This is a genomic window from Streptomyces sp. VRA16 Mangrove soil (assembly GCF_017377775.1).
GTDB lineage: Bacteria > Actinomycetota > Actinomycetes > Streptomycetales > Streptomycetaceae > Streptomyces.
Genome location: NZ_JAFVLN010000002.1, coordinates 173,015 through 230,685, shown reverse-complemented (window position 1 = coordinate 230,685; position 57,671 = coordinate 173,015). Strand labels below are relative to the sequence as shown.

The 57,671-nt window shown below is 70.1% G+C and carries 34 protein-coding genes (2 of these 34 running past the window's edge); 24 read left to right on the top strand and 10 right to left on the bottom strand.

Annotation, left to right across the window (positions count from 1 at the left end):
* The 3 genes from J3486_RS06830 to J3486_RS06820 all read left to right on the top strand — a co-directional run.
* A protein-coding gene (locus J3486_RS06830) for a serine/threonine-protein kinase (protein ID WP_207819137.1) crosses the window boundary here: on the top strand, nucleotides 1–723 show its 3' portion. Its footprint begins 537 nt before the window's first position; the window shows 723 of its 1,260 coding nt (coding positions 538–1,260); the start codon falls outside the window, past its left edge; it ends in the stop codon at nucleotides 721–723.
* A 171-nt stretch (nucleotides 724–894) separates the two neighbouring features.
* The gene (drmD, locus tag J3486_RS06825; protein WP_207819136.1) at nucleotides 895–4,185 is read left to right on the top strand and encodes a DISARM system SNF2-like helicase DrmD; all 3,291 of its coding nucleotides are present in this window, start codon (nucleotides 895–897) and stop codon (nucleotides 4,183–4,185) included.
* A complete protein-coding gene (locus tag J3486_RS06820) occupies nucleotides 4,182–8,468 on the top strand; it encodes an Eco57I restriction-modification methylase domain-containing protein (RefSeq protein ID WP_207819135.1) in 4,287 nt (1,428 codons plus the stop codon). Before drmD ends, J3486_RS06820 begins: the two co-directional genes overlap by 4 nt.
* A gap of 73 nt (nucleotides 8,469–8,541) precedes the next feature.
* On the opposite strand, the gene J3486_RS06815 is transcribed toward J3486_RS06820, so the two are convergent.
* Together J3486_RS06815 and J3486_RS06810 are read right to left on the bottom strand one after the other, a co-directional pair.
* Nucleotides 8,542–8,748, bottom strand: a complete 207-nt coding sequence (locus J3486_RS06815) for a DUF397 domain-containing protein (RefSeq protein ID WP_207819134.1) — start codon at nucleotides 8,746–8,748, stop codon at nucleotides 8,542–8,544.
* Nucleotides 8,745–9,638: a DUF5753 domain-containing protein gene (locus tag J3486_RS06810; protein ID WP_207819133.1), complete on the bottom strand. Its 894-nt coding sequence runs from the start codon at nucleotides 9,636–9,638 to the stop codon at nucleotides 8,745–8,747. The genes J3486_RS06815 and J3486_RS06810 overlap by 4 nt, the downstream gene beginning before the upstream one ends.
* Nucleotides 9,639–9,845: 207 nt before the next feature.
* On the opposite strand from J3486_RS06810, the gene J3486_RS06805 reads away from it, so the two are divergent.
* Both J3486_RS06805 and J3486_RS06800 read left to right on the top strand, forming a co-directional pair.
* A complete protein-coding gene (locus J3486_RS06805; protein ID WP_207819132.1) occupies nucleotides 9,846–10,310 on the top strand; it encodes an ATP-binding protein in 465 nt (154 codons plus the stop codon).
* An 81-nt stretch (nucleotides 10,311–10,391) separates the two neighbouring features.
* Nucleotides 10,392–12,035 carry a hypothetical protein gene (locus J3486_RS06800; protein WP_207819131.1) on the top strand — a complete coding sequence of 548 codons (1,644 nt, stop codon included), beginning with the start codon at nucleotides 10,392–10,394 and terminating at the stop codon, nucleotides 12,033–12,035.
* A 113-nt stretch (nucleotides 12,036–12,148) separates the two neighbouring features.
* Here J3486_RS06800 and J3486_RS06795 read toward each other — a convergent pair whose 3' ends face one another.
* Both J3486_RS06795 and J3486_RS06790 read right to left on the bottom strand, forming a co-directional pair.
* Nucleotides 12,149–14,713, bottom strand: coding sequence for a DUF262 domain-containing protein (locus J3486_RS06795; protein ID WP_207819130.1), 2,565 nt, complete (start codon nucleotides 14,711–14,713; stop codon nucleotides 12,149–12,151).
* A 169-nt stretch (nucleotides 14,714–14,882) separates the two neighbouring features.
* A complete protein-coding gene (locus J3486_RS06790) occupies nucleotides 14,883–15,722 on the bottom strand; it encodes a hypothetical protein (RefSeq protein WP_207819129.1) in 840 nt (279 codons plus the stop codon).
* 201 nt (nucleotides 15,723–15,923) lie between these two features.
* On the opposite strand from J3486_RS06790, the gene J3486_RS06785 reads away from it, so the two are divergent.
* A complete protein-coding gene (locus tag J3486_RS06785) occupies nucleotides 15,924–21,686 on the top strand; it encodes an AAA domain-containing protein (RefSeq protein WP_207819128.1) in 5,763 nt (1,920 codons plus the stop codon).
* Between the two features lie 51 nt (nucleotides 21,687–21,737).
* Here J3486_RS06785 and J3486_RS06780 read toward each other — a convergent pair whose 3' ends face one another.
* Nucleotides 21,738–23,909: an ATP-dependent helicase gene (locus J3486_RS06780; protein WP_207819127.1), complete on the bottom strand. Its 2,172-nt coding sequence runs from the start codon at nucleotides 23,907–23,909 to the stop codon at nucleotides 21,738–21,740.
* A gap of 222 nt (nucleotides 23,910–24,131) precedes the next feature.
* On the opposite strand from J3486_RS06780, the gene drmA reads away from it, so the two are divergent.
* The 4 genes from drmA to J3486_RS06760 all read left to right on the top strand — a co-directional run bounded on the left by drmA (nucleotide 24,132) and on the right by J3486_RS06760 (nucleotide 33,697).
* A complete protein-coding gene (drmA, locus tag J3486_RS06775; RefSeq protein ID WP_307804714.1) occupies nucleotides 24,132–27,902 on the top strand; it encodes a DISARM system helicase DrmA in 3,771 nt (1,256 codons plus the stop codon).
* Nucleotides 27,899–29,791: a DUF1998 domain-containing protein gene (drmB, locus tag J3486_RS06770; protein WP_207819125.1), complete on the top strand. Its 1,893-nt coding sequence runs from the start codon at nucleotides 27,899–27,901 to the stop codon at nucleotides 29,789–29,791. Before drmA ends, drmB begins: the two co-directional genes overlap by 4 nt.
* Nucleotides 29,788–30,558, top strand: a complete 771-nt coding sequence (gene drmC, locus J3486_RS06765; protein ID WP_207819124.1) for a DISARM system phospholipase D-like protein DrmC — start codon at nucleotides 29,788–29,790, stop codon at nucleotides 30,556–30,558. The genes drmB and drmC overlap by 4 nt, the downstream gene beginning before the upstream one ends.
* 175 nt (nucleotides 30,559–30,733) lie before the next feature.
* Nucleotides 30,734–33,697, top strand: a complete 2,964-nt coding sequence (locus J3486_RS06760; protein ID WP_207819123.1) for a GH59 galactosidase — start codon at nucleotides 30,734–30,736, stop codon at nucleotides 33,695–33,697.
* Between the two features lie 68 nt (nucleotides 33,698–33,765).
* Here the strand turns inward: J3486_RS06760 and J3486_RS06755 are convergent, their stop codons facing one another.
* Nucleotides 33,766–34,941, bottom strand: a complete 1,176-nt coding sequence (locus J3486_RS06755; protein ID WP_229377667.1) for a substrate-binding domain-containing protein — start codon at nucleotides 34,939–34,941, stop codon at nucleotides 33,766–33,768.
* A 200-nt stretch (nucleotides 34,942–35,141) separates the two neighbouring features.
* Here J3486_RS06755 and J3486_RS06750 point away from each other — a divergent pair, with 200 nt between their 5' ends.
* From J3486_RS06750 to J3486_RS06725, 6 genes are all read left to right on the top strand, one after another.
* A complete protein-coding gene (locus J3486_RS06750; protein WP_207819122.1) occupies nucleotides 35,142–36,161 on the top strand; it encodes a hydroxyacid dehydrogenase in 1,020 nt (339 codons plus the stop codon).
* 76 nt (nucleotides 36,162–36,237) lie between these two features.
* Nucleotides 36,238–37,506: an extracellular solute-binding protein gene (locus J3486_RS06745; RefSeq protein ID WP_207819121.1), complete on the top strand. Its 1,269-nt coding sequence runs from the start codon at nucleotides 36,238–36,240 to the stop codon at nucleotides 37,504–37,506.
* Nucleotides 37,503–38,453 carry a carbohydrate ABC transporter permease gene (locus J3486_RS44895; protein ID WP_207819120.1) on the top strand — a complete coding sequence of 317 codons (951 nt, stop codon included), beginning with the start codon at nucleotides 37,503–37,505 and terminating at the stop codon, nucleotides 38,451–38,453. Before J3486_RS06745 ends, J3486_RS44895 begins: the two co-directional genes overlap by 4 nt.
* The gene (locus J3486_RS06735; protein ID WP_207819119.1) at nucleotides 38,450–39,355 is read left to right on the top strand and encodes a carbohydrate ABC transporter permease; all 906 of its coding nucleotides are present in this window, start codon (nucleotides 38,450–38,452) and stop codon (nucleotides 39,353–39,355) included. The genes J3486_RS44895 and J3486_RS06735 overlap by 4 nt, the downstream gene beginning before the upstream one ends.
* Nucleotides 39,352–40,137: a DUF624 domain-containing protein gene (locus tag J3486_RS06730; RefSeq protein ID WP_207819118.1), complete on the top strand. Its 786-nt coding sequence runs from the start codon at nucleotides 39,352–39,354 to the stop codon at nucleotides 40,135–40,137. The genes J3486_RS06735 and J3486_RS06730 overlap by 4 nt, the downstream gene beginning before the upstream one ends.
* Entirely contained in the window at nucleotides 40,134–41,834 is a 1,701-nt protein-coding gene (locus J3486_RS06725) for a heparinase II/III family protein (protein WP_207819117.1), read from the top strand. Before J3486_RS06730 ends, J3486_RS06725 begins: the two co-directional genes overlap by 4 nt.
* Nucleotides 41,835–42,123: 289 nt before the next feature.
* On the opposite strand, the gene J3486_RS06720 is transcribed toward J3486_RS06725, so the two are convergent.
* Together J3486_RS06720 and J3486_RS06715 are read right to left on the bottom strand one after the other, a co-directional pair.
* On the bottom strand, nucleotides 42,124–42,975 hold the full coding sequence (locus J3486_RS06720) for an SIS domain-containing protein (protein ID WP_207819116.1): 852 nt from the start codon (nucleotides 42,973–42,975) through the stop codon (nucleotides 42,124–42,126).
* A 94-nt stretch (nucleotides 42,976–43,069) separates the two neighbouring features.
* The gene (locus J3486_RS06715) at nucleotides 43,070–44,524 is read right to left on the bottom strand and encodes a glycoside hydrolase (protein ID WP_207819115.1); all 1,455 of its coding nucleotides are present in this window, start codon (nucleotides 44,522–44,524) and stop codon (nucleotides 43,070–43,072) included.
* A 217-nt stretch (nucleotides 44,525–44,741) separates the two neighbouring features.
* On the opposite strand from J3486_RS06715, the gene J3486_RS06710 reads away from it, so the two are divergent.
* The 3 genes from J3486_RS06710 (at nucleotide 44,742) to J3486_RS06700 (ending at nucleotide 47,513) form a co-directional block, all read left to right on the top strand.
* Entirely contained in the window at nucleotides 44,742–45,338 is a 597-nt protein-coding gene (locus J3486_RS06710; RefSeq protein ID WP_207819114.1) for an O-methyltransferase, read from the top strand.
* A 50-nt stretch (nucleotides 45,339–45,388) separates the two neighbouring features.
* Nucleotides 45,389–46,558 carry a damage-control phosphatase ARMT1 family protein gene (locus tag J3486_RS06705; protein WP_207819113.1) on the top strand — a complete coding sequence of 390 codons (1,170 nt, stop codon included), beginning with the start codon at nucleotides 45,389–45,391 and terminating at the stop codon, nucleotides 46,556–46,558.
* A gap of 79 nt (nucleotides 46,559–46,637) precedes the next feature.
* On the top strand, nucleotides 46,638–47,513 hold the full coding sequence (locus J3486_RS06700; RefSeq protein WP_207819112.1) for a hypothetical protein: 876 nt from the start codon (nucleotides 46,638–46,640) through the stop codon (nucleotides 47,511–47,513).
* Nucleotides 47,514–47,704: 191 nt separating this feature from the next.
* Here J3486_RS06700 and J3486_RS06695 read toward each other — a convergent pair whose 3' ends face one another.
* Nucleotides 47,705–48,760, bottom strand: a complete 1,056-nt coding sequence (locus tag J3486_RS06695; RefSeq protein WP_207819111.1) for a biotin/lipoate A/B protein ligase family protein — start codon at nucleotides 48,758–48,760, stop codon at nucleotides 47,705–47,707.
* A gap of 184 nt (nucleotides 48,761–48,944) precedes the next feature.
* Between J3486_RS06695 and J3486_RS06690 the strand changes: the two genes are divergently transcribed.
* The 5 genes from J3486_RS06690 (at nucleotide 48,945) to J3486_RS06670 (ending at nucleotide 57,075) form a co-directional block, all read left to right on the top strand.
* Nucleotides 48,945–50,078, top strand: a complete 1,134-nt coding sequence (locus J3486_RS06690; protein ID WP_207819110.1) for an LLM class flavin-dependent oxidoreductase — start codon at nucleotides 48,945–48,947, stop codon at nucleotides 50,076–50,078.
* Nucleotides 50,075–50,890, top strand: a complete 816-nt coding sequence (locus tag J3486_RS06685; RefSeq protein WP_207819109.1) for an SDR family NAD(P)-dependent oxidoreductase — start codon at nucleotides 50,075–50,077, stop codon at nucleotides 50,888–50,890. The genes J3486_RS06690 and J3486_RS06685 overlap by 4 nt, the downstream gene beginning before the upstream one ends.
* Entirely contained in the window at nucleotides 50,887–51,876 is a 990-nt protein-coding gene (locus tag J3486_RS06680) for a GDSL-type esterase/lipase family protein (protein ID WP_207819108.1), read from the top strand. The genes J3486_RS06685 and J3486_RS06680 overlap by 4 nt, the downstream gene beginning before the upstream one ends.
* Before the next feature lie 94 nt (nucleotides 51,877–51,970).
* Nucleotides 51,971–55,102: a sugar-binding domain-containing protein gene (locus tag J3486_RS06675; RefSeq protein WP_207819107.1), complete on the top strand. Its 3,132-nt coding sequence runs from the start codon at nucleotides 51,971–51,973 to the stop codon at nucleotides 55,100–55,102.
* Nucleotides 55,099–57,075 (top strand): alpha-glucuronidase, encoded by a 1,977-nt coding sequence (locus J3486_RS06670; protein WP_207819106.1) that lies wholly within the window; start codon nucleotides 55,099–55,101, stop codon nucleotides 57,073–57,075. Before J3486_RS06675 ends, J3486_RS06670 begins: the two co-directional genes overlap by 4 nt.
* Here the strand turns inward: J3486_RS06670 and J3486_RS06665 are convergent.
* A protein-coding gene (locus tag J3486_RS06665) for a beta-galactosidase (RefSeq protein ID WP_207819105.1) crosses the window boundary here: on the bottom strand, nucleotides 57,069–57,671 show its final stretch. 1,410 nt of this gene lie beyond the right edge of the window; only the last 603 of its 2,013 coding nucleotides appear in the window; its start codon lies off the right edge, out of view; its stop codon occupies nucleotides 57,069–57,071. The genes J3486_RS06670 and J3486_RS06665 overlap by 7 nt on opposite strands.

Here is a 57,671-nt window from a genome sequence, read left to right as displayed (position 1 = left end):
TACATGGCGCCCGAGCATGCGGTCGGTGAAGCGGTGCCTGCCAGTGATCTGTACTCGCTCGGCTGTGTCCTCTACGAGTTGCTCTCCGGCGATCCGCCGTTCACCGAGGGCGGCCACTTCTTCCTCTACCACCAACATGCCAATGCCCCGGTCCCTCCGCTTGCCGGCCGCCGCGAGGGGATCCCCGCAGGGCTGCGTGGGCTGGTGGAGGCGCTGCTGGAGAAGAAGCCCGAGAACCGGCCTGCCTCGGCGGCGGAGGTGGCTGTGTACCTGACGGAGTGGGCCTCGCGGCCGAGCCCGCCTTCGGGGCCGGCGCATCCCCGGCTGGCCGAGATCGACAGTCTGCGCCGCGGCGGTAGCCCCGCGCGCGCCCTGGACGAGTACGAGGCCCTCGCCGCTGATGGCCGTACACGGCATGTGGATGTGCTTGCCGCGCGTGCGGGCGCGGCCCTCTGCTGGGGCGATCTGGGCCGGACGCGCCAGGCCCTGGACGAACTGAGATCCGTTCTCGCGGAGCAGCGCAGTGCCCTCGGGCCGCGCGACACGGCGATCTTGGACACGCGGTACGAGATCGCCGTCCTGCTGGCTCGGACGGGCGAGCGACGGGCGGCCGCCGAGGCGCTGCGCCGCCTCGCGGGCGACGAGGAGGACGTGCTGCCCGTCGGTGACCGGCGGCGGGGCCGCTCGGACCTCCTGCTCGGCCGCCTCCAGCGGATGGGGTGACGGGCATACCGCCGCACCGGCCATGGTGAAATCTATGTTCACATAGTACTGGTCGTGTTAGCGTGCGGTCGGGCTGCTCCGCTGGGGAAACGGGACACTGTCTACGGTCGGCGTGACCGGCTGGGACAGCGCGGACGGCTCATCCAGCAGCAGACAGCGAGGGGAACAGCGATGACGACCTCAGCGGCCCGAACCGTCGGCGAGCGAGAGGCGGACGAGCAGCTGCCGCAGGAGGGCAACCTCGTCGAGGTGCGTGGCCAGTCCTGGGTCGTGGCGCGCGTGGAGCCGTCGTCCACGCCGGACGCCACGGACACAAAGGACTTCCGGGACGCTGATGACACCGGCGGCGACGAAGCCCGTGAGCGCACCGGGGTGACCTTGGTCCATCTGCAGTCCGTCGCCGACGGCCGCTTCGGAGACCTCCTCTCCGTCATCTGGGAGGTTGAGCCCGGCCGCCGCATCCTGCCCAAGGGCTCCCTCCCCGACGCCTCCACCGACGCGTACGACTCGCCGAACCGGCTCGCCGCGTTCCTCGACGCCGTCCGCTGGTCAGCCGTCGCCTCGGCCGACGCCAAAACCCTGCAGGCCCCGTTCCGCTCGGGCGTCGCCGTGGAGCCCTACCAGCTGGAGCCGGTCTCCCGTGCCGTCGGCGCCCCGCGCGTCAACCTGCTCCTCGCCGACGACGTCGGTCTCGGTAAGACCATCGAGGCGGGCCTGGTCATCCAGGAGCTCCAGCTGCGGGCGAGGGCCCGACGCACCATGATCGTCTGCCCGGCCGGGCTGACCCTCAAGTGGCGTGACGAGATGGCGGAGAAGTTCGGCCTGGAGTTCACCGTCGTCGACTCCGAGCAGTGCGCACGCCTGCGCCGCACCCACGGCACGGCGGCCAATCCCTTCCGCGTCCACCCGCTCACGATCGTCTCCCTGCCGTGGCTGCGCGGGCAGAAGGCGCAGCGCCTGCTCGACGAGGTCATCGGCTCCGAGGAGGCGACGGCCACCGACGGCGACCACAAGCGCTTCTTCGACCTGCTCGTCCTGGACGAGGCACACCACGTGGCGCCCGCCGCACCCAAGCAGGTCTACGCCGTCGACTCCCAGCAGACGAAGCTGATCCGGCGCCTTGTCCCGCACTTCGAGCACCGGCTGTTCCTGTCCGCCACCCCGCACAACGGCTACCCGGAGTCGTACACGGCCCTCCTGGAACTCATCGACGACCAGCGGTTCGCCCGCGGCGTCGACCCGGACAAGGAGGCCCTCAAGGACACGGTCGTACGGCGCCTGAAGTCGACGGTCACGGACGAGAAGGGCAACCCCCGTTTCCGTAGGCGCACCACCTGCGAGATCTCCGTCGACTACACGTCGCAGGAGCGCGAGATCCATGAACTGCTCGGTTCCTTCGCCGAGTTGCGCCGCAAGAAGTTGACGCCGAAGGCGCGCGGCGGACGGCGGGCCGCCGACCTGGTGACGTTGTTGCTGAAGAAGCGCCTCTTCTCGTCGCCCGCCGCCTTCCTGCACACCGTCCAGGTCTACCTCTCACACCTTGAGGACGCCGTCGGGCGGGGGCGTGCCGCTGCCGCCGAAGTCCCCGAGTGGCTCGAAGAGTTCGGTGACCTGGTCGCCGACCTGGACGACAGCGGACTCGCGGACGCCGAGGACGACGCGCTCACCCGCTCCACCTCCCTCACCCCTGCCGAGGACGGCCAGGAACTCGGTCTCCTGCAGCACATGGAGCGGTGGGCCCTCACGCACGAGGCCGCTCCCGATTCCAAGGCGGAGGCGCTGATCAGTGAACTCAAGGCGGTCTGCCGACCGGACGGCGAACTGTGGACGGATCAGCGGATCGTCGTCTTCACCGAGTACCGCGACACCCAAAAGTGGCTGTACGACCTGCTCCAGCAGGAGAAACTCACCGACGGTGGCCGCGTCGAGCGCCTGCACGGCGGCCTGAGCGCGGAGGAGCGCGAGCGGATCCGCCTCGGTTTCCAGAGCGCGCCGTCGCGCCCCGAGGGCCGGGTCCGCATCCTGCTCGCCACCGACGCCGCCGGTGAAGGCATCGACCTGCAGAACCACTGCCACCGCCTGATCAACTACGACATTCCCTTCAACCCCAACAAGCTGGAACAGCGCATCGGCCGTATCGACCGCTGGGGCCAGCGGCACGACCCCGAGATCACGCACTTCATCGGCTCCGGATGGCAGCAGGCACAGGCCGGTTCCTACGAGGCCGACCTGGAGTTCCTTTCCCGTGTCGCCAAGAAGGTCGCGCGCATGGAGCAGGACCTCGGCTCCGTCAACGCCGTCCTCGCCGACGCCGTACAGCGGCGTATGACCGGTGACACCGCACCCGTCGACATCGAGCGCGCCAGGCCCAGGCCGATCAAGGGCCGTCGTACCGGCGGCGAGGTCGCGCCCGAGCAGAACGTCACGGCGCAGTCGAAGAAGCTTGCCGAGGAGTACGACAAGACCGTATCGGCCCTCGGCCTCACTCCGGCCAACGTCAAGCGCGTCGTCGACACCGCGCTCGCCCTGGACCACCAGCCGCCCCTGATTCCGTCCCTGCTGCGCGCCGAGGACTTCGAACCGGGCGAGCTGTTCGACGTGCAGCCGCTGTCCGGTAGTTGGGAGCGGGCGACGCGCGGGCTCGCCCACAAGTTGCGCGAGGGCGAGCAGCGCCCCATCACCTTCTCCTCGAAGACCGCCGCGCGAGCCGGCGATGACGTCGTGCTCACCCACCTCAAGCATCCCCTCGTCGCCCTCTCCACCCGCCTGCTGACAGCAGCAGTGTGGAACGCTGACGAGGTCGGCCTCAGCCGCGTCACCGCCGTCGTCTCCGACGATCCGGCGCTCACCACCACCCTCGTCTCCGCCTACGCCCGCTACGTCCTCGTCGGCACCGACGGAACCCGCCTGCACGAGGAGATCCTGTACGCGGGCGGCTGGTTCGGCGACACGGGCCGTTTCCGCCGCTGGGAGTCGGTGAACGAACAGGGCCGAGTCCTGGCCCACGCCCTGAGCGAAGGCACCGAGGCGGCCCCCCATCTGCGCAAGGAACTCGCGCAGGCCTGGCCGACGCTGCGCGACCCGCTCCACCGGTCCCTCGAAGCCCGCGCCACGGAACTCGGCGGCCAGCTGAAGGGGCGTCTCGCCGACCGCAGGGCGGAGGAGGAACGTCGTATCACCGCGACCCTCGACCGCTTCGAGGCCACCCTGCGCGCCAAGCTCAAGGAGGAGGGCGACGGCGAGGGCGAACAACTCGCCCTCCTCTCCACCCACGAACTGACCGGGCACGAGCGCCGCCAGTTCGAGGACGACCGCCGCCGCTGGGACGAACGGGTCAAAGGCCTGCCCGCCGAGCGCGACCGCGAACTCGCCACGATCGCCGCCCGCTACCGCGCCCCCCGCCCGCACCTGTTCCCCGCCGCTGTCGTCTTCGTGATCCCCGCAAAGGAAGCCCGCCGATGAGCCCCCGCCGCCCCATGAACCGCGGACTCGCCGCCGCCAAGGCCAAGGCGGCCGACGGTCGCGGCCAGCACCAGGAGTGGCTCGACCTCACCGAGGTGTCGGGCCCGTTCCTGACCATGCCCGTACTCCTCGGCGCCTGGCCCCAGTTGGACTCCCTGGAGAAGGACGAGCGGGCCCGCCTGCGCGCCCGGCACGCCGACTGGCAGACGGACACGACCGCGGGCCGTGACGAGTGGGTGGCGTACGTGCTTGCTCGCCTGCTGGAGTGGGACGACGCCCTGACCCTCCGACAGGGCCAGGCCGAGCACGTCGGCCTGGACCGCCTCACCCTGCGCGTGGCCGAGCACGACACCGAGGTCCGCCCAGACTTCGCACTCGTCGAACCGGGTCACGACATCGCCGCGGAACCCGACACCGAGTCGGCCGCCAAGCGCGTACGCCTCCTCGGCATGACGATCCCGTCCGGCACCGTCCCCACCCTGCGAGGCACTGGCGGCGGCGACTGGTCGGCCGCCCCGGCAGACCGTCTCGCCCGCCTGCTGCGCCACCACAACATCCCGCTCGGCCTGGTCACCGACGGCCGTTGGTGGTGCCTGGTGTGGGCGCCGGTCGGCGGCGTGACGACCACGGCTGTCTTCGACGCAGTTGACTGGAACACGGCTGCGGACCGTAACGTCGTGCGCGCTTTCGTCTCCCTACTGCGCCGTCGCCGCTTCTTCGAGTACGAGGACGGGGAGACCCTCGTCGGACTGTTGAGGGCGAGTCTCGCGGCCGGTGAGGACGTCACCGAGGCACTCGGCGTCCAGGTCCGGCAGGCGGTCGAGCTGCTCGTCGACGCGATCGGCCGCGCCGACGTGCGGGCGGTGGAGAACGGCGCACAGGGTCTGCACGCCTCGGGCGTCCCCGCGACGGAGGTCTACCGCGGCGCGGTCGCGGTGATGATGCGCATCGTCTTCCTGCTCTTCGCCGAGGAGCGAGGGCTGCTCCCCGCCGACAACGAGGTGTACGCGACGTCGTACTCCGCGCGCTTCCTCCGCGACGACCTGAAGAAGCGGGCCGACGAGGAGGGCGAGACGGCCCTCGAACACACCACGTCGGCCTGGCACCGCCTGATCGCCCTGTTCCACGCCGTCCACGGCGGCGTCGACCACCCGGCGTCCGGCTTCCACCTGCCCGCGTACGACGGCTCGATCTTCGACCCGGACACGTACGCGTGGCTGGAGCGCACGACGCCGTTGCTGCCGATCGACGACCGCACGGTCCTGCACATGCTCCAGGCGGTGCAGGAGGTCCGCGTCGGCAAGGGCAAGAACCGCGAGATCCGCACGCTCAGCTTCCGCGCGCTCGACGTCGAGCAGATCGGTTACGTGTATGAGGGCCTGCTCTCGTACGACGGCCGGCGTGCGACGGAGCACATGGTGGGCCTGATCGGGCCCGAGGGGCTCGAACACGAGGTGCCGCTGCGGGAGTTGGAGGCGCTGGCGGCGAAGGCGGGCGGTTCCGTCAAGACGCTGGCCAAGTCGATTGTCGAGAAGTGGAAGGAGCCGAAGCCTCCGGCCACGGCGGGCCAGTTGGAGAAGCGCCTCGCGCCCGTGTCCGGCTCGGACGCGGAGGAGGCGCGGCGCCGCCTGAACGCGGTCACGAAGGACACGGCGCTGACGGAGCGGCTGCTGCCGTTCGTGGGCGTGCTGCGGGAGGACCTGCGCGGGCTGCCGATGGTCATCCCGAACGGCGCGCTGTACGTCACCGAATCCTCGCTGCGGAAGAACACGGGCACGCACTACACACCCCGCTTCCTGGCGGAGGAGGTCGTGCTGCACGCGCTGGAGCCGCTGGTGTACGAGCCGGGTCCGTTGCAGACGGCGGACACGGGGGAGTGGCGCCTCAAGTCCCGCGAGGAGATTCTGGGGTTGAAGGTCGCGGACGTGGCGATGGGCTCGGCCGCGTTCCTGGTGGCGGCGTGCCGCTATCTCGCGGACCGGTTGATCGAGGCGTGGGAGCAGGAGGGCCGAGCGGAGGCGATGGCGTACCGGGCCGGGCGCGCTGTTGATGCGGTTACGGCGGCCGACGCCGAGCAGGACCCGGTTGTTGTGGAGGCCCGGCGGCAGATTATCGAGCACTGCCTGTATGGCGTGGACATCAACCCCATGGCTGTGGAGATGGCCAAGCTGTCGCTGTGGCTTGTCTCGATGGACCCGGGGCGGCCGTTCACGTTCCTCGACGACCGGCTGGTGTCCGGGGACTCGTTGCTGGGCGTCACGTCGGTGGACCAGTTGGAGGCGGTCCATCTCGACGTCGCGAAGGGCGATTTGATCGGCTCGGACGCGCAGATCGACCGGTTGGTGGCGGCGTTGGCCGAGGAGCGGCGTGCGATTACGTCCATTGAGGGCAAGGACCTGGACAGCGTTGCTGAGAAGCGGTGGCGGCTGCGGAAAGTGCGGGAGCACACGGATCGCCTGCGGCTGATCGGTGACCTGGTCGCGGGCGCGGCGTTGGCTACGTGTGCTTCGGGGCGCGTTGAGTGGTACGAGCGTGATGGCGGCGACGGGGATCGGCTGCGGGACCTGTTCCCGGTGGCGGCGGAGCTGGCTCGGGCGATTGCGCCGGGGGAGGAACGGGAGGGCGACGCGGAGGCGGTTCGGGAGGCGGAGGCCACCGCGAAGGAGTGGCTTGCGAGCGAGCTGTCCGAGGGGAACCTTGAACGGGTGCCGGTGCACTGGCCGTTGGAGTTCCCTGAGGTGTTCAGTGCGGGGCGGGGTGGTTTCGACGCGGTGGTGGGGAATCCGCCGTTCCTCGGCGGACAGAAGCTCACCGGGGCCATGGGGGAGGCCTACCGGGAGTACATGGTCGACTATCTGGCGGCCGGGCGCCGGGGTAGCGCGGACCTTGTCGCCTACTTCGAGTTGCGGGTGCACGGGCTGCTGAATGAGGGTGGGCAGTCTGGGCTGATCGCCACGAATACGTTGGCGCAGGGGGACACCCGTGAGGTGGGGCTCGACCAGCTCGCGGCGTCCGGGGTCGAGATCCGTCGTGCGGTGAAGAGCGCGCCGTGGCCGTCGGCTTCGGCTGTGCTGGAGTACTGCGCGGTGTGGACGAGTAGGGCGGCCGTGGGGGCTGAGGCTGAGCGGGTGCTGGGCGGCGTTGTGGTGACGGCCGGCATTGATACGTCGCTGAATCCGGGGACTCGGGTTTCGTCTTGGGCCGAGGCGTTGGCGGGGAATGGCGGGACTGCTTTTCAGGGGTCCACTGTGCTTGGCCTCGGCTTTACGTTGCCGGAGGAGACTGCGCGAGAGTGGATTGCCGAGGATGAGCGGTACCGGGAGGTGCTGTTCCCGTACCTCAACGGGCTGGACGTTAACTCGCATCCCCAGCATGGGACCGATCGGTGGGTGATCAACTTCCACGACTGGACGCGAGCGAAGGCGGAGGAGTTTCCCCTGGCGTATGAGCAAGTGGTTCGCGACGTCAAGCCGGAGCGCGCTGGGAAGTCGTTCAGCAAGAACGCCCGTGAGCAGTGGTGGCTCTATGAGCGTGCTCGGCTACAGCTGTACTGCCAGTTGAAGGCTATGGATCACTGCATCGTACTCACTCGGCACAGCAAGGCTGTCATGCCTGTTCTCGTGCACACAGGTCCCGTCTTCAGTGAAGCCACCGTTGTTTTTGCCTCGGAGGAACCTGCCGACCTGGCACTGCTCAGCAGCGCCCCTCACTACTGGTGGGCCCTTGACCGGGCGGGCACGATCAAGGGCGACCTCCGCTATGCGCCCACCGACGTCTTCGAAACCCTGGTCCGCCCGCCCCTAACCGAAGCCCTCCGAACCACCGGCACCACCCTCCACACCCACCGAGCCAACCTCATGCAGGCCCGCAACATCGGCCTCACCGCCACCTACAACCTCGTCCACGACGAAGCCTGCCAGGACCCCGACATCGTTGAACTCCGCCGTATCCACACGGAGATCGACAGCGCCACCGTTGAGGCCTACGGCTGGCTCGACCTTCTGGACGACTCCGGTGAGACGCCTCCCGCTGACCCCACCCACCAGACCGTCCCCCTGGACCACGGTTTCCACGACACCGACCAGGGTCCCCGCTACACCATCGGCCTCCTGGCGCGTACGGAGATCATCGACCGGCTGCGCCAGCTGAACCACCAGGCGTACGCCGACGAGGTCTACCTCGGACTGCACAAGAAGCCGGTCAAGCACCCCGACATGCCCCGCCCTTCCGCTGCCGCGATCCAGAAGCTCCAGGCGCGGGCGGACGGCGGGACCCTCTTCTGAACGGACCAAAAACGCCGGAGCGGCCACACCAACTCCCGTTCGACGAGAGATGGTTGGACGCTCCGGCGTGTGCTCAGCCGCGCCGCGCATACGTCACGAACGCCGACCAACTCGCGTCCGCGACCCGGAGCCCCGGCAGCCCCGTGTCCTTCGAGTCCCGTACGCGTACGCTCCCTGACGTGACCGCAACCTCGATGCAGTTGCCGCCGTCCGAGCCGCTGTAGCTGCTCTTGACCCAGTTCAGACCCGCGCTACTGGTGGTTCCCCGCTCGCTGTTCATGCCGCTGTCTCTCCTGCCAGACGTTCGATGAGACGCGCAGACTGCTCGGTGTTGAGCGCCTGCGAGCGCAGCATCCCATAGCGCAGACCGAATTGGCTGGCCGTGCGTACGTCGTCCACCACCATCCCGGCGCCCTGCGACTCCACGTAGCCGTACCGCCGGTTTTCCGCCGTCTCGACGACCACGAAGGCGCCATTGAGACCCAGGTGGAAACCCTCCGCCGGGGGCATGACCTGGATCTGCACGTTGTCCAACTCGCCGACCTCTAGCAGGTGGTGGAGCTGTTCGCGCATGACGGAACGACCGCCCACCGGGTTGGTCAGCGCCTGCTCGCCGATCACGAACGACAGGTCGACTGCCGGGGTGCGGGTCAGGAGCTTCTGCCGGTTGAGCCGAGCCTCGGTCCGCTGATCCACGAGCTCGGGATCCAGCTTCGGGCGATTACCCGCGTACACGGCCCGTGCATACCCCTCCGTCTGCAACAGTCCGGGTACCAGCATCGGCTCGAAGTCGAACCTGCTCACCGCCTCCCGCTCGATCACCGCGAAGTTCTGAAAGAACCGCGGCAACTTCGCCAGATCGACGTCCTCCTGCAAAATAGCCAGCGCACCCCCAGCCGACAAAGCCTGCTCCGTCGCGACCGTGAACGACTCCTTCGCCGGGCGCCGAGCCCGCTCCACGGAGGCGACCAGTTCGACCGAGTAGCCGATGGTGTCCGCGAGTTGGGGCTGTGTCAGGCCGGCCTGCTCGCGGAAGTGGCGGACGAGTTTCCCGTACATCGTCCACGCGACCGGCTGCTCGGCCTCGGCATCCTTCTGGCGCCCCCGCTTTACACCCTGCTCCGGCGCCTTCGGCTCCGTCCTGCCGCCCTGCCCGTCCGTCGTCCCCATCACGCACCACATCCTTGTGCTCCGTGCCGCCGTACTTGTGGCTCGGCCGAACCCCCGTCGGCCCCGTATCCAAACTCCCCGAACCTGCCCGCCGTGACGGTCCGTAACCCGTACAACGCCCTTACAAAACCGGACGCGACCCGGACGAGCGGCTCCGTACCGCTGTCCGGGCTGGTCAGGCTAACCGCGTAACGACACGCTCACGCTATGAATTCAGCAACTCGCACCCCAGGCGCGGAGTCCCAACTCCAGTCCGTAGCCACCTCGTTCACCGTCACCCTCTCCAGTGCCACCCGTGCTGCCCGCCTCGCCCGCACCCTGGCCACTGCCCACCTCGCAGATCGCGGCATCGCCCCCACCGAACCCGTCTCCCGAGCCGTCGCCGCCGTCGTCGCGGAACTCGCCGCGAACGCCGTCACCCACGGCCGCACCCCGGGCCGCGACTTCCGCCTCACCCTGATGCTGCTCCCCGGCCACATCCGCGTAGAAGTCACCGACACCCGACCCGACCGACGCCCCGAGCTCCAACTCGACGCCGGGTCAACCGAATCGGGCCGAGGCCTCCTCCTCGTAGCCGCCCACACCCGGGCATGGGGCTGCGTAACCCGCGACGCGTACACGAAGACCGTATGGGCGGAGATCGCTACTGCGACCCCGCCAGAAACCTTGTGAACTCAGTTTGCGGGCGTCATGCTTGTTCGTGTCGGGGCTCGTGTAGCCGGGTGATGGCAGGCCCCGGTTGAAGGGGGAAGTGTGATCAGATCGGACAGCAGGCTCGTACAGACTGCCGTCATCGGGGGACCGGGATCGGGGCGGCCGATCATCCTGCCGACCGATGCGGACGAGCTGGCCCTGTGGCGAAGGCGTCACCCGTCCTACACCTACTGGTGCGGCACTCAACTGGGTGGTTGTGGGCATGAGTTGTCAGATCGCCTGTACCGTGACAAGGTCTGCCACTTCGCCCACCATCCACACACCACATGTCTTCGCGTGGCGACCGGGGAGAGCAGCGCGGACCACCTGTTCATCAGGGACGACCTGGCCACTTGGTCGGGACGGCGCGGACTGAAGGGCAGTACGACACTGCGCAACCTCGGGACGGGGCCCGGGGACGCCGTCGATTTTCGGGCCCGGGGCACCCGGCAGCACGTGCGGTTCCAGTTCAGCAGAATCGCGTATGGGCAGTGGCGGGAGACGAGCACCCTGCTGGGCCGTGAGACCGCCACGCTCGACTGGGTGTTCGGTGCCGGCTCGGCGCACCAGGAGATCATGGAGGAGCTGTACGACAGCCATGGTCATGTGTTGCGCTTTCGATTCGAGACCGTTGGCGCGGTTCGGCGCGCACAGGTGCGGGCGGAGGACCCCCGGAAGAGCACGCCCTGGGCGTCGCTCAACGACTGCCTGATGGGACCGAACGGGCTCCAAGTGCCAGGCGCTGAACGGCGTCGGCGTGTTGTGGCACGGCCTGCCGCGCTGTCCGACGTAAGGCAACGCCCCCTCGTGCAGCGGTCGCTGGAGGCGAGGACGCGCGCCGCGCGGGAGGCCTTGCTGACCACGGCGAGGCACCGCACCCGCACCACCTGGGAGTCGCTGGCGAGGACGGCGGGCGAGGATCTGCTTGATCTCGGCCTGGCGGACCGGATCGGCTTGTTGGTCGCCGTGGACTCGGACGCGGGCCGATCGGGAGCGCCCGTGCTGTCCGCACTGTTGCGGACGAACGAGGGGGAGCCGCCGCCGTACGTGGCGGACGTTGTGACGTTCCTCGGCCTTGGTACGCCCGCCACGAGCGCGATTCTCAAACATTGGTGCCAACGCGAGGCCGACAGGGCGTACGCCGTGCACGGCGCGACCTCGCGAAGGGCTCCTGCGCGGCTGGACCTCACGGAAGACGGCCAGATCGCCGCGCCGAAGTCGGAGCCGTCGCAGACCCGCACGATCGTGCATGTGCCGGGCAGGGCTGTACCCAGGCCGCCGGTCCGGACCGTGACAGGGGCAGCCGGTGGTGCTGTGCGGCTGAGCGACGCGGAGCTGCGCCACTCGTTGAGAGGGCTGCGGCAGCGAGGAAAGCCTCGACAGGCCGCGGCGCTCGTGAAGGAGGCAGAGGATGCCCTCAGCAGGCTGCCCGCACCTCAGCGTCGGCAGTTGCAGGACGAAATCGAGGTCACACGCCGTTGGCTCGGAAGCAGCCTGGGGCTGAGAAAGTCCCGAAGCGGACGGCGCGCTGAGTCCTCATCGACGGCCCGGCAACCGGCAGCGAAGAAGCAGGCGAAGAAGCAAGCGAAGCCGAGCGGGGGCAGTAAGAGCAAGGCGGCCGGCGCGCGTCCGCTACCGGGCGTCGAGACCGCTCCGGCGATGCCGGGGTCCAGTAGAAGGAAGCGGCGCAAGCGCTCGTCTTGAACGAGGGGTGAGATCCCGCCGTGAACGTGACGACCTCCGTCCGGTTCACGGCGGGAACTTTCCTGTAGGCATCGCCCTGCGGCCCGCAGGGCTTGCTTCCTTGTGCTCGGAAATCAGTCCCCGCGCGCCACGTGCAGCGCCACCGTCATCACGAACCAGTCGAGGACCTCGCAGATCTCCTCGCTGTGCTCCGCCAGGACCCCCAGGGGGAACGACGGACGCAACGCCAGCTTCGCCTCCGGCAGGTCGATGCCGTCGATCTTGTTGAGGCGGCTCAGGAGTTCGCGACGCTGCTCGATGTCGTCGAAGGGGCTGCGGTCCTTGAGGTACTGGAAGACGACCTCGACCGTTCCGCTCACGGGGTAGACGGCGATGGGCCACACCAGCTGCCGGCGACTCGTCGTCCCCGTGTCGAGCATGGGGAAGCAGCTCGTCTCCTCGGACCGGCCGTACTCGAGGTGCCCGCCCTGGGCACGCCAGAAGTCAAGCGCGGCCTCGACTCCGGCGGCTGCCTTCGGTTGGTGTTCCCGCAACTGGCTGCGGAAGCGCTCGGCCGCCTCCGGGTTCTCGTCGTCGGGAAGCGGATCCGACAAGGGGGACGAGGAAGCGGGGGACACGTCCTTGCCGAGCAGTTGGGCCAGCTCCGCGGCGGTGAGACGATGCGCGGCGTGTGCCCTGCCGAAGGTGTCGAACGCGACGCCCTCGCTCTCCAACAGATCCCGAGGCGGGGGAAGATCACGTCCCTCGGCCCAGCGGAACCCTGCGGACACCTTGCCCTCCGCGGTGAGAACACGATGGGCGCCGATGACCGACGGGGCCGAAGCCAGATAGCTGCCCACGGCGACCGGGTGGCTCCCGATGAGTTCGGCCATGTCGCCGTACGTGGTCCAGCTGCCGCTCGGCATCGCGACGAGTGCGGCCCTCAATTCTCCCCAGCCGGAGGCCTCTTCGGTGCCGGACGCGGCCACCGTCGGCCCGCCGACCGGACCGGGCCACAGCCGCGTCGCGCGGTCGGCGAGCCGGTCGGCGCGGGCCAGGATTTCCCGCTTGCCCCAGCGCTCGCAGCTCGCGATCTCCGCGTTCATGCGCAGGGCACTCGCGTCGAGGATCTGCTGCTTGCGCTGGAAGGGGTGGTTGGAAAGCTTCGGATTGTCGCCGGTGAGGGTGAGATTGCCGAGGGTGTGGACCAGAAGGTCGTGCAGCTCCTGGGGAGACTGGTTCTCCTCGGTCTCCTCCGCGAGCAGGTCGAGCCACGCGCGCGACGGACGCTGCGGAAGCACATGCTCCACGGTCAGCGCGGCCTTGCCGAAGTCGACGGGTTCACTGGACTCGTAGCTCTCCTCAAGGCGGCGCAGGATGAAGCTGCGCTGCAGCGGGCGGCCGCTCCAGTAGAAGGGCTTGCTGCGGATGGCCTGTCGCAGTTCCTCGTCGCTGGGCCATCTGCGACGACGGGCCGACAGGAATCGGCGTACCGCCTCAGGAGCCGGTCGGTCGGTCTCCAGATCTTTGGGAGCGTCCATGAAGATCCGGTTGAGGCCGGTGGTTGGCGTCTGGCAGATGAGGCGTCGCACCAGATACGACTCGACGTGGCGAAGTGCGTCCGCCGCTTCCTCCGTAGAGGTCGTGCCGGCCTCGACGGCGTCGAGCAGGTGGAGCGCCAGCGGATAGTGGGTCTGTCCGCCCCACGCGGCCAGCCGCTCCAGTACCTCACGCAGCGGCGGCGAAGGAATCCGGGACGGCTCGATGATCTGCATCAGCCGGCGTCCCCGATCGGCGAGCCCGGCGATTTCCCGCTCCAACGCGGCCTCGTCGTCCGCCAGGGGCTGGAGGCGCTTTTGCTGTTCGCGGTAGATCTCGCTCTGTTTCGTCTTGTGATGGCCGCGCAGGATGAGGTCGAGCCAGACGAGGAGTTCGAGCCGCTTGGGGCCGAGGCTCTGCTGCATCGGGAGCCACAGCTCCTGGTAGACCCGCTCGCCGCGCTCGCGCAGCAGCATGAAGACGTAGTTGCGCAGCAGGTCGCTCTGGCTGAGGCCGACGCCGGTGTTGTTGATCGATTCAAAAATGCGGTAGACGTTGTCGCCGGGCTCGGCCGTGATCTCGACGATCGACAGGAGATCCTTCAGCACGGTCTCCACGGTCGCCGCCCACTCGTCGCCGCCCGATTCACTGCCCTCGGCCAGCGCGCCGAGGAAGAACCGGTACGCCGTGCCGATGTTGTCGCCGCCGCCGGCCTCGGCGCGGGACTGGATGCACGCCGTGAACGCGTCGCGGTCGGCCTGGGTGGGCAACAGCCGGTAGTGATCGAGGCCTTCGAGGTACTTGTTGACGAGGATCTGCTCGTGAATGCGGTCGGCACCGCGCAGCGAGCCGGCCTGCTTGAGGTGGTGGCTCAGGGCCGTGAACGCGAGCATGAGCGTCGTGAGGCGCTGTTGGCCGTCCACGACCAGCCAGCGCTGCACACTGCCGGCCTGCATCTGGCCAGGTGCCAGAACGACGGAGCCGAGGAAGTGCGGCGCCGGAGCGCTGCCGGAAACCTGCTGATCGACGAGTTCGAGCACGTCCTCCCACAGGCGCTCCAGCTGTTCCCGCCCCCAGCTGTATGTGCGCTGGTAGAGAGGCACTTGGAACTGTTTCTCTCCCTGGACGAGTTTGATGAAGCTGATTTCCTGAGCGCGCATGCGCTTCCCTTCCCTTCCGCGCCAGCTACGGGAACTGGCCAGCCCGCCGGATGATGGGGCGGTGTGCGCCGCGGCGGCTCGAAAACTGTAGCGTGAACTCGGTCAACGGATAAGTGGTGTTGGTGAAACTGTCTCGACGCCGCATTGCGCGCGGTCCGTGTCGTCGGCCTCAGGCGGAGCGGTCCTCGCGTGCGGAGAACGCCTGAGGGGAGATCCTCGGCATCGTCTCGTTCGGCGACCGGCGCAACAGCTTCATGCTGCGCCCCTCGACCCAGGCGTTCCAGGACTTGAGGTAGTAGAGCAGGTGCTCGCGTGAGTCGTCACGGCGGCGATGGGTCCTGCCCGCGGCGAGGCTGAGCATGGTGTTGCGCAGGGTGAGCCGCGGGTCGCCGGGCTCCAGGCACGCGCCGGTGATGACTCCTTGCGCCCATGAGGTCTGATCGATGTCGGGCCGCGCCTGTGTGGTGACGTACCAGCCGATGGCCGCCGCGGTGACGGTGATGCGGCAGCCGCGGTTGAGTGCGAGGCCATGGTGGAGGGCGTCGCGCATGCCGGGGTGCTTGGCGAGAATCTCCAGGAGCTGGTCGTTGCTCGTGGTGGACGATCCGCCGCTCCACGCGGAGTTGGGGGCGTGAAGATACAGGTGGAGGCCGCGGAGCGCGGCGGCCAGATGGGTCGCGTTCGCCTCGCCCACGAGGGCCAGCGCGTCGCGGCCCGTGCGCTTTCGGCCGGTGTCCATCACGGTGAACGCGGTGCGCGGCACGCCGCGCGTGACGGTCATCGGTACCGGGACTCCAGCTTTGACGACGGCCGCCAGGCGGTGCTGGCCATCAATGAGTACGCCGTCCTCGTCGAAGGCGATGCCCTGGTGGGTCAGCTGCCATTCTCCGCGCTGGATCTGTCCGGCCAGCTGCTGTACAGCCCCCTTGCTGAGCGGGCGGTTGTTGGTGTTGCGAGTGAGCCACTCTGCGGCCAACTCGGGGGAGACGTCCAGAACTTCCATGTGCATGGCGTGCCCACCCGTTCTCTGGGATGTCGTGAACCGTCGATGGTGAATTGAAAGCCATCCTGCATGCGTATGTGAACTGTGTCAACGCATGAATGTGATGTAAGGTGAGCGAGACGCCACGCTGAGACGTGTGAGCTGTCAGAATCTGATGGAACGTGCGAGGCCCCATCGTGAGGCTTCGAGTGACGGTGGGGGTGGCATATGGCGCAGTTGGGGAACGGGTTGGACGACGGCGTGCGGCCGGTCGGGTCCGTGTACGACTATGGCGACGGACTGCGGGTCGGCGTGGGGGACGTCGTGGCCCACCTGCCGGTCGATGCCGCAGCCGTGTACGGAGCCCGGCAGGGCGACGATCTCGTGCGCGTCACGTTGCATCTGACCAACACGGCGGACACGGCCGTGGACGTGGAGGGCGTCGAACTGCTTGTGCGCGGTGGCCCGTACGGAAAGACAGGGCGTCAGATCGAGGACGACAAAGGCGACATGCTCGACGGCAGGCTCGAAGGCGTCTTGCGTCCCGGGCGCAGCATGTCGGCGACCTGGGCGTACAGCGTTCCTGCCGATTCGATCGGCGACCTGGACATCGAGGTCAGGTTTCCGTACGCGCGAGAGCGGGACAAGGTCGTCTTCACCACGGCAGAGGCCACGGCTGCGCGTCTCCTGCCGACCCCGCGCCAGGGCTCACAACTGCCCGACCAGAGCCCGTTGTTCGGGGACCATCAGGAGTCACTCCGCGGTGCGGCGCAGAGCCAGGCTCTTCCTGCGTCGGTCCCTTCGGAGCTCGGCGATGATCTCGACGCCGCGCGTGTGCGGCAGATCTTCCGGTTCCTGGCCGAGGCCGAGGAGTCCAAGGCGCGCCCTGTGCGCACCCTTGACGGCGCGGCAGGCATCGTCTGGTTCGACGAGCTGCCCGATGACTCCGGCGTCGACGTGATGCTGGATGGCGTCGTGGCCGCCGACGAGCCGGCCTGGCTGACGGTGGCCCGCCCCGACCGGCCGGACGCCCCGCACCCCGATGACCTGCTGGCCCCGTGGATCGACATCACCCGCGTACGTGACTTCAAGCAGCAGCGGGCACCCCACTTGAGGCGCCGCATCGACCCCGAATTCCCGGACTGGAGCCGAGGGATCCCGCTCGGCAAGACGTACCACGAGCTCGACGAGCACCCCGAGCGCGAGAAGATCGAGAAGCTGTACGCGGCCTGGGAACAGGACTGGCTCGCCTGGGCAGAGACGCGCCGCGCCATCGATCCGCTCGTCAAGCTGTACGACCGACTGCACAAGATGCACGAGGATGCCGCAAACCTGGGTGAGGCCTACGAGTTGGTGCTCGGCTTCGGACGTCTCACCTGGCAGACACCCACCGGGCAGCGGGTGGAACGCCACCTGGTCACGCATCGGGCCACCGTCCAGCTCGACGCAGCGACCGGCACCCTCACCGTGGTTCCCGATCCGACCGGTGTCGGCCTTGAACTGGAAGAGAACATGCTCGAAGGGGCGCAGCATGTTCCGGGCCCGGTCCGTGAACGCATCGTCGAAGAGCTCGAAGGAGCGTCCGACGTCACCGACCCCGACCATTTGGACGCGCTGCACACCGCCTTGCGCAGCTGGGTCAATGCCGCGCACAGTGCGGGCAGTTATGTGCAGGAGGTGGACCGTGCCCGGCCGCGCACCCTGGACGTTCCGCACGTGGGATTCACTCCCGCGCTCGTACTGCGCGAGCGCAGCCGACGGTCCACGACGGACGCGCTCAAAGCGATCGCCCGACAGATCGACAACGGCACGCCACCCACCGAACTTCTCAGCTACATCGCCGGACGCGACGGCGCGCAGACCGCCGCCGACCTTGCGGCCGGAGAAGACGGGGCGGGTACGCAGGAGCGCGAGACCTATTTCGCGCTGCCCGCCAACGAACAGCAGCGCACCATCGCCGAACGGCTGCGTTCCAACCGGCTCGTCGTGGTGCAGGGCCCGCCCGGCACCGGCAAGACCCACACCATCGCCAACCTCGTCACGGATCTGCTGGCCCAGGGCAAGCGCGTCCTCATCACGAGCCATACCCCACGTGCCCTGCGTGTGCTCCGGGACAAGCTGCCGGAATCCATCCGCCACCTGTGCGTGAGCCGGACCGAGGACGGCGCCGCGGCACGGCGTGAACTGGAGGCGTCGGTCCAGCGGATCCTGACCGAGTACGCGGGATACGATCCCAAGGCTGCACAGGCCGACATTCGTGTCCTGCAGACGAAGCTCGCCACTGCCCGCGCCACCCAGCGGGCCATGCTGCGCGACCTCGCCGTGCTGCGGGAACAGGAAACCGTACGCTTCGAGGCGGAGATCGGCGACTACAGCGGCAGTCCCCAGGAGATCGCCGAGCGCCTCAGCCGCGAATCGGACCGGTTCGGGTGGGTCGGCCCCGTCCCGCAGGAACAGCCCACGATCACCGCCGACGACGCCCTTCAACTCCTGCACACGACACGCCAGTTCACCCCGCACCTCAAGGCGCTCGCCGCCGACGTGCCAGGTCCCGCCGAGCTGCCCACGCCTGGTGACTTCGACGAAGCCGTCGCTGTGGTCCAGGCGGCCGAAGAAGCCCACACGGCCGTACGGCAGGACCCGGTCAGCGCGGAGTACGACACGGCCGTACGCACGTTGGACGCGGAACGGCAGCAGGCTCTCGCGACCGCTCTCGACACGTTCGCCGCCGCACGGGCCCGAGCCGCATCGCTCGCCGGAGCCACCGGGCCGTGGGCCGCAGCCCTGCTCACCGAGGTCGCGGCCGGGCACGACTGGCAGACACGCAGTCGGCACGCCGCCGTCACCGAGGCGCTCACCGCCGCAGAGGCCTGCCTCGCCACACTCGGCACCGCCATGGTCAGCGGCCTCGACGGGTTCGACGCCGCCACTGCCCTGGCCCAGGCCACCACCTTGCACGACGGACTCGCCCAGGGACAGAAACTCAAGGGCACGCTCGGTATGCGTTCCAAGCTGGCCAAGGCAGTCGGGGATTTCGCCGCCGCCGTGCGCGTCGACGGGCGCGCCCCCGAGGACGCGGCCACCGCGGCCGTCGTCCTGGCCCGGGTTCAGCTCGAACTGCGCCTGAACCAGGTCGAGTCCGAGTGGGGAGGGGCAGCGGGTGCCTGGCAAGGACACGGGCCCCGCCTGGCCAGACTCCGCCAGGACATCGAGACCCTGCACGCGCTGCTCGCTGTGGCCTCCACCCGTACGGAGGTGGTCACCGCCGCGGCGACATCGCCGGACCTGGTGAACGCCGCCTGGCAGGAAGCTCCCGTCGAGCGAGCCGTACGGGCTCTGCTGCGCGCCGCGACCACCTTGCGCGAGGCCGAGCGGTCGCGCCGGCTGCTCACGGACGCCGAGGAACTCCTGCGCGAGTGGAGCGAGAGGCCCGGAGTCTCACCTGCGGTCGCCCGCGCGCTCGACAGCGTGCGTGCCCGGGACACCGACGGATATCGCGAGTTCAGCCAGGAGATGGCAGAGGTGCGCGAGGCCGCCCGGCTGCGCGCGGCGCACCACATGGCCCACACGCGGGTACGTGAGGCATTCCCGTCACTCGCGGAGCGGATCACCGCACGCCCCGGGGACGGCGACTGGGACACCCGGCTGCCCCTGCTGGAGAAGGCCTGGGCCTGGTCCGCATGGCGAGAGCGGATGGAACGGCTCACCGATCCCGACGCCGAGCGTGCCCTGCGCCGCCGGCTGACCGAGGCCGACGACGAGGCACGGATCGTGCTCACGCGCCTCGCCGCGGCCCGTGCCTGGCACCGTTGCCTGGGACTGCTCACCGGCGACCAGTCCCGTGCTCTGAGCGCCTATCAGCAGGCTGCGCGCCGGATCAAGGGCAAGTACCAGCACCGCTACCGGCGGGACGCGCAGGCAGCACTGAGCAAGGCGCAGACGGCGGTGCCCGCATGGATCATGCCGTTGCACCAGGTCGCCGAGACCGTGCCGACGGACAAGCCCGGCATGTTCGACGTCGTCATCGTCGACGAGGCGAGCCAGTCGGGACTTGAGGCGATGCTGCTGAGCTGGATGGCCGATCGGATGGTCGTCGTCGGCGACAGCAAGCAGGTCAGCCCCGCCAACGTCGGCCTGAAGCAGGACGAGTACTTCCACCTGAGGGATCGCCTGCTGACTTCTCTCGAACCGGATGTGCGCAGCCTGTTCGGTCCTGAGTCGAGCTTCTTCGACCTGACCGAGGCGCTGTCCTCGGGGCGCGGAGCGCTGATGCTGGAGGAGCACTTCCGGTGCATGCCGGAGATCATCTCCTTCTCCAACGAGCTCTGTTACAACGGCCGGCTTCAGCCGCTGCGCCAGTACGGCGCCGACCGTCTGCCGCCCGTGCACACCGTTCACGTGGAGAACGGCGAGGCTGTCGGTACCAGCAGCCGACTCGTCAACACGGCCGAAGCCGAGGCGCTGGTCGACGCGCTCGTGCGCTGCTGCTCCGACCCCGCGTACGAGGGCAGGACCATGGGCGTCATCAGTCTGCGCTCCACCAAGGCCCACGTGGCGTACCTGGAGAACCTGCTCGCCGAGCGCCTCGACTACGAACAGCGTGAAGCGCGCCGCATCCGTGTCGGCGACGCGGAGGACTTCCAGGGCGACGAGCGGCACGTCATGTTCATCTCGTGCGTCAACTCGGCCACCACCGCGGCCGGGACCGTACCGGGAGGGTTCACCGGCAAGACGTACGAACAGCGACTCAACGTCGCGGCCTCCCGCGCGCAGGACCAGGTATGGGTGTTCCACAGCGCCCGCACCGAGCAGTTCCACGAGAACGACCTGCGCAGGGACTGGCTCGACCACCTCACCCGGCCCGCCGAGGAGGACACGGCCGCGGTCGAGGGCGACGTCCTCCCGGACGTGCGGCACGAGGCGTTCGACAGTCTCTTCCAGCAGCAGGTGTACCTGGAGCTCGTCGCCCGGAACTACCGTGTGCGGCCCGGCTATCGCGTGGGACGGCACGCGATCGACCTCGTCGTCGAGGGCGGTACCCGACGGCTCGCCGTGGCCTGCGACGGGGACACGTTCGCGGAAGGTGACGACGCTGCCCAGGCAGCCGGTCGGCAGCGGGACCTGGAGCGGGTCGACTGGACCTTCGTGCGCATCCGGGGCAGCCGCTTCCACCTGGACCGGGAGCAGGCTCTTGCTCCGCTGTGGGCGGAACTGGAACGGCTGGGCATCGAGCCGGTGGAGCTCGGCACGGGAGATGCTGCGGAGAGCGCCGACGCTGAGGCGGCTCCTCCTGCGCCGGAGGCGGATCCGGCGTTGGACGTGACCGGTGCCGAGCCCAAGGCCGAGTCGCCCGCCACCGCGGTACGTGTCGCCCCGAGTCCCGAGCGGTCCGCGGCGGCGACCCCCGAGGCCGCACACCATGAGCGCTCTGTACCGCGGTCCACCGTGACCGCGGCGCCGCTGCGGACAGAGCCGTCACGGCAGCCGGCGCGGAGTGCAGAGCGCACGCCCCTTCGGCCCGCTCGTCCGGCGCTCCCCGTCGAGGCAGTCCCGCCCGCGGCGTTCCAGCGTGTGCTCCGTGAGATGCAGGCGCTGCAGGCAGCCCTCGACACCCCGGCCGAGGCACCTTCCGACGTGGACGCCGCGAACCTCGTCTTCCTGCGCAGGTCGCAGGCCGACCAGCGCGACCGCTGGACGCGCCGTCTCGGCTTCCTGCGGTCGTTCCTGGACGCGGTGCAGGTGGATCCACAGGCGGCAGAGGCATCGAAGGTCGTGGTCCCGGGAGCGCTGCTCGTCCTCGAGTTCGACGGCAGACTGGACAGCGACACCCTCTACACCATCGCCGAACTGTCCACCGACGAAGCCGAGATGGTTTCGCCTTCGTCGCCGCTGGGTCACGCGATGCTGTGGCAGAGGACCGGGCAGGAGATCCCGTACGAAACATCGCAGGGCGTGGTGCGCGCTGTCGTCGTGCGGGACATCCGTTTCTGACCGAACCGTGGGGGCAGGGCCTCGTCGTCGCGGCGAGGCCCTGCCCCTGTGTCAGCCGAGGACGGAGTCCAGCAAGGGGCTGCGCTCCCCGTGCCAGGAGACAGCCAGAGCGTCGCGGGCCCGGGTGCACGCGACGAACAGCAGGCAGTGCTCGGCGAGCAGGTCGGTCTCGTGCTGAATCGGATCCACGTCGGCCGGCGTCACCTGAGGGGCGAACGGCAGCACACTCGCGGTGACACCGACGACGGCGACGCAGCGGAACTCGAGCCCCTTCATGGCGTGCATGGTGGCCACGCGGACACCGGGCGTGTGCGGCCCGGGGTCGTCCTTCACCGCCACTGCCGCGATGCCCTCGCGTCTGAGGCGCGCAATCACCGCGTCGACCAGTGTGTTGAAGCGCGCGCACACCGCGATCTCCGACGACGAGACACCGTCCTGCTCCATCCAGGCCCGTACCTGCGCCACCAGTGCGCGCAGCTCGTCCTCCTGGGTGCCGTGGCCGAAAACGGCGGGGGAACGACCGTGCAACTCGGAACGGTACCCGCGCAGTGAATCCGGACGCCCGTCCTCGTCGTCGTCCTCACCGAGTCGGCTCACCACGCGGCCGTCCAACAACGACGAGGACCAGCGCAGGATCTCCTCTGTGCTGCGGTAGTTGAGACGCAGCCGCGTGCTGCGCCCACGTACCGGGATGCCGAGGGAGGCGAGTGAGACCCGGGAGTCGTAGATCCTTTGATGCGGATCGCCGACGAGGAAGAGATCGTCGGGCCCCGCGGCGACGCAGGCGCGCAGCACCCGCCACTGAGCGGGGTGAAGGTCCTGGGCCTCGTCGACCACGACGTGCCGGTAGCGGGGCCCGGAGCGGGCGAGCAACTGAGCCGCCTGATCGCAGAGTTGGGTGTACGTAGCCGTGTCACGCGCGGCGAGGTCCGCGGTGAACCGCTCCATCACCCGCCACAGTCGTGCCCGCTGCACGCGTCCGACCTGAGTGCCGCGTCCACGGCGGACGCAGCGCAGGTACTCCTCGGGCGTACGAAGTCCCTGCGCGAGCACGACGTTGCGCAACTCCTGCGAGAGGAACTTCTCCGACCAGGGAAGGTCTTCTCGCGCCATGGCGCGGGTCCACGCGCTCTTCTCGCCGGCCGCGGTCAACGGCTTCGGTGAGCTGCCGCGCGCCTCGCGGATCACGCGGGCCGCCAGCGCATCCACCGTCGTGACGTCGACGCGGTCCAGGAGATGGGCGTCGGCGTCACCGATCAACAGGGCGAGGCTGTCGCGCAGAGCAGCTGCCATGGCGTTCGTGAACGTGGTGAGCAGGACCCGGTCGTCCGGTCCGCCCTCGCGCAGCAGATGTCGGACCCGATGCAGAGCGACCACGGTCTTGCCGGTACCGGGGCCTCCTGTGACCTGCGCGGGCCCGAAGAAGCAAGGGTGATAGGCGTAACGGCGCTGGGCGGGGTGGAGGAAGACGCGCCAGCGGGCGAGGTCCTCGGTGAGGATGCGCTGCAGTTCGTCGGGGCCCGTCACCTCCACCATGTGGTCGGGGGTGTTGAGGACCGCCTCGGCCACGGTGACGGTCGGCCTGCCCTCGGCCGTACGCACGGTCTGGCCGCGCGGAGCGATCAGTTGGTCCCAGACGTCCTCCGCGGACTCGCCCTGGGCGAGAAACCACAGCACTTCGTACTGGTCCGCGGGCATCATCGGCGGTGCCATCACCGCCAGGTCTTCAGGCGTCACGCAGACCCGGGCGAGCCGCAGCACCTGGTCATCGATCCCGAGGTCGCGCAGAACCGTGTCGGAATGGTCAGCGAGGAGCCGGGCGGGCTCGGTCGCGGCCTTGGTCTCGAAGTACGTCTCCATCTGCTCGAGCGCGTCGACATTGCGTACTTCGAGGCCGCCGGTCGCGTTGTTGGCCGAATAGACGCGTCGACAGGCCCAGTTGATGGCTTCGTCGTGCGGGGCGACGCGCAGCAGGGTGAACCGCTCGCTGCCGTCGTCGGGGGCGAGCAGCACTCCCCGGTAGAACTTTGTGATGCGAATGGTGCGGATCAGGGGATCGCGCGCCCGCTCGAGCTTCTCCAGGTGCATGCCCTTGCTCGCATGGAGTTGAGGAACCGTCAGTTCCCTGAAGCGTTGTATGGCGTCGTTCACCTCCTTCTGTACGGGCCTTTGCAGCGCGATGAGATCGGTCACGAAGTCGTCGGAGAGGGCGAGTCGGGGCATGGGCGTCCTCGGCGTGAGGTGGGTGAGGCGAACGGCCGGACGTGGTACAGCCTAAAGACCTACGAGCTGGTTGCGGGCAGCAAGGAGAGAATTGTTGTGTGAACTGAGTCAACGGTCTATATTTTTTCTGTCTTCACGATGTCACGCTCGTGCCCTACCGGAACCGTCCGAAAGGACCGTCGCATGCCGGCCCAGGCCGCTGTCCCGCACCCTCTGGACGAGGTGCCTCAGACTTTCCGCGCCGCTGACTCCTACGACGTGCGGAACGGACTCGTCACCTACATCCGCCGCGACCTGGAGGGTCCTTGGGACGGGCCGAGCGAAACGCTGTCCAGCGGTTCCTCGGGCCCACGTGACCGGTACCTCGTCGGCATGCTCGGGCCTCGGCCACACACCGTCACCCGTGAAGAGGTCGCGCGCGCCGCAGCCCAGAGCGCGGACAGCGAATCGGGTGATGAGCAGGAAGGCGAGGACACAGGCCTCCAGGAGCGGCTCACCCCGCAGGCAGCCGGACACATCTGGGCGTCCTCAATGGGGTTGTCCTGCTCGGTGCAGGCGTCGGTCGGCACGCTGAGTGTCACCGTCAGGTGGGGCCGGTACACCCAGACCGAGGAAGTCACCGACCGGGGTACGCCGCGACGCGTCTGGTCACGGGAGGCCGTCGAACGTCTCGTGGACATCGACGTGTCCGGAGCGCAGGACCGGACCGTGCCGCTCGACGGCGACAGTGTCGTTCTCGATGTACGGGTACGCCGACACGCGGGACACGGAGGTGCAGAGGATCTGCGCATCGTGGAGCTGACGCTCGTCAACCGGCAGCAGGACAGCCGAGAGGCACGCGATGCGCACTGGCTGTTCCAGACCGAAATCGAGGTCACCGCCTTCCCCGATGACCAGGCCGCTGTGTTCGTTCCGGTTGACGACCCTCTTGACACCGCGAACCGGGGCAACGCCCCAGAGGATGTCGAGGACCGGCGGCTGCGGCTCCTCTACCGCGACAGCCTGCGGCACGCCAAGGGCCGCAACGTCGCCGTGCACGCCGACGTCCGCCCGGGTGAACGCAACGCGCACCGACTGCTCACCACATGGCTCCCCGAGTACGACGTGCACGCGACCACCGCGCCGACCGTCGATGAGCAGGACCTGCTGCGTGGACTTGAACTCGGCATGGACGAGCTCGCCGAACTCGCCGTCCCTGCCCGCCGCGACGAACTCAGCGCAGCGCTCGCCCCGTTGGCCGACGGTTACGGGACCTGGCTCGAGCAGCAGCGCCAGGCCGCTCGCTCGCTCCCCGACGACCTCAGGGAGTCCGCCGAGGCCGCTATCGGCCAGGCGATGGAGATCTGTGACCGGATCACCTTCGGCATCGACCGGCTCGTCGCCGACGACATCGCACTCGACGCGTTTCGCTTCGCGAACCGTGCCATGGCACTTCAGCGGCGCAACACCGCGATCAGCGCACTGCGGGCCGGCCGCGAGGACGACCGAGGTTCCTACGATTCGGCGCGTGCGGAGGTGTACGGGCGAGGCAAGAAGGCCGCCAGCTGGTACCCCTTCCAGTTGGCCTTCGTTCTGCTGAACCTCGACTCGCTCACGCGCCCGGGGCACCCGCACCGCGGCACCGGCCGCCAGGCGCTCGTGGATCTGTTGTTCTTCCCGACCGGTGGCGGTAAGACGGAGGCCTACCTGGGCCTCGCCGCCTATACCTTCGCTCTGCGGCGCCTTCAGGGCACGATCGGGCAGGGCGCCGACGCACGCAGTGGGGAGGCTGGCGTCGGGGTGCTGATGCGTTACACCCTGCGCCTGCTGACCGCCCAGCAGTTCCAGCGAGCGGCGGCGCTCGTGAGCGCCTGCGAGGTGCTGCGGCGCGAGGAGTTCCAGCGGGACGCACGATGGGGCACGACCCCGTTCCGTATCGGTCTGTGGGTGGGAACCTCCGTCTCGCCGAACTGGTTCGACGAGGCCAAGGAGCAGATCGCTGACGCCAGAGAGAGCGCGAGCGACCGGTACGCACGCGTGCTTCAGGTCCTGACCTGCCCCTGGTGCGGCAGTGGTCTGACGGCCCGCAGCCACATGGAGTACGACGAAGCCAGGCGCCATGTCCTGCTCTACTGCCCCCGTGGCGAGGGCGAGGACCGCTGTCCCTTCTCCCGGCGTGCGGCGCCCGGTGAGGGGATTCCCGTCCTCACGGTCGACGAGGAGATCTACCGGCTGGCTCCCGCACTGCTCATCGCCACGGTCGACAAGTTCGCGCAACTGCCCTGGAACGGCTACGCCGGACTGCTCTTCGGACGGGTCACCGAACGGTGCCCCCGGCACGGGTATCGCCACGACGACCTGGACGCCAAGACCGGATGCGGGAGCCGGCACAACGCGAAGGGCACCCTGCCGGCCGTCACCGCACAGCCTGTCGGCCGACTCCGGCCCCCGGACCTGATCATTCAGGACGAGCTGCATCTGATCTCCGGCGCGCTCGGTACCACCGTGGGACTCTTCGAGTCCGCCGTCGACCAGTTGTGCACCTGGCGCGTCACCGATGTCCAGGGGCGACCGCACGAGGTCGGCCCCAAGATCGTCGCTTCCACGGCGACCACCAAGAGGGCCGCCGACCAGGTTCTCGGGGTCTTCGGCCGTAAGGTCGCCATCTTTCCACCGCAAGTCCTGGACGTCGGCGACACGTTCTTCTCCCGGCAGGTCGACCTCAGCCGCGACAACCCGGGGCGACGGTATCTCGGCGTGTGCGCACACGGGACTCGTCTGAAGGCCGCAGAGATCCGGGTCGCGGAGATTCTCCTGCTGGCCGGGCAGCAGTTGTTCGACGACTACGGTGCGCCCGCCGACCCGTACATGACGCTCGTCGGCTACTTCAACGCCACGCGCGAACTCGCCGGCATGCGCCGCTACATGGATGACGACATCACCACCCGCGTGCGCTCCAACGGCAGCCGTAGGGGACAGGCCACCCTCGCCAACCGCATTGTGAGCCGGGCGGGCATGCTGAGCATCCAGGAGCTGACCTCACGAATCTCCTCCGCGGACATCGGCGCGGCCCTCAAACGACTCGAGACCGGGTTCGACCCCGAGCGCGACACGTCCCTGCGCCGGCGTGCCTTTCTCGACGAGTACGCGAGCGCCATGAAGGAGAAGCGCGAGCCGCGCGCGGCCATGACACCGATGGCTCGGCAGGCGGTCGATGTCGTCCTCGCCACCTCCATGCTGCAGGTCGGTGTCGACGTGTCCCGTTTCGGCCTCATGCTCGTCGTCGGCCAGCCCAAGAACACGGCCGAGTACATCCAGGCATCCTCTCGTGTGGGCCGCGACGCCAAGCGCCCAGGACTCGTGGTCACGCTCTACAACTGGTCACGCCCCCGGGACCTCGCCCACTTCGAGGACTTCGAGCACTACCACGCCACCTTCTACAGCCAGGTCGAGGCGCTCTCCGTCACTCCCTTCACCCGCCGTGCGCTCGACCGAGGAGTGGCAGCCACCTACGTCGCCGCTCTGCGGCAAGCCGCGTACGACACGTCTCGTAACCTGGACGCCCATGTCGTGGACCTCGACGGACCGCTGGCTCAGGAGGTCGAGCGCCGCCTCCTTGAGCGGGCCGAACGCGTGGGCCGCGACCAGGCCCGCGACTATCTGAGCGAACGCCTCGACCGGCTCAAGGACGAATGGCGCCGCATGCGTGACGAGAACAGTGCTTCCCTCGGCTACCGCAAGGAGAAGCACAAGACGACCGTCGTGAACGGTCTGTTGCGGCGGGCAGACGGTTCCCGCTGGACCGAACTGACCGTGGGCATGTCGATGCGGGAGACGGAGAACGAGATCAACCTGCTGCTTCCGGGAGGCAGCGCCTTCCTGGAAGAAGGCTCTGGCAGCGGACCCGACTGGGCCTTCGCCCCGCCCGGTCCCGACAACGAGACAGCGACCGTGGTGGACGGCGACGAGTACGGTCCCGCCGCAGACGGCACGGTAAGGAAGGCACAGCGATGAGCGCCCACGGCAATCGGAGGGTCGGCGCCGTCCGCCCCAGCCATCTCATGTTCACCGCGGGAATCGGCGCACTCGTCGACCTGCCGAACTTCTCCGTCCTCGTCCGAGGCCTCGACTCCTGGAGCCATACCGGGCTCAACGCCTACGACATCGACGAACCCCGGCTACGGGCCGCGGTCAACCGGTCCCTTCAGCGCTACGGCAGTCGACAGATCGAACAACTGCGTGCCGCCCCATGGCTGGAGGGAGCCGACACCGATCCCAAAGGCTGGGCCGCGCAGGGCGTGGGTGTACCGGTCACACCCTTCCCACAGTGGCTGCGCTGCTCCGCCTGCAACGTGCTGGCGGCCATCGACTCCGCGGAGTTCGCCTTCGTCAACTCCAATCCCCGTACGCCGCACGAGGCGAAGTTCGTCCACGACTGCAAGCGCGGCAAGCCCCTCGCCGTCGCAGCTCGCTTCACGCTCGTCTGCACCGCCGGACATCTCGACGAGTTCCCTTACACGGCCTACGTCCACCACGGGCAGGCCTGCTCCAAGACGCCGCGCCCCAAGCTGCGGATGAAGGATCACGGTGGCAACCAAGCGGCCAACGTGACCATCGAATGTGTCGCCTGCGGAGACAAGCGCAACATCCGTGAAGCCATGGGCGAACGGGGCCAGAGCAATTTGCCACAGTGCCGGGGACGTCATCCACACATGGGCACGTACGATCCGGCAGGCTGCTCCGAACAAGCGGTTCTGATGGTCGCCGGCGCGTCCAATCAGTGGTTTCCCCTCACGCTCAGCGCCTTGGCCCTGCCCAAGGGAACAGGCGGTGACATCGACCGTCTCCTCGAAGAGCACTGGCCAGACCTCCAGATCATCGAGAACCACGGCCAGTTCGACTTCATGGCCCAGATGCCCAAATTCGCCTTCCTGAAGGAGTTCGACCGCGACGCCGTCGTCACGGCGATCACGGCACGCAAGGGGGGCGATGCCGGGGAGGCGCCGTCGACGCCTGACGTCCAGGCCGACCTCTTCGGGCCGGAATGGGACGCGCTCTCCGGGCCGGTGCCGCAGCCCAGCGACGACTTCGCCCTGAGGCCCGTCCCCGTTCCGCCCCTTCTGAGTGACCTGTTCTCCGACCTCCGGCAGGTCGAACGACTCCGTGAGGCTCGTGCCTTGATCGGGTTCACCCGGCTCGACGCTCCGGACCCCGAGTCGCCGGAGATCGGCCACCGTGTGGAACTGTCGCGCACTCCTCAGACCTGGGTGCCGGCGAGCGAAGTACGCGGGGAAGGCATTTTCCTGCGCGTGCGGGACGACCTGATGGCCGACTGGGTGTCCCGCATGGAGCGATCGGAGCAGATGGAGGCGCACCGTGAGGCTTTCGGACGATTCCGCTCCAACCGCAAGTCGGACCGGATCACCAGCGACTTCGACCCTTATCACGGCTGGCCGGGAGCCCGTTATATCGCCCTGCACACCCTGTCCCACTTGCTGATCCGCACCATCGCGCTGGAATGCGGCTACAGTTCCGCCTCGCTCGCCGAGCGGATCTACTCGGGCGACGAGCTGGAACAGAGGACCGGGATTCTCATCTACACCGCGGTCCCCGACTCCGAGGGCACTCTGGGCGGTCTGGTCTCGCTCGCCGAGGAACGGGACTTCGACCGGATCGTGCGGCGCGCACTCGCCGATGCCACCCACTGTTCGGCGGACCCGCTGTGCAGCGAGCGGCTTCCGCACAAGGACGGTGACTCCCTGCACGGAGCGGCCTGCCATGTCTGTCTGTTCGTCTCGGAAACCACGTGCGAGCGGGGCAACAGGTTCTTGGACCGGCGATTCCTCGTACCGCTGTCCGGGGACAAGGACCAGGTGCTGACCCCGGCCGGTCTGCTGCCGTGAGCAGGCGGATATTCGAGGTGGCGGCCGAGGACGCCGTACTGGCCCTGGGGCTCTCCGGGGCCAAGGATCTCGCGGGACTGCTGGCACGGGAGCGGAGCAGGGAGAGGGCGCTGGGCGAAGTGGCGACGGCCGTTGTCCGAGAATCCGTCGAGCGCCTGTACCTGTCCATGGAGGCGGACGGCGTCTCCTTCCAGGAAGCCGCCGCCTACGTTCGTGGGTACGTCGCTGCAGCACAACGCGCCAGGGACACGGTCCAGGTCCGGACGGTGTGGAGCGGCCCCGGCACGCCGGCCGTGCCCGTACGGGCCACGGCCCAGGTCCTCGCCGAGGTCATCTCCGAGGCGCAGCAGGAACTCCTGGCGATGACCTACGCGGCCCGCGCCTACCCCGCGCTCACCGAAGCGATGACACGCGCGGTGCAGCGCGGCGTGACCGTGGACATCGTGGTGGAAACCCTGGCGGACGCTCGCGGGCTGCTCTCGGGACCCGAGCCCGGGGCCGCCTTCGCCGCCGTTCCCGGCGTACGGCTGTGGCATTGGGCACGCACCACGAGTGCTCGGACCGCCTCGCGCCAGCATGCCAAGCTGGCCGTCGCGGACCGGCGACTGCTCTTGCTGGGTAGCGCCAACCTCACCGAGTCGGCGGCACGCCGCAATATCGAGGCGGGAGTACTGGTCCGGGGCGGCACTGCTCCCAGACGTGTGGCCGAACACATCGTGGAGTTGCAACGGCAGGGCGTTCTGCGGCCGTGGGGGGCCGAACGGTGAGGCTGAGATCGTGCCTCGACGGTGGCCGAAGCGGCCCCCTGTTCAGATCTGTACGAGTCTGGCCGTCTCCGAGCAACCCGTAGAGACCCTGAACCACGTCGTTGTGTCATGTTCCCGCTCGTGAGCCAGGACGAGGCGGACGAGGCACCTGACGACGCAGAGGAATCGATGCTGGATGAGTTCAGGGAACAGCACGCGCGCGTCAGGAAGACCGCGGCGGGCGGCGCTCGCCGCGGCGGCCGTCGTGGCGCTGGGGGCGGGGCTGGTCTCCGCGCCGCCCTCACGGGCCGCGACCGACCCGGTCGATCTCGTGGTCGACGGTAACGACATACGTGCCGACAACGTCAACGGCCTGACGTACAAGGGCCTCGGCATTCTCAGCTGCAACAGCACCAGCAATCTGCTGATGGACTACAAGGCCGAGCACCCCGAGCGGTACTGGCAGCTCATCCGGGTCATGTTCGGCGGCCCGAACCCGCTCATCAACCACGTCAAGGTGGAGATGGGGTCGGACACCAACACCTCCACCGGCGCCGACCCCGCCACCATGCGCACGCGCGACGAACTCGCCGACGCCTCCCGCTCCCCGGGGTTCCAGCTCGCCGCCGACGCCAAGACGGTCAACCCGCGTCTGAAGGTCTCCGTGCTGCGCTGGGAGATGCCGCAGTGGGTGCAGACGGAGTGGAACCGGGGGGCCGGTACCGATGACATGTACCGGTGGTACAAGGAGACCATTCTCGACGTGTACCAGAAATACGGGTACATGGTCGATTACGTGAATCCGGACAAGAACGAGACGGGGACACCGGACGTCTCGTTCATCAAGTGGTACAAGAACGCGGTGACGAGCGACACGGACTTCTCCGACGCGCGGTACGGGATTCCGTCCCGGGAGCGGGACAAGGTCGCCAAGGCCTATCACGCCATCAAGATCGTCGCTTCCGACGAGAACACCTCGAAGAAGATCGGCCCGGCGCTGCTCACGGATTCCGATCTCTTCGGCATGGTCGACGCGGTGGGTTACCACTACAACACCGACGACCGGCTCGACGGGACCGCGGACAGCGCGACCTACCAGCCGTACACGAAGCTGGCGACCGGCGACACCCCCGACGGCCAGGACAAGGAGGTCTGGTACAGCGAGGGGACCGGGTCCTTCGGGTTCACCGACTACCGCGTGAACAACAACGAGGGGCCCGGCGGGGCCAGTACCGGGATCGGCGGCGTGCAGAGTGCGCTCGACATCGCCAACCGTGTCGTGAAGGGGTACGCCAACTCCAAGCGGACGCACTATGTTTTCCAGCCCGCCATCGGGTCCTTCTACGAAGGCGCCCAGTACAGCCACAAGGAACTCGTCAGCGCGCGTGACCCCTGGTCGGGATATCTCCATTACGACGCCGCGATCTATGTGATGCAGCACTTCACCCAGTTCGCGAAGACCGGGTGGGAGAACAGCACTGACACGGCCGGCATCTGGCGCACGATTCCCGAGGCCAGTCGGAGCGGCGTCAGCGGTACCGAGAACGTCGACGGGTCGAACGGCGCCCCGAGTTACATGACGCTCGCCGATCCCGCGAAGAAGGACTTCTCCACCGTCGTCGTCAACGACAGCGACCAGCCGAAGACCTACCGCATCACCGCGCGGAATCTGCGGCTCGGCGCCGACACGACCATGGAGGCGTGGGAGACCCGGGCGGCCGATCCAGAGCAGCGCTACGACGCCGACTTCAAGCACCTCGCCGCCGAGATCCGGCCGGCCGGCGACGGCGACGGAACGTACACCTACACGTACGTCGTGCAGCCGCGGTCCATCACCACCCTGACCACGCTCGACAAGAGCGGTGACGCCGCCACGAACCAGCGGCTCCCCCGGTCCGGCGAGCGTGCCGTCCTCGACACCGACGCGCGCGGCAAGCGCGGCGACACCCACGACGGCTATCTCTACGCCGACGACTTCGGCTATGCGGAGGAGGGGAGGGTGCGCGTCGGGACCTCGTACCAGCCCTACCTCGCCTCACGCGGCAACCAGCCCCGCTACATGGTCGACCAGACCGGCGCCTGGGAGGTGGGCGACGGTGTGCTGTACCAGTACATGGACCAGTCCATGAAGGACACCGCCGCCTGGAACAAGAACACCCCCAACACCACGGTCGGCGACTTCCGCTGGGAGAACTACAAGGCGTCCGTCGACGTGTCCTTCCCGGACCCGGACGGCGGGCTCGCCGCGCTCGGGGTGCGGCAGCAGAAGGGCATGGCGATCAGCGACGCCGCCTACAACCTGCGGATCGGCTCCGACGGCGCCTGGACCTTCTACGAGTACGGCACGGTCCTCGCCCAGGGCACCGTCGCCGCCGCCGACCACTACCGGCTCGCCGTCGAGGCCAAGGGCGCGACCGTCACCGCCTCGGTCGACGGCAAGGACGTCGCGACGTACGACGACCCGACCCCACAGACCGCGGGGCGCGTCAAACTCGGCAGCGACTTCCACAAGACCGGCTTCGACAACCTGAAGGTCGAGAAGGTCGCGGGCTACGCGCCGTACGCCACCGCCCAGGTGGACAACATGGACAGCTCCGTCGCCTATGACGGTGACTGGAGCAGGAAGGCGTCCTACGGCGACGCCATGGACTGGTACCGGTCGACGTCCACGAGTACGAGCGCGGGCGCGTCCGTCACCGTGCCGTTCCGCGGCACGGGCCTCGACGTCATCGGCGGGAACGACGGCAGCGCCGTCCTCGACGTGTACGTGGACGACCGGCTCGTCGCGCGGAACGTGCGGACCGCCGCCGTCGACAAGCGGCTCGCCACCTACACGCTGCGCGGCCTGCCCGACGGCAAGCACGAGGCCAGGTTCGTGCTCACGTCGGGGAAGCTCGTCCTCGACGCCTTCGATGTCGCGTCGGGCTCCGCCGTGGCCGGCCCCGTCGACACCGCCCCGATCCGCAGCGCGCTGACGGAGGTCGGCAGCCCCGCGCAGGGCGGCCGCACCACCGACTCGTGGGCGCTGTTCGCGCGCTCCCTCGCCGCCGCGCGGGCCGCCGCCGACGGGCAGAAGGGGCTCGACACCGTGGGAGCCGGGCAGATCGCGGACCGGCTGCGGGCGGCGTACGGGCGGTTGGAGTCGGAAGAGCAGCGGTAGGAGCAGCCGGAAGAACAGGAAGAGCGGGGAACAGCGAGCGGTTCCGGCGGTGTCGTCGCCGGGACCGCTCACGCCGTTTCGCGGCGCCGGGGCGCGGGCGCCGGCAGGGACGGCGGGGTGGCCGGCAGCGACGACGAGCGGATGACCAGCTCCGGGAGCAGCAGGGAACGCTGGGCCGGGCGGCGGCTGCCCTCCAGCAGGCGGGCCACCATCATCTCCACGGCCACGCGGCCCACCTGGGCCTTCGGCGGGCGTACGGCCGTGATGGCCGGGTCGGCGAGGTGCGCCACCTCGTCGTCGTAGCTGACGAGCGCCAGGTCCTCGGGGACGCGCAGGCCCTGCTCGGTCAGGTACTGGACGATCGAGAGGGCGTCGGGATCGCTGTGCACGACCAGCGCGGTGATCCGGGAGCGGCGGCAGCCCGCGAGGATGTCACCGATGATCCGGCGGTGGCCCGGCACGTCGAGGGCGACGCTCTCGCGTATCAGGAAGTCGGCGGACAGGCCGAGTTCGGCGCAGGCGCGGTGCCAGCCCACGGCGAGATGCGCCGAGGTGGGGCTGCCCTTGGACAGGACCAGGCCGATGTCGCGGTGGCCGAGCGAGTGCAGATGCCGGACCGCCATCTCCATGCCGGTCGCGTGGTCGCTGCGCACCCACTCCAGCTGGTGCGGCGTCGGCGTCCACTCCGGCGTCTTGCGCTCCACGAAGACGACGGGCACCGGCAGCTTGCCGATCCAGTCGATCATCTCCTGCATGCCGGGGCCCTCCAGGTTCGGGGCGAGCAACAGCCCCTGGACCCGACCGGATTCGGTCAGCCGCACGATCTGGCGCCGGTCCTCCGCCTGGTCGTAACTGGATCCCCGCAGCTGCACGTTCACACCGTGCGCCGCCGCGGCGTTGCGGACGCCACTGACGATGTGCGGCCAGTAGAAATCCAGCGACGGCACGACCATCCCGATCGTGAACGCCGGCGTCGCGAGCCGCCGCCTGCGCACCGGCTCCTGCTCCAGCGGCGAGGGCAGCGTCGCACCACCGTGCACCCTGGTGAGCAGGCCACGCTCGGCCAGCGCCGCGATGTCACGGCGGATCGTCAGCTCGCTCACCGACAGCTCCTGCGCGAGATCGCGGACGCGAACGGCACCGTGCAGCCGCAACTGGTCCATCAGGCGTTCGCGGCGTTGCAGTGCGAACAGCTGATCCGTGCCGGCCGCTTCCCCGGATCCTCCCCGGTGCCCCGATGTCATGACGCGTCCCCTCCCGTCCGGCCCTGAGCCCGGCGTGATGTTCGAATGTGTTCAGGTTGCTTCGTATGTGGTCGAGCTCTGGTGGGTCTGTATGAGCGACCACTATCTCTGACTCAGCGTCTTCTGGCTGGAACTCGCCGGAAACACGGATGGCACCTGCGCAGTGAGCGGGAGCCCAAAGGCAGAGGAGCCCGCACCGCATGCAGACCAAGGCCCGCGCTCTGGTCGTGATGAGCAGGTCCAGCTTCGCGGCACACTTCGACCAGGAACGACTGCGCCGCCTCGCCGGCCTCGTGACCCTGGACGAGCCCTGCTGGACGGACGACCTCGACAGCGCCCGGTCCCGCGAGCGGCTCGCCCGCGCCGAGGTGCTCCTCACCTCCTGGGGCGCCCCCGCCCTCACCCCCGAGCGGCTCGCCGCGGCACCCCGGCTGCGCGCCGTGCTGCACGGCGCCGGAAGCGTCCGCGACCTCGTCGGCCAGGAGGTGTGGCGGCGCGGCATCCGCGTCACCAGCGCCGCCGACGCCAACGCCGTACCGGTGGCCGAATACACCCTCGCCGCGATCATCTTCGCCGGGAAGAAGGCCCCGTTCCTCGCCGCCGACGAGCAGCGCGCGTACGGCGGCTGGGGCTCGGTCACCGGCTACGGCGACCTGTCCAACTTCCGGCGCACCGTCGGCATCGTCGGCTTCTCCCGGATCGGCCGGCAGGTCGTCGAGCTGCTCAAGGTGCTCAGCGGCACCACCGTCCTGGTCGCCGACCCGTACGCGGACCCGGCCGAGGTCGCCCGCGCCGGCGCGACGCTCGTACCGCTGGAGGAGCTGCTGCCGCGCGTGCACGTGCTGTCCGTGCACGCGCCAGAGACGGCCGAGACCCACCACCTCATCGGCGCCGAACAGCTACGGCTGCTGCCCGACTTCGCGACGGTCATCAACACCGCGCGCGGCTCCCTCGTCGACTCCGAGGCGCTCGCGGCGGAGTGCGCCGCCCGCCGCCTGTTCGCGATCCTCGACGTCACCGACCCCGAGCCGCTGCCCGCCGACTCGCCGCTGCGCAGCGTCGCCCGCGTGATGATCACGCCGCACATCGCCGGCTCGCTCGGCACCGAGATCGGCCGTCTGACCGATCACGTCCTCGACGAACTCGCCCGCTGGGTCGCCCGCGAACCGATGCGGGCCGAGATCACCGCGGAGAGCTGGGCCCTCGGCCTGAGCGCCTGACATCACCCCCCCCGTACGAGCACGACCCGTCCGTCCCCGACCGCTCCATCCGTGAGCTCAAAGGAGAGCCGCCGCCATGAAGTTGAACAAGAACCTCGCCCGCATCGCGCCGCTGGTCGTCGCCGCCACGCTCACCGCCACCGCCTGCGACGCCAGCGGCACGGACAGCAGCTCGTCGTCGAACGGCAAGACCGTCGTGAAGGTCGCGCTGTGGAACTACAAGACGACCCCCGAGTTCAAGGCCCTCATCGACGGGTTCGAGGCCGAGAACCCCGACATCGACGTCCAGCCCGTCGACATCCTCGCCGACAACTACTCGGACAAGGTCACCACGATGCTGGCCGGCGGTGACACCACCGACGTCCTCACGATGAAGAACGTCACCGACTACGCCCGCTACGGCACCCGCGGCCAGCTGCTGCCGCTCACCGACGAGGTGGCCAAGCTGGACAAGGCGTCGTACTCGGGGCTGAACGACTACGACCTCGGCGGCAAGTACTACGCGATGCCGTACCGCTCGGACTTCTGGGTGCTCTTCTACAACAAGGCCATGGTCGGCGACACCGACATGTCCAAGCTGACCTGGAACGACTTCGACAAGCTCGCCAAGAAGTTCACCAAGGGCGCCGGCTCGGACAAGGTCTACGGCACCTATCTGCACACCTGGCGCTCCGTCGTCCAGGCGATCTCCTCCGCGCAGACCGGCGGCGACCAGCTCGGCGGCGACTACTCCTTCTTCAAGGACCAGTACGGCATCGCGCTCGACCTGCAGAAGTCGAAGGCGACGATGCCGTTCGCCACCGCGTCCAGCAACCAGATCACGTACGACTCGCAGCTGACCACCGGCAAGGCCGCGATGGTCCCGATGGGCTCGTGGTGGGCGGCCGCGCTGCTCGCCGAGAAGGCGCAGGGCAAGAACGACATCAAGTGGGGCATGGCGCCGATGCCGCAGATCAAGAACGACGGCAAGACCGTCACCTTCGGCTCGCCCACCGCGTTCGCCGTCAACAAGAAGGCCAAGAACGCGGACGCCGCCAAGAAGTTCGTCACCTGGGCCTCGGGACCCGAGGGCGCCGCCGCCGTCGCCAAGATAGGCGTCACGCCCGCCTACACCAGCGGCAAGATCCTCGACACCTTCTTCGGCGTCGACGGCATGCCCACCGACGCGCTGTCCCGCAAGGCGATGCAGCCCACCACGGTGAAGCTGGAGATGCCCGTCAGCGACAAGTCCTCCGACATCGACCAGATCCTCAAGGAGGAGCACGAGATGATCATGAGCGGCGAGAAGTCGGTCGACGCGGGCATCAAGGAGATGGACAGCCGTGTGAAGGACGAAGTCCAGTGAGTGTCGTCACCCCGCCCACCACGACCGGCGAGCACGGGTCGTCCGGCGCTTCCGCGGCCCACCGGGCCGCCGCGAAGCGCCGGCGGCGCCGCACCACCCTCATCGGCTGGTCCTTCATCCTCCCCAACTTCCTGGGATTCGCCGCCCTCACCCTCGTCCCGGTGCTCGGCGCGCTCGCCATCTCCTTCACCCACTGGGACTCCTACTCCGCCCCGAAGTGGGCGGGCCTGGACAACTTCCAGCGGCTGTGGAACGACTCCAACTTCTGGGCCGCGCTGCAGAACACCTTCTATTACGCGGCCGGACACATCCCGCTGACGCTCGTCGTCTCGCTCGGCCTCGCCGTGCTGCTCAACCAGAAGCTGCGCGGTGTGCGCGTGCTGCGGACCGCGTTCTTCTTCCCGTACATCACCTCGCTCGTCGCCGTCGCGGTGGTCTGGAACATGCTGCTCAGCCCCGAATCCGGGCCGGTCAACCAGTTCCTGAACTTCATCGGCATCGACAACCCGCCGGGCTGGACCAGCGACCAGGACTGGGCGATGCCCGCGCTGATCCTCGCGAGCGTGTGGCGGGACATGGGCTACTACATGGTGCTGTTCCTGGCCGGGCTGCAGACCATCCCGGCCGAGCTGTACGAGGCGGCCCGGATGGACGGCGCAGGACCCTGGCAGCGGTTCTGGCACGTCACCCTGCCGGGGCTGCGCCCCACCACCTTCTTCGTCACCGTCATGATCACGGTCTCCAGCTTCAAGGTCTTCGACCTGGTGCAGGTCATGACCGAGGGCGGGCCCGGCCGCTCCACCCTGGTCCTCTCCCAGCTGATCTTCCGTGAGGGCATCACGCAGGGCCGGTTCGGCTACGCCTCCGCGGTCTCCCTCGCGCTCTTCCTGATCTGCCTCGTGATCACGGTGATCCAGTTCCAGATGCAGCGAAGGAGCGAGCGATGAACACCACCGTGCTGCGCAAGGAGGCCGAGGCCCCCGAGGCTCCCGCCACCGCTCCGGCGCCGCGCCGCCCCGGGACCGGTGCCCCCGCGATCGCCGCGAAGGCCGCCCTGTACGTGCTGCTCACCGTGGTCGCGATCGGGGTCCTGCTGCCCTTCATCTGGATGCTGATCTCGTCGGTCAAGGACGACCGCGACGTCTTCACGGTGCCGATCCAGTGGATCCCCGACGAGTTCAAGTGGAGCAACTTCAGCGACATCTGGACCCGGGTGCCGTTCGCCGCGTACCTCGGCAACTCGTTCTTCCTCAGCGTCGTCATCACGTTCCTCCAGGTGCTCACCGGCAGCTTCGCGGCGTACGGCTTCGCCAAGATGCGCTTCCGGGGCCGGGACCTGCTGTTCACCGGCTACATCGCGACGATCGCGGTGCCCTGGCAGGCGTACATGGTGCCGCAGTACGTGATCATGCAGAAGCTCGGCCTGGTGAACTCCTACACGTCGCTGATCCTGCTCCAGGCGTTCGGCGCGTTCGGTGTCTTCCTGATGCGGCAGTTCTATCTGACGATCCCGGACGAGATCAGTGAGGCGGCCCGGCTCGACGGCCTCTCGGAGTACGGCATCTGGGCGCGGATCGTGCTCCCGCTGTCCAAGCCGGCCCTCGCCAGCCTCGCGCTGCTGACGTTCGTGAACACCTGGAACGACTACATGGGCCCGTTCATCTACCTCACGGACAACCGTCTGTGGACGGTCCAGCTGGGACTGCGCGCCTTCATCGGCCAGTACGATGCCGAGTCGGCGATGATCATGACGGGCTCGGTGCTGTCCGTGATCCCGGTCCTCGCGGTGTTCCTGCTCGGTCAGCGCTACTTCGTGCGCGGCATCGCGACCACGGGTGTGAAGGGATGAACCCGGCACGCGAGGGGCGGCGTCCCCGGCTCAACGTCGCCCACAGCTCCTGGGAGTCGATCTGGTCGCACGTGCACCGCGTCCTGGTCGTGAACCTCGGGATCGCGGTGACGAACCTGCCCCTGCTGGCGGCCCTGCAGCTGACCCATCAGCCGTGGCGCCACCCGGTCCCGTTCGCGTTGATGCTGCTGGTGCTGCCCGGACCTTCGCTCGCCGCGGCGTTCGCCCACCTCGTGGCGTCGTCGCCGGACACGGAGGAACAGGCGCCGGTCCGCGGCTACTTCCGGGCCTACCGGAAGCGGTTCCGTTCGGCGGTGCTCGTCTCGGCGCCCTTCGCGCTGCTCGTGATCGCCGCCGTGACGGACGCCGTGGCGCTGCGAACCTCCGCTGTGGGCGCCGCGGTTGTTCCGATGGCGGTGGTCGTCGCACTGGTGGCGCTTGCCGCGTGGCCGGTGGCGCTCGCCCGGGTCGCCGGGGGCGCGGCGGTGACGCGGCGGCTCTTCCTCCTGGCCCCGTACGCGGCGGTCCGGCACCCCTTGCTGACCCTGCTGAACCTGGTGCTGGGCGCGGTGACGCTGCTCCTTGTCAACCAGGCCCCGCTGATGGGACTCGCGGTGCTGCCGGGCTGTGTGCTGTTCGTGGTGTGGCGCAACTGTCAGGTCATGCTGTCCCTGGGGGAGGACGGGAGCGGGGCGGCCGGCCCCGTCGTACGAGAAGCAGGGCGCGACACCGACGGCACCCCCGGGCCCGTCGTGGTGCGCCCCATGGTCGCGGGAGGATGACGGAGGATGACGAGGTGAAGGATCCGCACGCCCTGATCCGGGAGGCGGCGGCCGCGGCGCGTGCCACGGCCATGCCGGACCTGCCGTTCTCCGCGTACCGCCGCTTCGAGGACGACGGCGACCGGCTCGCGTACGAGGAGCTGTACTTCCGGCGCCGCGCCCGCGTGACGGCGCTGGCCGCCGAGGCCCTCATCGACTCCGAGGCCCGACTCGACGCTCTGGCGGACGCGTTGTGGTCCGTGTGTGACGAGTACACCTGGGCGCTGCCCGCCCACGAGTGGCACGCGACGCACTTCGGCCGGGGCATGGACCAGTGCCTCGACCTGTTCGCCGCGCTCACCGCACAGCTGCTCGGCGAGACGGTGCGGCTCTGCGGCGACCGGCTCGACCCGCGCGTCGCGGGCCGCGTCCGCGACCAGGTGGACCATCGCGTCCTGACTCTCCTCGCCGACGACGACCGGCCCCTCCTGTGGGAGGACTGGGCGCACAACTGGGCCGCGGTGTGCGGCGGCGCCGCGGGGCTCGCGGCCCTCGCCCTGTGGGAACCGGGCCCGCGGCTGACCCGGGCCCTCGACCGCTGCCGCGCCGCCCAGCTCACCTACCTCGGCGGATTCGGCGACGACGGGGGCTGCGCGGAGGGCGTCGACTACTGGGTGTTCGGCTTCTCCAACTTCCTCTATTTCGCGGAGGAGCTGAGGGAGGCGACCGGAGAGGACCTGCTGACGCACCCCAAGGTGGCGGCGATCGCCCGCTTCCCCTCGGCGGTGCACCTGGGCGCCGGCCTCTTCCCCGCGTTCTCTGACGCGGAGGAACGCCCTCGTGTGCCCGAGGGCCTCGCGGCGCGACTGGCCCAGCGGCTGGGGGTGCGCGTCCCGGCGGAGGCCGTGGACCCGGGCGCGGCCCTGCCGCGTGACTGGGGCGACCTTTCCAGGACCCTCCGCTGGGCGACGGCGCCGGGCCCCGCCCCCGAGCCGGACCCCGAACCCGCCACCACCCACCTCCCCGACCTCGCCTGGACCGTCGACCGGGGAGCGGGCGTGGCCTTCGCGGCCAAGGGCGGCCACAACGCCGAACCGCACAACCACAACGACCTCGGCCAGTTCATCCTGACCGCGCACGGCGACGTACTCCTCGCGGACCTAGGCGGCGGCGAGTACCGCAAGGGCTACTTCGACGACGCCACCCGCTACGACTTCCTGCACACGTCGTCCCGCGGCCACTCCGTCCCCCGCGTCGACGGCTGTGAACAGTCGCCGGGCGCCGAACACGCGGCGCGCCTGCTGCACCACCAACGCACTTCCGAGGGAGTCGAGTTGACCCTCGACCTCACCCGGGCCTACGCGGTGGACGGCCTGACGGCACTGCGCCGCACCTTCTCCTGGCGCCGCGACACCGCCGAACTGCTCCTCGTCGACGAGGTGGAGGCGACCCGTCCGATGCCCCTGGAGGAGACCTTCGTCAGCCGCCTGCGCCCGGACCTGCACGCGGACCACGCGACCTGGCGCGGTACGACGGCACAGGCTCGCCTGGCCCTGCCCGAAGGCTGCACGGCGCACATCGAGGAGGTGCGCACCACGGACCACGCGGGCGTGCCCGACACGGTGTATCTGCTGCGTCTCGGCTTCGGGCCGGGGGAGGGAAGGACGCGGTTGCCGTTCCGCTTCGAAGTCGCCGTGCCGTCCGCCTCCCCGCACTGAGCCCACCCGCTTCCGGGCCTGCGCCGGGCCCGGACTGCCAGTGGCGACTCCTGGCCTGCGGGCATGGCAGACGTCTCATCGCGCAAAGCCGTCGTCCTCTACCACGACATGCGGGTGGAGGAGGACTTCGCGAAGTGCGCCACCCGGCTCTTCGCCCTCCTCAAGAAGGCCGCCGCCACGAACCCCGGTGCGCCGCGCCTGCTGTTCCTGGACGTCCAGGGACACCGCAACGCCGCCGGTGGGTACGATGCCGACGCCCGGGAGATCATGCGCGAGTTCCTGCTGGACTTCAGGCCGCTCCCCGGGCCAGCGTCGCCATCACCAGCCGCTGCACCCGCACCAGCTCCGCCAGCGGGTCGCGGGACGAGGTGACGAGGGTGCCGCCGCTCTCCCGGACCGCGTGCGTGAGCCGGTCGGGGACGTCGCCGAAGACCCAGGTGACCTGGTCCTCGGCCGGGGCGTGCAGGTGGAACTCGGGCTCCGGGTAGGCCTGCGCCCAGGTGCCCGCGTTGTCCCGCATGAGCTGGGCCGCCGCCTCCGCTATCGCATACGTCCAGCCGGTGCCCAGGAACGTGAACCGGCGCGCGCCGTACAGGACTTGGGGCAGCACCTCCTCCATCGCCTCGTACGCGTCGTCGGTGGCGTCGTCCAAGTTCTCGCCCAGGTGCGCGCGGAGCAGGGCGAGGACCGTGGTGGGGAAGCGGGTGGCGACCGCCGCCTGCGGCTCGGCGGCGAAGCCGAGGCGCAGGGTGTGGTCGGCGATGCCGGGGGCGTCGTGCGACGCCGTGATGGCGACACTGGGCACGCTGCCGTGGACCTTGCCGAGCAGCCGCAGCATCACCGGCGCCGTGCCGGTGCGGGTGATGGCGACGATGCGGTCGTACTCGCGGCCGTACAGGAACGCCGAGGCGCTGAACGCGTCCGTCTCGCCGTGCCCGTCCGCCTCGCGCAGCGCCGCGTAGGCCCGCGCCATCGGGTAGGAGGCGCCGGAGCCGACGACGGCGACCCGCTCGCCGCGCCGGGGCAGCAACTCCCGGTGCTGCACCGCCAGTTCGGCGGCGCGGGTCCAGCAGTCCGGCTGGCCCGCGACGCCCTGCGCCGACACGACCGTGCCTGGGTGCGAAGTGGTTGTGCTCGTCATGGCCCCCCCGGGCTGTTCAGCGCAGTTCACCTGCTTGTTCCTGAGGACGGTACTCGACGCCTCCGCCTCGCCTCAGCCCGGGGACGCGGTCGGGTCAGCCCCGCGACCTGCCCGGGTCGAGGACCACGGTGACGACCGAGCGGGCCGGGAGATCCGCCGTCAGCCGCCCGTGCGAGATCCTGGCCAGACCGTCCACCGCCGTCGTGTCGTGCTCGCCGTCGGTGACGTAACCGGTCGCCTGCCGCCCTTTCGCCGCCTTGAGGGCGAGGTCCGCGGTAGTGGCCCGCGTGCCGGTGTTGATGAGGACGGCGACATCGGTCCCGTCCGTGTTCCGGTACGCCGACGCGAGCACCGCGTCGTCACCGGACGCGGCGTCCACACGGACCGCGCCGGGGCGGATGAACCTGCTGTAGGCCGTGATCGCCCGCAGCCGCGTCGAGACCGCGTAACTGTCGTCGTCCATGCGGATCAGCGCGCCCGTGCTGCCGATCGAGGCGCCGAGCCAGAACAGGTAGGCGGAGGCGTCCGCCTGCGCGAGCGCGTCGTGGATGTTCTCGGCCACGTAGAGACCGGCCGCGTTCGTGCCGTCGTCCCACTTGCTCGGCCAGACACCGCTGCCCGCCCACTCCGACATCCACGCCGGTTTGGGGCTGTCGACCAGCGGACTGGTGGCGGATGAGGCGTAGCCGTGGGCGCTGTACGCCGAGACCTCCTTCTCCGCCGCCGGGTCGGCGGCGATGGCGGCCGCGTACGCCTTGCCCTGGTCCCAGCCGAAGCTGTCGCAGCAGTACAGCTTGGTGCCGGGGGCCTCGGCGCGAAGCACCGGGCCGATCGCCTTCACCGCGTCGGCGGCCTGGGCGGGCGTGAAGAGCATGGAGGCGTAACTCGCCTTCCAGTCCGGCTCGTTGGTGAAGTTCAGATCGGTGATGCGGATGCCTTCCCGCTGATAGAACTTCACGTACTGGGCGAGGTACTTGCCGTACGCGGTGCGCCAGTCGCCGCTCGCGCAGGAGGTCCCGACGACCCCGCACAGGGTGCCGCCGTTCACGTCGGAGCTGTTGTCCTTCATATAGGCGGGGGCGCTCCACGCGTCCGCGATGAACCGGTTCACCCCGTACTTCCTGGCCTCCTTGGCGAGCCAGACCTGGCCGCCGTCGTTCCCGTCCCAGGTGTACGTCAGCGGGTCTTCGGGGCTCGCGGGCGCGGTCGGGGCGATGGTGCGCATGTGGTCGTACACGTCGTCCGTGGAGGAGCCGATGCCGAGCCGCAGCATGCTCAGACCCGCGCCGTGCTCACGGGAGAAGAGCAGCTTGACGATCTCGTCGCCCTTCTCGGCCGACAGGCCCTTGAGGCCGTGAACGACGGCGGCGCGCTGGAACGCCTGCGAGACGCCGAAGCCGTCGATGCGCTGGTGACGGGCCGAGAAGTCGATGCTCCCCGGCTCGGTGTCGGCGCTCGCCGGCGCGCCGGGCAGGGCCAGCGCGGCCGAGGCCAGGGTGAGGGTGGAAGCGAGCAGGGCCAGGCGGCGCGCTCTGGGCTTCGACGGCATCCGTGTACTCCCGTGGTCCGGTGAACCTGTGGTTCAGGGGTGGGTGCGGTGCGGTGGCTGGTACGCGTGCGTCGTGCTCCAGGTACGGTCGTCAGCCGTACGCAATCTGTCAAGGCACTTAACAAATTAAGGAGGGGCCGGGGAAATCCCCTTGCCCGCGCCCGTTCCGGGCCGACAGGATGTGCGCGCCGACGCGACAGTTCGGAAGGGGCGCACGATGACGGGGAACGCTTTCGACGACGAGCCGGCCCAGCGGCCCGGCGCCCTGCCGGCGCTGGCCGAGGCCGCCCGCGCGGCCGGGTTCATCATGTCCTGCGACGCGCGCACCGGCAGCCTGCTGGCCGGCCTCGCGGCGGCCCGTCCCGGCGGCCGGATCCTGGAGCTCGGCACCGGAGTGGGGGAGGGCACCGCCTGGCTGCTCGACGGCATGGACCGCGCCGCGACCCTCGTCACCGTGGAACTCGACGCATCCGTCCAGGAGCCGGCTCGCAGGCAGTTCGGCGACGACCCGCGCGTGACCTTCGTCGCCGGGGACGGCGGCGCGTGGCTGGAGTCCTACGCGGGCCCGCCCTTCGACCTGGTCTTCGCCGACACCTGGCCCGGCAAGTACACCCACCTCGACGAGGCCCTCGCCCTGGTGGCCCCCGGCGGCACCTACCTCGTCGACGACCTCACACCCCAGCCCGGATGGCCGGACGGCCACCAGGCGTCGGTGGACCGGCTGCTGGACACCCTCGACGCCCGCCGCGGCTTCCGCACGACACGCCTGAACTGGTCGAGCGGGCTGCTGATGGCGGTACGAACGGCCGAGTAGCGGGCGCGGGGCCCTCGTCCCGCGCGGGCGACGCCGTACGATCGGGCCTCATGCTGTCCGACCCCGCGCCCGTCATCGTGAGCGCCGAACCCGGCTCGTTCCCGCGCAGTGTCTTCCTCGACCGGCACCCCGCGCTGATCCGACGGGTCCGCGACGCCTTCCCGTACGAGCCCGAGCAGCACCGCGCGCTCGACGCACTCCTGGAAGAGAGCACGCGCGGGGTCGTCCAGCCGCTCGCCGACGGTCTGCCCGGGGCCGAGCACTGGGACGCCTGGGGCCTGCGCGCGTACGTCGGGCAGTCCTGGCTCGACGTGCCGTTCCTGTGGGCCGAGAGCTTCTTCTACCGCAAACTGCTCGACGCCGTCGGCTACTTCGCACCCGGACCCTGGCAGGGCGTCGATCCGTTCCGCCCCTTCAAACAGGCCGAGCTGCGCACCGCCGAGGCCGCCGAGGAACGCGCCGCCGCCGAGCGCGTCGCCGCACTGCCCGCCGACGAACAGTCGGCGGCGCTGCTGCACGGCTCCCTGTGGGGCAACCGCGCGGACCTCGGATTCCGCATGGGCGCCACCGGGGGAGCGGACGCCGACGGCGGCTCACCGGTGATCGTGGACGACTCGGACGCCCTGTGGCGACTGCTGCCCGCCGGCGCCGCCGGCACCGTGTACCTGGTCGCCGACAACGCGGGCCGCGAACTCGTCCCCGATCTCCTCCTCGTCGACCACCTGCTGCGCCACGGCCGCGCCGCCCGTGTCGCCTTGCACGTCAAGCCGTACCCGTACTACGTCTCCGACGCGACGACCTCCGACGTGGTCGACGCCCTGCGGCATCTGCGAGGCGGCGCAGGCGGCGCGGGCGAACGGCTGTGGGCCGCCATGGGCGACGGGCGGCTGACCGTGCGCGCCCACCCGTTCTCCTGCGCCCCGCTGCCCTACGCGGACATGCCCGACGACCTGCGCAAGGACTTCGCCGCCGCGACCGTCACCCTGTTCAAGGGGGATCTCAACTACCGCCGCCTGGTGGGCGACCGGCTGTGGCCGGCCACCACGTCGTTCGCCGCGGCCACCGCGTACTTCCCCGGCCCGGTGGCGGCCCTGCGCACCCTCAAGTCGCAGGTGATCGTGGGCCTCGACGCGGCGACGGAGGAGTCGCTCGACGCGGCGCTGCCCGGCGAGGCGTGGCGGACCGGCGGCACGCACGCCGTCGTCCAGGTACGGCCGTGAACCGCTGAACGTTCCGCGTGCCTGCGGCGTCGAAGGGCGGGACGGCGCAGCGGGCGCCGCGTGGGGAGGGAGCTCGCCGATGCGGAACGGACGGGGACGGGCGGCACTGGTGCTCGGTGGAGTGCTGGTGCTCGGGGGCTGTGGCACCGAGGTGCCGGAGGGACTGGTCGCGGGGGCGTCGGCACCGGCGCCCGCCTCCCCCTACGGCGGCCCGCTGAAGGCGCGGACCCCCGGCCGGGTCGGCGAGGACAGCCCGCTGGAGGGCGGCGGCGCCGCCCTGCTGACCCTGGAGTGCGCGGGCAAGCCGTACGGGGCGGGCTCGGTCGCCGACGAGGGCTCGGGCGACGACGGCGCCGACTCGGCCGACGAGGCGCTGGCCGCGTACGCGGCGGACGACTTCGGTGAGACCATGCCCGACCGCGGCTTCCGCGTCGAGGCCCGCACCGGGCACCGCGTCCTGTACTCCTACGACGTCGCGGGCCGCACCCGCGCCGCCGTGATCGTCGCCGAGGACCGGCGGGGCTGGCTGGCCGAGACGTACGCGCAGTGCGACCCCTCGGAGTTCCGTGCCGCGGCGCGCGCCCGGCTCGGCATCCGGGTCTGGGAGGACGGGCGGGGACGCGCCGTGTCCACCGCGAAGGTCGTCAGCTGGATGGGCGCCGAGCACTGCGACTGGCAGTCCGTGGAGTTCGTGACCCTCGGCCGGGGCGCTGACGGACACCGGCGCGGACAGCAGTATCTCCGGGACCCGGACGGGCAGTTCACCGACTTCGAGGGCCTGACCTCCACGTACGCGAACCACGTCGAGCTGCCCTCCGACGCCGTCGACACCGGCTACCGCCAGGGCGGCCGGGAGCTGTGGCTGTCGAAGGACGAGACCCACGCCTTCGTACGGAACGCCGACGGCGGCGTGGAGCGGTGGCCGGGGGCGAAGGAGCAGGTCGCCTGTATGTGAGCGGCCCGTGGGGGCGGGCCGTCGCGCCGGCCCGCCCCCACGCCGGCTCCCTGTCGCCCCTACCCGGCAACCTGTCGTCGCCGTGGTCACCATCGGCGTACCGCCGTCATGGAGATCGAACGGTGGCACGGCTGGGGCTCGTTCCGCGACAGCGGCCAGGTCGTGGTGCGACCCCGGCCGCCCCGGACGTCCTACGGCACCCGGGCCGTCCACTCCTGCGTGCCGAACTTCGTCCGCACCAGTTCCTCGGCCCGCGCCATCTCGGCGTCGGTCACCTTCCCGTCGGTCAGCCCGTACCGGCCGCGGAACGAGTCGATCATGCGGTCGATGACCTCCTCGCGCGGCAGACCCGTCTGCCGGCGCAGCGGGTCCACCCGCTTCTTCGCGCTCTTCGTGCCCTTGTCGGAGAGTTTCTCGCGGCCGATGCGGAGCACCTCGACCATCTTGTCCGCGTCGATGTCGTAGGACATCGTCACGTGGTGCAGGACCGCGCCCCGACCGGTCGCGACCCGCTTCTGGGCGGCGCCCGCCACCTTGCCGACGTCCGTCGCGATGTCGTTCAACGGCTTGTACCAGGCCTTGATTCCCATGTCGCCGAGCGCACCGAGGACCCAGTCGTCCAGATAGGCGTACGAGTCCTGGAAGGAGAGCCCGGAGACCAGGGACTGCGGCACGGCCAGGGAGTACGTGATCGTGGACTTCGGCTCGGCGAACATCGCGCCGCCGCCCGAGATCCGGCGCACGACCGTGACCCCGTGCCGCTCCACGCCCTCCGGGTCCACCTCGTTGCGCAGCGACTGGAAGCTGCCGATGATCACCGCCGGGCGGTCCCACTCCCACACCCGCAGCGTCGGTGGGCGGTTGCCGAGCGCCACCTGCTCCGTCATCACCTCGTCGAGGGCCATGTGCAGGACCGGGGACTGCGGCGCGTCGTGGATCAGCTGCCAGTCGTAGTCCCGCCAGTCCGTGGCGTGCGCGAGCGCGCGGCGCACGGCCGTGGCGACGCCCTCCGCGGTGAGGCCGAACATCACGGTGTCCGCGGGCAGCGCCGCGTCGATCCGGGCGGCGAGCGCCGCCGTGTCCGCGTCGGCGGGGGCGCCCTCCAGCGCGGCGTTGATCGTGAGCAGTGCCTCGTCCGGTTCCAGGAAGAAGTCACCGGCGACGCGCACGTCGCGCAGCAGACCGCCGTCCGCCTCGACATCGACCACGACCAGCTTGCCGCCAGGGATCTTGTACTCGCCGTGCACTGTGCGCCGCCTTCCAGGGGGTCCGACACCGGGGTTCCGACTCCGGGTTCCGATATCGGCCAACGCTAACCGGAAGCCGGACATTCCGGGTGAGCCGGGGCCGTGCGCAGCTCCCTTGACACTTCGTCAGATCTGCCCCATCGTCCCCGGACACCGGGCCGGCCCACCGCGAAGGAGCGTGGCAATGGACCTCGATGTGCTGTACGAGATCGACGTACCCAAGCCCTGGAAGGGCGCCCACCCGCACGGCCAGCGCGCCGCCGAGCAGCGCGCCTACCGCGAGGCCGTCGAGCAGATCAGGCTCGCCGACAAGGTGGGCTTCCGCACGGTGTGGGCGGTGGAGCACCACTTCCGCGAGGGGCGCTCGCACTGCCCCGCGCCCGAGGTCCTGCTCGGTCATCTCGCGGCCCTCACCGAACGGATCCGGCTCGGCTTCGGCGTCACGCTCACCCCCTTCGGCTTCACGCCGCCGCAGCGGATCGCCGAGAAGGTCGCGGCGGTCGACGTGCTGTCCGGCGGGCGCGTGGAGTGGGGGACCGGGCGGTCCACGCCGATGGAGCAGACCGCTTTCGGTGTCGACCGTGAGCAGTCGCGGGCCGACTGGCGCGAGGCCATCGAGATCGTCACCGGCATGTGGCGCGAGGAGTACTTCGCGTACGACTCGCCCCGCTTCTCCTTCCCGCGCCGCATGGTCACCCCGAAACCGGTGCAGGACCCGCACCCGCCGTGCTGGATGGCGGCCACCTCACCGGGCTCCGCCGAGGTCGCGGGCGCGTCCGGGCTCGGCCTGCTCTCCTTCTCGATCATGCAGCCGCTGGAGGCGATGGCGGCCCAGGTCGCCACCTACCGGGAGGCCGCCCGTACCCCGCGCCCGATCACGGACGTCACGACCGACCGCGTCGCCGCGTACACCCTGGTGCACGCCGCCGACCGGCCGGGCGCCCGCGTCTGGGACTCGGTCGCCTGGTGGTACCGCAACCTCGCGCAGTTCACCCTCGACTGGGAACTCCCGCACCTCGACGAGGCCGCGCGCGAACGCGCCTTCCCGCTGCTCACCCCGATCATCGAAGGCAGCGTCCCCGTCGAGGAGTTCGACACCGGGGACATGATCCTCATCGGCGACGCCGACACCATCGTCCGCAAGGCCAAGCGCTACGCGGACCTCGGTGTCGACCAGCTGATCTGCTACGTCCAGTGGGGCTGGCTGGAGCACCAGGAGATCCTGCGCACCATCGAGGTCCTCGGCAAGGAAGTCGTCCCGGAGCTGGCGTCGTACACCCCGAACCCGCCGAACACACCGAAGGGACCGGGTGCATGACCGCCTCGGAACCGCTCGACGGGACACCCGTCCCCGACTATCCGGCCCTGCACCGCCTCGACGGCCGCACCTACGTCGTGCTCGGCGCGGGCAACGGCATCGGCCGCCAGACCGCCCACGCGCTCGCCGCGTCCGGCGCCCGCGTGCTCTGCGTCGACCTCGACAAGGAGCGCGCCGACGCGGTGGCCGCCCAGGTCGACGGCGTCCCGTACGTCGCCGACGTCACCCGCCGCGACGACGTGCGCGAGCTGTTCGCGCACGCGCGGCGGGAGTCGGGGCCGCTGCACGGAGTCGTCGACATCGTCGGCATGGCGCGCTACGCGGGGCTCGACGAACTTGACGACGACGGCTGGTCCTGGCACTTCGACCTGGTCCTGCGGCACGCCTGGCTCGCCGTCCAGTACGGCGGGGCCGCCGTCGCGGAGGCGGGCGGCGGACCGCTCGTCTTCGTCGCATCCGTGTCGGGCCTGACCGCGGCGCCCCTGCACGGCGCGTACGGCGCCGCGAAGGCGGGCCTGATGTCGCTGGTGCGCACGGCCGCCGTCGAGTACGGGCCGCGCGGCGTGCGCGTCAACGCCGTGGCGCCCGGCGTCGTGTGGACGCCGCGCGTCGCCGGGATGATCGGCGAGGAGGGCCGCGCCCGCAACGCCGCGAACGCCCCGCTCGGCCGCGTCGCGCAGCCCGCCGACATCGCCGGAGCCCTGCTCTTCCTCGCCTCGCCGCTCTCCTCGTACGTCACCGGGCAGACGCTCGTCGTGGACGGCGGGGCCGGGGTGAAGTTCCCCTACCCGACGCTCGGTGACGCCCGGTGAACCCGCGGACGCTGCTGCGCGGCGTGGCCTGGTGGGGCCCGGACGACCGCCCGCTGCGCGCCGACCCCGCCGACCGCGGACGGCTCCCCGGCGACACCTGGGAACGGGCCGGGGTGCCGGCCGGGGTCCGCCTGGAGTTCGTGGCGCGGGGCGCGACGGCGGTGGAGCTCGACTACACGGCGTACGAGCGCTCCCCGGCCGACCGTCTGCGCCCGGACCCGCCGGTCTTCGCCCTGCTGAGCGACGGCGCACTGGTGACCGAGGCCCCGGCCCGGCCCGGAGCCCGCACGGTGCGCCTGCCGCTGCCGCGTCCCGACGGGGCGTACACGGTGCATCTGCCGGAGGTGCTGCGGCCGGTGCTGCGGGACGTGCGCGGTGCGGGAGCCGGACCGCCCGGTCTCGCACCGGCCCCGCCCCGCCCCCGCTGGCTCGTCCACGGCGACTCCATCGTCGAGGGCTGGTCCGGTACCCGGCCGCACCGGGCCTGGCCCGCCGTCGCCGGACGGGCGCTCGGGGCCGAGGACGTGAATCTCGGGTACGCGGGGGCGGCCCGCGGCGAGCTGGCCTCCGCCCAGCAACTCGCCGCCCTCGACGCCGACTTGGTGACCCTCGCGTTCGGCACGAACTGCTGGTCCCGTACGCCGATGTCGGCGCCGCTGCTGTACGAGACCGCCCGTGCCTTTCTCGCCGTCGTCCGCCGAGGACACCCGGACGTCCCGCTCCTCGTCGTCTCCCCGGTCCTCCGACCCGACGCCGAGAGCACCCCGAACGCCCTCGGTGCCACCCTCGCCGAGCTCCGCGCGGCGATCGAGCGGGCCGCGCTGGACGCGGGCGGGGGCGTGCGGCTGCTGCGCGGCGGCCCGCTGCTCGGCCCCGGGCATCTGGTGGACGGCGTGCACCCCGGCGACGAGGGGCACGCCCGGATCGCCGCGGCGGTGGTGGAGAACCTCAAGGGGCTCGTACGCCTCGACAACCATATTCGGTAAGGCCCTTGACTAATCCCGTACGGCACCCGAAAGAATCCGTTGCATCAAGTTGCTTTCTGGTGAAACGTGTTCGCTCCAAGGGGGCCGCCTCGACATGTCCGTCACCCGCAGATCCGTACTGACCGCGGGGGCGGCCACTCCGCTGGCCGGGGTGCTCGCCACGCCCGCGGCCGGCGCCGCGGCGGCCGACCGTACCGGCGGCGCCGGCCGCCGTACCGTCGACCTCGCGGAGGGCTGGCGGTTCGCGCTCGTCAGCCGCGACGGCATCACCGACCCGACCGGCGCGTACACCGGCGCCGAACTCCCCGGGTTCGACGACGGGAAGTGGCGCACCGTCGCGATCCCGCACGACTGGAGCATCGAGCAGACCCCGACCACCGAGCACAACACCACCAGCGGCACCGGCTTCCTGCCCGGCGGCCTCGGCTGGTACCGCAAGACGTTCACCGTGCCGAGCGCCTACGCCGGCCGGCGGATCGCCGTCGAGTTCGACGGCGTCCACATGGACTCCGACGTCTACGTGAACGGCGAGCTCGTCGGGAACCACCCCTACGGATACACCGGCTTCGCCTACGACATCACCGACCTGCTGCACCTCGACGGCAGCACGGCCAACGTCCTCGCCGTCCAGGTCCGCAACCGCCTGCCCAGCAGCCGCTGGTACTCCGGCAGCGGAATCTACCGCAGCGCCCGCCTCGTCGTCACCGAGCCCGTGCACGTCGCCCGCTGGGGCACCTTCGTCACCACGCCCGACCTGCCCGCCACCCTGGAGAAGGGGTACGCGACGCTCGACGTAAGCACGGCCGTCGTCAACGAGTCCGGCGCCGCACACGACGTCACCGTCGTCTCCACCGTGCGCGACGCCAAGGGGCGGCGCGTCGCCCGCGCCGAGACCGCCCTCGACGGGCTCGGCCCGTCCGACACCAAGGCCGCCCGCACCGAACTCGTCCTCGACCGACCCCAGTTGTGGTCCATCGAGACCCCGGAGCACCGCTACACGCTCGTCACCGACGTGCGCGTGGACGGCGCCACCGTCGACACGTACCGCACCCGCTTCGGCGTCCGCCACGCGGCCTTCGACCCGGCCGACGGCTTCTCGCTCAACGGCACGTACACCAAGATCAAGGGCGTCGACCTGCACCACGACCTCGGCGCGCTCGGCGCCGCCGTGCACCCCGACGCCGTGCGCCGGCAGCTGGAGATCATGAAGTCCATGGGCGTCAACGCCCTGCGCACCGCCCACAACCCGCCCGCGCCCGAGGTGATCGAGGCGTGCGAGGACCTCGGCATCATCATGCTCGTCGAGGCCTTCGACTGCTGGCGCACCGGTAAGAACCGCTACGACTACGGCCGCTTCTTCGACGCCCACAGCGACGACGACATCGCCGAGATGGTGCGCGCCGCCCGCAACTCGCCCGCCGTCCTCATGTGGTCCATCGGCAACGAGATCCCCGACTCCACCCGCACCGAGGGCATCGCCATGGCGCAGCGCCTCGTCGCCGGCATCAAGGCCCTCGACACCACCCGGCCCGTCGTCATCGGCTCCGACAAGTACCGCTCGCTGCCCGCCGCGGGATCGCCCGCCGACCAGATCCTCGGCATGCTCGACGGCCTCGGCCTCAACTACAACACGGCCGCGTCGGTCGACGCCCTGCACGCCCGCTACCCGCACCTGTTCCTCTTCGAGTCCGAGTCCTCGTCGCAGACGTCGAGCCGCGGCACGTACCAGGAGCCGGAGCATCTCAACACCGGCGAGAATCACACCCCGGGCCGCCGCGCCACGTCCTCGTACGACAACAACCTCGCCTCCTGGACCATGAGCGGCGAGTACGGCCACAAGAAGGACCGCGACCGGCGGTTCTTCGCCGGGCAGTTCCTGTGGTCCGGCATCGACTACATCGGTGAGCCGACCCCGTACGACGTGTTCCCGGTGAAGGCGTCCTTCTTCGGCGCGGTCGACACCGCCGGGTTCCCCAAGGACATGTACCACCTCTTCCGCAGCCAGTGGACCGCCGAGCCGATGGTCCACCTCGTGCCCATGGACTGGTCGACGCACCGGGCGGGCGACGAGGTGGAGGTGTGGGCGTACGCGAACGTCGCCGAGGTCGAACTGTTCCTCAACGGCCGCTCCCTGGGCGTACGTTCCTTCGACACGAAGAAGACCGTCGACGGGCGGGCGTACCTGGAGACCACGGAGGCCACCGGCGACGACAAGACCGTCACCTCGGGCTCCTACCCGGGCAGCTACACCTCCCCGAACGGCAGCGCGGGCAAGCTGCATCTGACGTGGAAGGTGCCCTACGCGGCCGGTGAGCTCACAGCGGTCGCGAGAAAGGGCGGCAAGACCGTCGCCACGGACGTGCTGCGGTCGGCCGGGAAGCCGCACGCCGTGCGCCTCACGGCGGACCGCAAGTCCCTCGCCGCGGACGGCCGTTCGCTGGTCTTCGTGACCGCGGAGGTCGTCGACGCCAAGGGAGTGGTGGTGCCCGACGCCGAGCACCTGCTGGAGTTCGACGTCTCCGGGGGACAGGTGGCGGGGCTCGACAACGGCCGGCAGGAGAGCGCCGAGCGCTACCAGGCCAGTACCCGCACCGCCTTCCACGGACTCGCCCTCGCGATGGTCCGGGCGGGCACGAAGCCCGGGTCGCTCACCGTCACCGCGAGATCGGCGGGGCTGCGCACCGGGAAGGTGTCCGTCCGGGTGACCGGGCCCGCCGCGGGCCCGGTCACCCCGCGCGAACCGTTCGCCCCCGACCCGGGGCCGGGCCCCGTCACGTACCCGCTCGCGGACGCCAGTTACTCGGGCGCCACCACGACCCTGCCCGCCGCCATGCTCGACGGCGACGCGGCCACCCAGTGGTCCAACGCCTTCCAGAAGTCCGCCACCGCCCTGCTGCCCGCCTTCAACGCGGCGCGGGCCGAGGACTGGGTGAGCGTCGAGTGGGAGCGGGAGCGCACCGTCGGACGCGTCGAGGTCTCCTTCACCGTCGACGCCAGGCACGCCCTGCCCAAGACCGTCGACGTGTCCGCGTGGGACGGCGAGCGGTACGTCGCCGTGCCCGCCGACGGCCTCGACATCGACTGGGCCGTCGCATCGGGCGCACCGACCGTCCTCACCTTCGACGCCGTACACACCCGGAGGATCCGGCTCACCATGACCAGCAGCAAGCCCGCAACCGCCGAGGGCGCCCTCGGCATCGTCGCCCTGGATGTGGCGGCGTCATGACCCTCGAAGGAATCGACCCCGCCTGGCTGCCCGACGAGGCGCTGCGCCGGGTCGGAGCACGGCGCGTCCGCGTCGAGGGCGAGGGACTCCTCGTCGACACCGTGCGCGCCGAAGTGGCCCGTGCCGTCGCCGAGTTCGGCGGATCCGCGGCAGCCGACAGCTCCGGCTGCGACCTGCTGCTGACGCTCCGCGCCGACGGCGACCAGGGCCCCGAGGGGTTCACGCTGACCCGGACGGCCCGCCGCACCACCGTCACCGCCGCCGCCCCGGCCGGACTCCTGCACGGCTTCTTCCACGTCGTACGGCTCGGCGAGGCCGCGTTCACGGAGCACCCCGAGCAGACCCACCGCCCCGCGCTCGCGCTGCGCATGCTCGACCACTGGGACAACGTCGACGTGCACCCCGTGATGGGCCAGGTCGAGCGCGGCTACGCGGGCGGCTCCCTGTTCTGGAAGGACGGGCGGGCCCGCGGCGACCTCACCCGCGTCCGCGCGTACGCCCGGCTGCTCGCCTCCTGCGGCATCAACGCGCTCGCCGTCAACAACGTCAACGTCCACGCGAGCGAGACCCGGCTGCTCACCGACCGGTTCGGCGAAGTGGCCGCCATCGCGGGCGAGTTGCGGCACTACGGCATCCGCACCCACCTCTCCGTGAACTTCGCCGCGCCGCTGTGGGCCGGCGGCCTCGACACCGCCGACCCGCTCGACGAGGGCGTGCGCGCATGGTGGCGCGCGGCGGCCGACCGGGTCTACGCGCAGGTCCCCGACTTCGGCGGGTTCGTCGTCAAGGCCGACTCGGAGGGACAGCCGGGACCGTTCGCCTACGGCCGCAGCCACGCCGACGGCGCCAACCTGCTCGCCGAGGCCCTCGCCCCGCACGGCGGCACCGTCCACTGGCGGGCCTTCGTCTACGACCACAAGCAGGACTGGCGCGACCGCACCACCGACCGGGCCCGCGCCGCGTACGACCATTTCGCCCCGCTGGACGGGCAGTTCGCGGACAACGTGGTCCTCCAGGTCAAGCACGGCCCGATGGACTTCCAGGTCCGCGAGCCCGTCTCACCCGTCATCGGCGCCCTGCCCCGCACCCGCGTCGCCGTCGAACTGCAGGTCACCCAGGAGTACACCGGCCAGCAGCGGCACGTGTGCGCGCTCGCGCCGATGTGGTCCCAGGTACTCGGCTTCCGGCCGGAGGGGGACGGCGGCCCCGCCGTCGGACACCTGGCCGCGCGCGGCGGTCTCGTGGCCGTCTCGAACGTCGGCGACGACCCCTTCTGGACCGGCCACCCGCTCGCCCAGGCCAACCTCTACACCTACGGCCGGCTCGCCTGGGACCCGGACGCCGATCCGCACCGCCTCCTCGACGAGTGGGCCGAGTCGACGTTCACCCCGGACCTCACCGCGGACCCCGAGCGGCTGCGGTCCGGGCTGCGCGCGGTGCTGCACGGCTCCTGGGCCACGTACGAGAAGTACACCGCACCGCTCGGCGTCGGCTTCATGGTGCAGCCGGGACACCACTACGGGCCGAACGTCGACGGCTACGAGTACAGCCCCTGGGGCACCTACCACTTCGCCGACCGCGACGGCATCGGCGTCGACCGCAGCGCCGCCACCGGCACGGGGTACGCGGGGCAGTACGCCAAGCCCTGGTCCGAGCTGTACGAGACGCCCGCCACCTGCCCCGACGAGCTGCTCCTGTTCTTCCACCACGTGCCCTACGGCCATGTCCTGCACAGCGGCAGCACCGTGATCCAGCACATCTACGACACCCACTTCGAGGGCGTCGAGGAGGTCGAGGCCGCCCGCGCGGTCTGGGCCGGGCTCGAAGGGCTGATGACCCCGGCCCGGCACGCCCGGGTGAGCGGACTGTACGAGGAGCAGCTGCGCGGCGCCCGCGAATGGCGGGACCAGATCAACAGCTACTTCCTGCGCAAGTCCGGGATCCCGGACGCGCACGGGCGCCGGATCTACTGAACGCGCAGCAGTGCGACGCCCAGCGGGTCGAGCGTGAACGGCTCGCCGGGCTCGTACCGCTTGCCCGTCAGCACGTCGGCCGCGGCCGCGTGCGCCGACAGCTCCGCCTCCTGCGTCGCGTGGTTGAGGAGGAAGAGCAGGCGTGTCCCGTCCGGGGCGACCCGGTGGGCGGTCTCGACGGCGGCGTGCGCGGCATAGGGGCCGACGAGCCCGTGCCGGCCGAGGATCCGGCGGACCACCTCGTCCGTGCCCGGCTCGTCGAGGAAGGTCGCCACGTACCAGCCCTCGCCGCCGCGCTCGCCGAAGCGGTTGCGGGTGACGGCGGGGGTGCCCGCGTAGAAGTCGCGGGCGTAGGTGGCGACGGGCTCGGCGCCCTGTTCCACGACGATCTCGAAGACCAGCCCCGCGGTCACCTCCCGGTCCCCGATGCGCACGGTCTGGGTCACGTCGGCGGGCCGTGCGTCCCACTCGTCGACGCGTACGCCCGTCAGCGGCCCGAGCGGGCCCGGCACATCGGTGAGGAAGGCCAGGCCGTGCTCGTCGCCGCGCCCGGACAGGAACGTGGTAAGCACCGTCCCGCCCCGCCCGGCCACCGC

Coding starts and splice junctions, on each gene's coding strand:
- drmD (WP_207819136.1), top strand. CDS start 895: ATGACGACCTCAGCGGCCCGAACCGTCGGCGAGCGAGAGGCGGACGAG.
- J3486_RS06820 (WP_207819135.1), top strand. CDS start 4,182: ATGAGCCCCCGCCGCCCCATGAACCGCGGACTCGCCGCCGCCAAGGCC.
- J3486_RS06815 (WP_207819134.1), bottom strand. CDS start 8,748: ATGAACAGCGAGCGGGGAACCACCAGTAGCGCGGGTCTGAACTGGGTC.
- J3486_RS06810 (WP_207819133.1), bottom strand. CDS start 9,638: ATGGGGACGACGGACGGGCAGGGCGGCAGGACGGAGCCGAAGGCGCCG.
- J3486_RS06805 (WP_207819132.1), top strand. CDS start 9,846: ATGAATTCAGCAACTCGCACCCCAGGCGCGGAGTCCCAACTCCAGTCC.
- J3486_RS06795 (WP_207819130.1), bottom strand. CDS start 14,713: ATGCGCGCTCAGGAAATCAGCTTCATCAAACTCGTCCAGGGAGAGAAA.
- J3486_RS06790 (WP_207819129.1), bottom strand. CDS start 15,722: ATGCACATGGAAGTTCTGGACGTCTCCCCCGAGTTGGCCGCAGAGTGG.
- J3486_RS06785 (WP_207819128.1), top strand. CDS start 15,924: ATGGCGCAGTTGGGGAACGGGTTGGACGACGGCGTGCGGCCGGTCGGG.
- J3486_RS06780 (WP_207819127.1), bottom strand. CDS start 23,909: ATGCCCCGACTCGCCCTCTCCGACGACTTCGTGACCGATCTCATCGCG.
- drmB (WP_207819125.1), top strand. CDS start 27,899: ATGAGCGCCCACGGCAATCGGAGGGTCGGCGCCGTCCGCCCCAGCCAT.
- J3486_RS06760 (WP_207819123.1), top strand. CDS start 30,734: ATGAGTTCAGGGAACAGCACGCGCGCGTCAGGAAGACCGCGGCGGGCG.
- J3486_RS06755 (WP_229377667.1), bottom strand. CDS start 34,941: ATGACATCGGGGCACCGGGGAGGATCCGGGGAAGCGGCCGGCACGGAT.
- J3486_RS06750 (WP_207819122.1), top strand. CDS start 35,142: ATGCAGACCAAGGCCCGCGCTCTGGTCGTGATGAGCAGGTCCAGCTTC.
- J3486_RS06745 (WP_207819121.1), top strand. CDS start 36,238: ATGAAGTTGAACAAGAACCTCGCCCGCATCGCGCCGCTGGTCGTCGCC.
- J3486_RS06735 (WP_207819119.1), top strand. CDS start 38,450: ATGAACACCACCGTGCTGCGCAAGGAGGCCGAGGCCCCCGAGGCTCCC.
- J3486_RS06730 (WP_207819118.1), top strand. CDS start 39,352: ATGAACCCGGCACGCGAGGGGCGGCGTCCCCGGCTCAACGTCGCCCAC.
- J3486_RS06725 (WP_207819117.1), top strand. CDS start 40,134: ATGACGGAGGATGACGAGGTGAAGGATCCGCACGCCCTGATCCGGGAG.
- J3486_RS06720 (WP_207819116.1), bottom strand. CDS start 42,975: ATGACGAGCACAACCACTTCGCACCCAGGCACGGTCGTGTCGGCGCAG.
- J3486_RS06715 (WP_207819115.1), bottom strand. CDS start 44,524: ATGCCGTCGAAGCCCAGAGCGCGCCGCCTGGCCCTGCTCGCTTCCACC.
- J3486_RS06710 (WP_207819114.1), top strand. CDS start 44,742: ATGACGGGGAACGCTTTCGACGACGAGCCGGCCCAGCGGCCCGGCGCC.
- J3486_RS06705 (WP_207819113.1), top strand. CDS start 45,389: ATGCTGTCCGACCCCGCGCCCGTCATCGTGAGCGCCGAACCCGGCTCG.
- J3486_RS06700 (WP_207819112.1), top strand. CDS start 46,638: ATGCGGAACGGACGGGGACGGGCGGCACTGGTGCTCGGTGGAGTGCTG.
- J3486_RS06690 (WP_207819110.1), top strand. CDS start 48,945: ATGGACCTCGATGTGCTGTACGAGATCGACGTACCCAAGCCCTGGAAG.
- J3486_RS06685 (WP_207819109.1), top strand. CDS start 50,075: ATGACCGCCTCGGAACCGCTCGACGGGACACCCGTCCCCGACTATCCG.
- J3486_RS06675 (WP_207819107.1), top strand. CDS start 51,971: ATGTCCGTCACCCGCAGATCCGTACTGACCGCGGGGGCGGCCACTCCG.
- J3486_RS06670 (WP_207819106.1), top strand. CDS start 55,099: ATGACCCTCGAAGGAATCGACCCCGCCTGGCTGCCCGACGAGGCGCTG.